The 53774-nt window shown below is 68.5% G+C and carries 56 protein-coding genes (2 of these 56 only partly in view); 38 read left to right on the top strand and 18 right to left on the bottom strand.

Annotation, left to right across the window (positions count from 1 at the left end):
- Window positions 1–466: the 5' portion of a TetR/AcrR family transcriptional regulator gene (locus tag ACMGEZ_RS15130; RefSeq protein ID WP_436823094.1), read on the bottom strand. 206 nt of this gene lie to the left of the window's left edge; 466 of the gene's 672 nt are visible here — the first part of the coding sequence; the start codon lies at window positions 464–466; the stop codon falls past the left edge of the window.
- An 83-nt stretch (window positions 467–549) separates the two neighbouring features.
- Between ACMGEZ_RS15130 and ACMGEZ_RS15125 the strand changes: the two genes are divergently transcribed.
- From ACMGEZ_RS15125 to ACMGEZ_RS15110, 4 genes are all read left to right on the top strand, one after another.
- The gene (locus tag ACMGEZ_RS15125; protein WP_436823281.1) at window positions 550–2163 is read left to right on the top strand and encodes an AMP-binding protein; all 1614 of its coding nucleotides are present in this window, start codon (window positions 550–552) and stop codon (window positions 2161–2163) included.
- 11 nt (window positions 2164–2174) lie between these two features.
- Complete coding sequence (locus tag ACMGEZ_RS15120) at window positions 2175–5474, top strand: carboxyl transferase domain-containing protein (protein WP_436823093.1); 3300 nt, start codon at window positions 2175–2177, stop codon at window positions 5472–5474.
- 73 nt (window positions 5475–5547) lie between these two features.
- Window positions 5548–6831, top strand: a complete 1284-nt coding sequence (locus tag ACMGEZ_RS15115; protein WP_436823092.1) for an SGNH/GDSL hydrolase family protein — start codon at window positions 5548–5550, stop codon at window positions 6829–6831.
- Between the two features lie 118 nt (window positions 6832–6949).
- Complete coding sequence (locus tag ACMGEZ_RS15110) at window positions 6950–7366, top strand: YXWGXW repeat-containing protein (RefSeq protein WP_436823091.1); 417 nt, start codon at window positions 6950–6952, stop codon at window positions 7364–7366.
- A gap of 78 nt (window positions 7367–7444) precedes the next feature.
- Here the strand turns inward: ACMGEZ_RS15110 and ACMGEZ_RS15105 are convergent, their stop codons facing one another.
- From ACMGEZ_RS15105 to purU, 4 genes are read right to left on the bottom strand one after another with little or no spacing between them, the layout of a single operon-like run.
- Window positions 7445–8173 (bottom strand): LrgB family protein, encoded by a 729-nt coding sequence (locus tag ACMGEZ_RS15105; protein ID WP_436823090.1) that lies wholly within the window; start codon window positions 8171–8173, stop codon window positions 7445–7447.
- 3 nt (window positions 8174–8176) lie between these two features.
- Entirely contained in the window at window positions 8177–8536 is a 360-nt protein-coding gene (locus ACMGEZ_RS15100) for a CidA/LrgA family protein (protein WP_436823089.1), read from the bottom strand.
- Window positions 8537–8538: 2 nt separating this feature from the next.
- Window positions 8539–10044 carry an FAD-linked oxidase C-terminal domain-containing protein gene (locus ACMGEZ_RS15095; protein WP_436823088.1) on the bottom strand — a complete coding sequence of 502 codons (1506 nt, stop codon included), beginning with the start codon at window positions 10042–10044 and terminating at the stop codon, window positions 8539–8541.
- A gap of 34 nt (window positions 10045–10078) precedes the next feature.
- Window positions 10079–10927: a formyltetrahydrofolate deformylase gene (purU, locus tag ACMGEZ_RS15090; protein WP_436823087.1), complete on the bottom strand. Its 849-nt coding sequence runs from the start codon at window positions 10925–10927 to the stop codon at window positions 10079–10081.
- An 89-nt stretch (window positions 10928–11016) separates the two neighbouring features.
- Here purU and aptA point away from each other — a divergent pair, with 89 nt between their 5' ends.
- Window positions 11017–12351, top strand: coding sequence for an omega-aminotransferase AptA (gene aptA / locus ACMGEZ_RS15085; protein WP_436823086.1), 1335 nt, complete (start codon window positions 11017–11019; stop codon window positions 12349–12351).
- A 19-nt stretch (window positions 12352–12370) separates the two neighbouring features.
- Here the strand turns inward: aptA and ACMGEZ_RS15080 are convergent, their stop codons facing one another.
- The gene (locus ACMGEZ_RS15080; protein ID WP_436823085.1) at window positions 12371–13207 is read right to left on the bottom strand and encodes a ChaN family lipoprotein; all 837 of its coding nucleotides are present in this window, start codon (window positions 13205–13207) and stop codon (window positions 12371–12373) included.
- Between the two features lie 62 nt (window positions 13208–13269).
- Here ACMGEZ_RS15080 and ACMGEZ_RS15075 point away from each other — a divergent pair, with 62 nt between their 5' ends.
- Window positions 13270–14349: an AbrB family transcriptional regulator gene (locus ACMGEZ_RS15075; RefSeq protein WP_436823084.1), complete on the top strand. Its 1080-nt coding sequence runs from the start codon at window positions 13270–13272 to the stop codon at window positions 14347–14349.
- Window positions 14350–14352: 3 nt separating this feature from the next.
- Here the strand turns inward: ACMGEZ_RS15075 and ACMGEZ_RS15070 are convergent, their stop codons facing one another.
- Together ACMGEZ_RS15070 and ACMGEZ_RS15065 are read right to left on the bottom strand one after the other, a co-directional pair.
- Window positions 14353–14631 carry a BTH_I0359 family protein gene (locus tag ACMGEZ_RS15070; protein ID WP_436823083.1) on the bottom strand — a complete coding sequence of 93 codons (279 nt, stop codon included), beginning with the start codon at window positions 14629–14631 and terminating at the stop codon, window positions 14353–14355.
- Between the two features lie 117 nt (window positions 14632–14748).
- Window positions 14749–15936, bottom strand: coding sequence for a DUF3108 domain-containing protein (locus ACMGEZ_RS15065; protein WP_436823082.1), 1188 nt, complete (start codon window positions 15934–15936; stop codon window positions 14749–14751).
- A gap of 81 nt (window positions 15937–16017) precedes the next feature.
- Here ACMGEZ_RS15065 and ACMGEZ_RS15060 point away from each other — a divergent pair, with 81 nt between their 5' ends.
- Entirely contained in the window at window positions 16018–17022 is a 1005-nt protein-coding gene (locus ACMGEZ_RS15060) for a fumarylacetoacetate hydrolase family protein (RefSeq protein WP_436823081.1), read from the top strand.
- Window positions 17023–17198: 176 nt separating this feature from the next.
- On the opposite strand, the gene ACMGEZ_RS15055 is transcribed toward ACMGEZ_RS15060, so the two are convergent.
- Window positions 17199–17978 (bottom strand): LuxR C-terminal-related transcriptional regulator, encoded by a 780-nt coding sequence (locus tag ACMGEZ_RS15055; protein WP_436823080.1) that lies wholly within the window; start codon window positions 17976–17978, stop codon window positions 17199–17201.
- A gap of 74 nt (window positions 17979–18052) precedes the next feature.
- Here ACMGEZ_RS15055 and ACMGEZ_RS15050 point away from each other — a divergent pair, with 74 nt between their 5' ends.
- From ACMGEZ_RS15050 to ACMGEZ_RS15040, 3 genes are read left to right on the top strand one after another with little or no spacing between them, the layout of a single operon-like run.
- Window positions 18053–19798, top strand: a complete 1746-nt coding sequence (locus ACMGEZ_RS15050) for an FAD-dependent monooxygenase (protein ID WP_436823079.1) — start codon at window positions 18053–18055, stop codon at window positions 19796–19798.
- On the top strand, window positions 19795–20022 hold the full coding sequence (locus ACMGEZ_RS15045; RefSeq protein ID WP_436823078.1) for a hypothetical protein: 228 nt from the start codon (window positions 19795–19797) through the stop codon (window positions 20020–20022). The genes ACMGEZ_RS15050 and ACMGEZ_RS15045 overlap by 4 nt, the downstream gene beginning before the upstream one ends.
- A 29-nt stretch (window positions 20023–20051) precedes the next feature.
- Window positions 20052–21026 carry a Bug family tripartite tricarboxylate transporter substrate binding protein gene (locus tag ACMGEZ_RS15040; protein ID WP_436823077.1) on the top strand — a complete coding sequence of 325 codons (975 nt, stop codon included), beginning with the start codon at window positions 20052–20054 and terminating at the stop codon, window positions 21024–21026.
- Window positions 21027–21029: 3 nt separating this feature from the next.
- Here ACMGEZ_RS15040 and ACMGEZ_RS15035 read toward each other — a convergent pair whose 3' ends face one another.
- Together ACMGEZ_RS15035 and ACMGEZ_RS15030 are read right to left on the bottom strand one after the other, a co-directional pair.
- Window positions 21030–22196, bottom strand: coding sequence for a toxin-antitoxin system YwqK family antitoxin (locus ACMGEZ_RS15035; RefSeq protein ID WP_436823076.1), 1167 nt, complete (start codon window positions 22194–22196; stop codon window positions 21030–21032).
- A 6-nt stretch (window positions 22197–22202) separates the two neighbouring features.
- Window positions 22203–22616: a VOC family protein gene (locus tag ACMGEZ_RS15030; protein ID WP_436823075.1), complete on the bottom strand. Its 414-nt coding sequence runs from the start codon at window positions 22614–22616 to the stop codon at window positions 22203–22205.
- A 108-nt stretch (window positions 22617–22724) separates the two neighbouring features.
- Between ACMGEZ_RS15030 and ACMGEZ_RS15025 the strand changes: the two genes are divergently transcribed.
- The 5 genes from ACMGEZ_RS15025 (at window position 22725) to ACMGEZ_RS15005 (ending at window position 28134) form a co-directional block, all read left to right on the top strand.
- The gene (locus tag ACMGEZ_RS15025) at window positions 22725–23078 is read left to right on the top strand and encodes a DUF2946 family protein (protein WP_436823074.1); all 354 of its coding nucleotides are present in this window, start codon (window positions 22725–22727) and stop codon (window positions 23076–23078) included.
- A gap of 101 nt (window positions 23079–23179) precedes the next feature.
- The gene (locus ACMGEZ_RS15020; protein WP_436823073.1) at window positions 23180–25507 is read left to right on the top strand and encodes a TonB-dependent receptor; all 2328 of its coding nucleotides are present in this window, start codon (window positions 23180–23182) and stop codon (window positions 25505–25507) included.
- 24 nt (window positions 25508–25531) lie between these two features.
- Window positions 25532–26023: a copper chaperone PCu(A)C gene (locus ACMGEZ_RS15015; protein ID WP_436823072.1), complete on the top strand. Its 492-nt coding sequence runs from the start codon at window positions 25532–25534 to the stop codon at window positions 26021–26023.
- Window positions 26024–26094: 71 nt separating this feature from the next.
- Window positions 26095–26835, top strand: coding sequence for a PhaM family polyhydroxyalkanoate granule multifunctional regulatory protein (locus tag ACMGEZ_RS15010; protein ID WP_436823071.1), 741 nt, complete (start codon window positions 26095–26097; stop codon window positions 26833–26835).
- A gap of 30 nt (window positions 26836–26865) precedes the next feature.
- Entirely contained in the window at window positions 26866–28134 is a 1269-nt protein-coding gene (locus ACMGEZ_RS15005) for an FIST signal transduction protein (RefSeq protein WP_436823070.1), read from the top strand.
- A 47-nt stretch (window positions 28135–28181) separates the two neighbouring features.
- Here ACMGEZ_RS15005 and ACMGEZ_RS15000 read toward each other — a convergent pair whose 3' ends face one another.
- Entirely contained in the window at window positions 28182–29354 is a 1173-nt protein-coding gene (locus tag ACMGEZ_RS15000; protein WP_436823069.1) for a M20 aminoacylase family protein, read from the bottom strand.
- Window positions 29355–29364: 10 nt separating this feature from the next.
- Window positions 29365–30348, bottom strand: coding sequence for a tripartite tricarboxylate transporter substrate binding protein (locus ACMGEZ_RS14995; RefSeq protein ID WP_436823068.1), 984 nt, complete (start codon window positions 30346–30348; stop codon window positions 29365–29367).
- 130 nt (window positions 30349–30478) lie between these two features.
- Here ACMGEZ_RS14995 and ACMGEZ_RS14990 point away from each other — a divergent pair, with 130 nt between their 5' ends.
- On the top strand, window positions 30479–31363 hold the full coding sequence (locus ACMGEZ_RS14990; RefSeq protein ID WP_436823067.1) for a LysR family transcriptional regulator: 885 nt from the start codon (window positions 30479–30481) through the stop codon (window positions 31361–31363).
- A gap of 68 nt (window positions 31364–31431) precedes the next feature.
- Here ACMGEZ_RS14990 and ACMGEZ_RS14985 read toward each other — a convergent pair whose 3' ends face one another.
- Window positions 31432–32166, bottom strand: a complete 735-nt coding sequence (locus ACMGEZ_RS14985) for a helix-turn-helix domain-containing protein (protein ID WP_436823066.1) — start codon at window positions 32164–32166, stop codon at window positions 31432–31434.
- Between the two features lie 124 nt (window positions 32167–32290).
- On the opposite strand from ACMGEZ_RS14985, the gene ACMGEZ_RS14980 reads away from it, so the two are divergent.
- From ACMGEZ_RS14980 to ACMGEZ_RS14945, 8 genes are all read left to right on the top strand, one after another.
- Window positions 32291–33133, top strand: a complete 843-nt coding sequence (locus ACMGEZ_RS14980) for a hypothetical protein (RefSeq protein ID WP_436823065.1) — start codon at window positions 32291–32293, stop codon at window positions 33131–33133.
- Between the two features lie 23 nt (window positions 33134–33156).
- Entirely contained in the window at window positions 33157–35121 is a 1965-nt protein-coding gene (locus ACMGEZ_RS14975; RefSeq protein WP_436823064.1) for an MFS transporter, read from the top strand.
- On the top strand, window positions 35121–35774 hold the full coding sequence (locus ACMGEZ_RS14970) for a phosphatase PAP2 family protein (RefSeq protein WP_436823063.1): 654 nt from the start codon (window positions 35121–35123) through the stop codon (window positions 35772–35774). The genes ACMGEZ_RS14975 and ACMGEZ_RS14970 overlap by 1 nt, the downstream gene beginning before the upstream one ends.
- Before the next feature lie 103 nt (window positions 35775–35877).
- Window positions 35878–36363 (top strand): YiaA/YiaB family inner membrane protein, encoded by a 486-nt coding sequence (locus ACMGEZ_RS14965; protein ID WP_436823062.1) that lies wholly within the window; start codon window positions 35878–35880, stop codon window positions 36361–36363.
- A 41-nt stretch (window positions 36364–36404) separates the two neighbouring features.
- The gene (locus ACMGEZ_RS14960; protein WP_436823061.1) at window positions 36405–36863 is read left to right on the top strand and encodes a hypothetical protein; all 459 of its coding nucleotides are present in this window, start codon (window positions 36405–36407) and stop codon (window positions 36861–36863) included.
- Window positions 36864–36946: 83 nt separating this feature from the next.
- Window positions 36947–37744, top strand: a complete 798-nt coding sequence (locus tag ACMGEZ_RS14955) for a DUF2145 domain-containing protein (RefSeq protein WP_436823280.1) — start codon at window positions 36947–36949, stop codon at window positions 37742–37744.
- Window positions 37745–37794: 50 nt separating this feature from the next.
- Entirely contained in the window at window positions 37795–39261 is a 1467-nt protein-coding gene (locus tag ACMGEZ_RS14950) for an FAD-binding oxidoreductase (RefSeq protein WP_436823060.1), read from the top strand.
- A 73-nt stretch (window positions 39262–39334) separates the two neighbouring features.
- On the top strand, window positions 39335–40426 hold the full coding sequence (locus ACMGEZ_RS14945) for a serine endopeptidase (RefSeq protein ID WP_436823059.1): 1092 nt from the start codon (window positions 39335–39337) through the stop codon (window positions 40424–40426).
- On the opposite strand, the gene ACMGEZ_RS14940 is transcribed toward ACMGEZ_RS14945, so the two are convergent.
- A complete protein-coding gene (locus ACMGEZ_RS14940; protein WP_436823058.1) occupies window positions 40399–41175 on the bottom strand; it encodes an SDR family NAD(P)-dependent oxidoreductase in 777 nt (258 codons plus the stop codon). The genes ACMGEZ_RS14945 and ACMGEZ_RS14940 overlap by 28 nt on opposite strands.
- 160 nt (window positions 41176–41335) lie before the next feature.
- On the opposite strand from ACMGEZ_RS14940, the gene ACMGEZ_RS14935 reads away from it, so the two are divergent.
- Window positions 41336–41755, top strand: a complete 420-nt coding sequence (locus ACMGEZ_RS14935) for a hypothetical protein (RefSeq protein ID WP_436823057.1) — start codon at window positions 41336–41338, stop codon at window positions 41753–41755.
- A gap of 11 nt (window positions 41756–41766) precedes the next feature.
- On the opposite strand, the gene tgt is transcribed toward ACMGEZ_RS14935, so the two are convergent.
- Both tgt and queA read right to left on the bottom strand, forming a co-directional pair.
- A complete protein-coding gene (gene tgt / locus ACMGEZ_RS14930) occupies window positions 41767–42939 on the bottom strand; it encodes a tRNA guanosine(34) transglycosylase Tgt (RefSeq protein WP_436823056.1) in 1173 nt (390 codons plus the stop codon).
- 14 nt (window positions 42940–42953) lie between these two features.
- Entirely contained in the window at window positions 42954–43994 is a 1041-nt protein-coding gene (gene queA / locus ACMGEZ_RS14925; RefSeq protein WP_436823055.1) for a tRNA preQ1(34) S-adenosylmethionine ribosyltransferase-isomerase QueA, read from the bottom strand.
- A gap of 77 nt (window positions 43995–44071) precedes the next feature.
- Here queA and recG point away from each other — a divergent pair, with 77 nt between their 5' ends.
- The 4 genes from recG (at window position 44072) to ubiA (ending at window position 48933) form a co-directional block, all read left to right on the top strand.
- The gene (gene recG / locus ACMGEZ_RS14920; RefSeq protein ID WP_436823054.1) at window positions 44072–46180 is read left to right on the top strand and encodes an ATP-dependent DNA helicase RecG; all 2109 of its coding nucleotides are present in this window, start codon (window positions 44072–44074) and stop codon (window positions 46178–46180) included.
- Between the two features lie 65 nt (window positions 46181–46245).
- Complete coding sequence (locus ACMGEZ_RS14915; RefSeq protein ID WP_436823053.1) at window positions 46246–47217, top strand: LysR substrate-binding domain-containing protein; 972 nt, start codon at window positions 46246–46248, stop codon at window positions 47215–47217.
- Between the two features lie 152 nt (window positions 47218–47369).
- On the top strand, window positions 47370–47963 hold the full coding sequence (locus tag ACMGEZ_RS14910; RefSeq protein ID WP_436823052.1) for a Dps family protein: 594 nt from the start codon (window positions 47370–47372) through the stop codon (window positions 47961–47963).
- Between the two features lie 88 nt (window positions 47964–48051).
- A complete protein-coding gene (gene ubiA / locus ACMGEZ_RS14905) occupies window positions 48052–48933 on the top strand; it encodes a 4-hydroxybenzoate octaprenyltransferase (protein WP_436823051.1) in 882 nt (293 codons plus the stop codon).
- Between the two features lie 18 nt (window positions 48934–48951).
- Here the strand turns inward: ubiA and proC are convergent, their stop codons facing one another.
- On the bottom strand, window positions 48952–49809 hold the full coding sequence (gene proC / locus ACMGEZ_RS14900) for a pyrroline-5-carboxylate reductase (protein WP_436823050.1): 858 nt from the start codon (window positions 49807–49809) through the stop codon (window positions 48952–48954).
- A gap of 449 nt (window positions 49810–50258) precedes the next feature.
- On the opposite strand from proC, the gene rplN reads away from it, so the two are divergent.
- The 9 genes in view from rplN to rpmD are tightly spaced (at most 25 nt apart) and all read left to right on the top strand, a layout consistent with a single transcriptional unit that may run on beyond the window.
- The gene (gene rplN / locus ACMGEZ_RS14895; RefSeq protein ID WP_068674584.1) at window positions 50259–50627 is read left to right on the top strand and encodes a 50S ribosomal protein L14; all 369 of its coding nucleotides are present in this window, start codon (window positions 50259–50261) and stop codon (window positions 50625–50627) included.
- 10 nt (window positions 50628–50637) lie between these two features.
- Window positions 50638–50955 carry a 50S ribosomal protein L24 gene (gene rplX, locus ACMGEZ_RS14890; protein WP_162578314.1) on the top strand — a complete coding sequence of 106 codons (318 nt, stop codon included), beginning with the start codon at window positions 50638–50640 and terminating at the stop codon, window positions 50953–50955.
- Between the two features lie 11 nt (window positions 50956–50966).
- Window positions 50967–51506, top strand: coding sequence for a 50S ribosomal protein L5 (gene rplE / locus ACMGEZ_RS14885; protein WP_436823049.1), 540 nt, complete (start codon window positions 50967–50969; stop codon window positions 51504–51506).
- A gap of 8 nt (window positions 51507–51514) precedes the next feature.
- Window positions 51515–51820, top strand: a complete 306-nt coding sequence (gene rpsN, locus ACMGEZ_RS14880) for a 30S ribosomal protein S14 (protein WP_162572710.1) — start codon at window positions 51515–51517, stop codon at window positions 51818–51820.
- A gap of 20 nt (window positions 51821–51840) precedes the next feature.
- A complete protein-coding gene (gene rpsH, locus ACMGEZ_RS14875; protein WP_162572711.1) occupies window positions 51841–52236 on the top strand; it encodes a 30S ribosomal protein S8 in 396 nt (131 codons plus the stop codon).
- A 25-nt stretch (window positions 52237–52261) separates the two neighbouring features.
- The gene (gene rplF, locus ACMGEZ_RS14870) at window positions 52262–52795 is read left to right on the top strand and encodes a 50S ribosomal protein L6 (protein ID WP_436823048.1); all 534 of its coding nucleotides are present in this window, start codon (window positions 52262–52264) and stop codon (window positions 52793–52795) included.
- A 14-nt stretch (window positions 52796–52809) separates the two neighbouring features.
- On the top strand, window positions 52810–53175 hold the full coding sequence (rplR, locus tag ACMGEZ_RS14865; protein WP_436823047.1) for a 50S ribosomal protein L18: 366 nt from the start codon (window positions 52810–52812) through the stop codon (window positions 53173–53175).
- An 18-nt stretch (window positions 53176–53193) separates the two neighbouring features.
- Window positions 53194–53712, top strand: a complete 519-nt coding sequence (rpsE, locus tag ACMGEZ_RS14860; RefSeq protein ID WP_068674573.1) for a 30S ribosomal protein S5 — start codon at window positions 53194–53196, stop codon at window positions 53710–53712.
- Window positions 53713–53726: 14 nt separating this feature from the next.
- On the top strand, window positions 53727–53774 hold the 5' end (the start) of the coding sequence (rpmD, locus tag ACMGEZ_RS14855; RefSeq protein ID WP_057593150.1) for a 50S ribosomal protein L30. It continues 138 nt past the right edge of the window; only the first 48 of its 186 coding nucleotides appear in the window; its start codon is at window positions 53727–53729; the stop codon falls past the right edge of the window.

Here is a 53774-nt window from a genome sequence, read left to right as displayed (position 1 = left end):
GGTCGTAGAAGTGATGCGCCAGCTTCTTCTGCGCCGCGATGTACTCGGGGCGGTAGACCTGGGGTTCGCGGTACGGAAAGAAGGCGCAGGGATGATGGGCCACCGTGGCGCGGATCAGGCGCTCGATGCCTTCCTTCACCTTCTCGACCGCAGGCCGCGGATCGCCCTCGGCGAAATCCAGCGCGGTGAAGCAGTCGACCGCCGGCTGCCACGAGAGCGTCTCGAAGATCTCCTGCTTGTCGCGGAAGTAGTAGTAGACGAAGGGCTTGGTGACGTCGAGCGCGCGCACGATCTGCGCCATGGTGGTGTTGGCATAGCCCTGCGCGGCGAAGAGCTGCGCGGCGGCCTGCAGGATGCGCTCGCGTTGGACGTCGGTGCCCGCGGTGGCCGCGCGCTGGCGGCCGGTGCCTTGCGGCAGGTCGGTGCGCCCAGAGGGTTTGTGCGGTGTCGCCGAAGTTATACCCATGGGTAGGATTGTTGGAGCACCATGGGGGCTTGGCAAGCGGCCAGTCCTATCGATAACCCTGTGAGAGTGACGCCATGGAGACAATGACCCAGCTCCCCGATCGCCCCGAGCAGCCCCTGCACGAGTACCTGCGCGCACATGCGCGCGAGCGCGGCAACCATCCTGCCTGCATCTGGTACGGCCATGCGATGAGCTATGCCGAGCTCGATGCCGCGAGCGATGCCTTCGCGGCGCGGCTGCAGGCGATCGGCGTGGAGAAGGGCGACCCGGTCGTGCTCTTCCTCAACAACTGCCCGCAGTACCTGGCGGCGCACTACGGCATTCAGAAGATCGGCGCGATCGTGTGCCCCAGCGGCCCGCTCAACAAGGAGCACGAGCTGGCCTACCAGGTCAACGACCTGAGCGCGCGGGTGATCGTCGCGGCCTCCTCGCTGCTGCCGGTGGTGGACAAGGTGCGTGCCCGGAGTGCGCTGGCGCACGTGTTCGTCGTGCACTACGCCGACCTGCTGCCGCAGGCGCCCACGCTCGACATCCCGGCCGACCTGGGCGCGGCACAGCGCGAGCCGCGTGTGGTGCCCGAGGGCTGCGAAGACTTCCTGGCCGTCATGAAGAGCGGCGCTTGCCCCGCGCCTGTCGCCTTGTCGATGGACGACGTGGCGCTGATGACCTACACCTCCGGCACCACCGGCCTGCCCAAGGGCGCGATGCTGAGCTACGGCAATGCGCTCTTCAAGACACGCGCCGCGGCCGACTGCAACGGCGTGGCTGCGAGCGACGTGCTGCTGTCCATCGCGCCGCTCTATCACATCGCGGGCATGCTGATGGGCGTCAACGTGCCGGTACTCACCGGCGCCACCTCGGTGCTGCTGCACCGCTTCGAGCCGCGCGCGGTGCTCCAGGCCATCGAGCGCTATCGCGTCAGCTGGTGGTACAGCATTGCGCCGATGAACGTGGCCTGCATGCAGGTGGAGGGCATCGGCGGCTTCGACCTGTCCAGCCTGCGAATGAACCCGGTCACCAGCTTCGGCATCACCTTCACCGAGCCCTTGGCCGCACAGTGGCGCGGCTTTGCGAAGAACTGCGTGTCCTTCGAGGCGGCCTATGGCTTGTCGGAGACCCACACCTGCGACACCTACACGCCGCACCATGCGCCGCGCTGGGGCACCCAGGGGATCGCGGTGCCGGGCGTCACCATCCGGATCATCGACCCCGACACCGGCGCGGACCGGCCCGTGGGCGAGATCGGCGAGATCGTGCTCACCAGCCCCGGCAGCTTCAAGGGCTACTGGAACAAGCCGGAAGCGACCGCCGCGACGCTGCGCAACGGCTGGGTGCACACCGGCGACATGGGCAAGCTCGACACCGACGGCTACCTGACCTTCATCGGCCGCTTCAAGGAAATGATCAAGGTCTCCGGCTACAGCGTCTTCCCCGAGGAGGTCGAGACCATCCTCATCAAGCACCCTGCCGTGGCGCAGGCGGCGGTGATCGCCGAGCCCGACGCGGAGAAGGGCGAGGTGGTCAAGGCCTTCATCGTGCGCAAGCCCGGCGCCGCGCTCGAGGCCGACGCGCTGGTGGCCTGGGCGCGCGAGAACATGGCGCCCTACAAGGCGCCGCGCACGGTGCGCTTCATCGATGCGCTGCCCACCACGGGCGCGGGCAAGGTGCTGCGCCGGTTGTTGAAAGACCACCCCTGAAAGGCCGCCCGTTGTTCAAGAAGATCCTTGTGGCCAACCGCGGCGAGATCGCGGTGCGGCTGGTGCGCGCGCTGCGCGATCTCGGCATCGCGAGCGTGGCGGTTCATGCGAAGGACGATGCCGCGGCCCTGCATGTGCAGCTTGCCGACACGGCGGTTCCGCTCGGCCTCACCGGGCCTGCCGCCTACCTCGACAGCGCCGCGCTGATCGAGATCGCGCGTGCCGAGGGCTGCGATGCGGTGCATCCGGGCTACGGCTTTCTCAGCGAACGCGCCGATTTCGCGCAGGCCTGTGCGGATGCCGGCTTGTGCTTCATCGGCCCCACGCCGGAGCAGCTCGCGCTCTTCGGCGACAAGGCGCGCGCCCGCGCGCTGGCGCAGCAATGCGACGTGCCCGTCATGCCGGGCAGCGCCGGGGCCGTGACGCTCGCCCAGGCGCAGGCGTTCTTCGCCACGCAGCAGGCGGACGCGGCAGGAATCATGGTCAAGGCCATCGGCGGCGGCGGAGGCCGCGGCATGCGCGCCGTGCTGAGTGCGTCCGATCTGCCGGAAGCGCATGCGCGCTGCATGTCCGAGGCCAAGGCGGCCTTCGGCGTCGACGGCGTGTACGTCGAGCGGCTGATGCGCCATGCGCGCCACATCGAGATCCAGGTGCTGGGCGATGGCCGCGCGGTCGCGAGCCTGGGCGAGCGCGAATGCACGCTGCAGCGGCGCTTCCAGAAGCTGGTCGAGATCGCGCCCAGCCCCTCGCTGCCGCCGGCCTTGCGCGAGCGCCTGACGCAGGCCGCGCTGCGGATGGCGAAGGCCGTGGGCTACCGCGGCCTGGGCACCTTCGAATTCCTGGTGGATGAAAAATCGACGAGCCTGCCCTTCGTCTTCATCGAGGCCAATGCGCGGCTGCAGGTCGAGCACACGGTGACGGAGGCGGTCACCGGGCTCGACCTGGTGCAGCTGCAGATCGGCGTCGCTGCGGGACGGCGGCTGGACGAACTGGGCATCGAAGCCGATCGCAGTGCGGTGCAACGCGGCTTTGCGGTGCAGTGGCGTCTCAACGCCGAGACGCTCGATACGCAGGGCCAGGCGCGCCCGGCCGGCGGCGCGCTGTCGCGCTTCGACCTGCCGGCCGGCCCCGGCGTGCGCGTCGACACCCACGGCTACACGGGCCTCGCGCCCTCGCCGCACTACGACACGCTGCTGGCCAAGCTGATCGTGCATGCCGCCTCGCCTCGCTTCGACGACGTGCTGCGACGTTCGTTGCGAGCGCTGGAGGAATGCCGCATCGAGGGCATCGCGACCAACCTTGCGCTGTTGCGCGCCATCGGCGAGCGGCCCGAGTTCGCGACGCAGAAGCTGCATACCCGCTTCGTCGAGGAGCATCTGTCGGACCTGCTGGCCGCGGCCTCGCGCATCGATGCCACCGCTGCCGACGCGGCCCATCCGCACGCGGTCGAGCCGAAGGCCATGCCGCCGGAGGAGGACGAGGGCGGCCTGGTGGTCAAGGCCCCGATGCCGGCGCGCCTGGTGCAGTTCGAAGTCGAGGTGGGCGACGTGCTGCCGGCCGGTGCACAGCTGGGCGTGCTCGAGGCGATGAAGATGGAGCATCTGCTGCATGCGCCCGCTGCCGGCCGCGTGGTCGCGCTGCTGGCCGCGCCCGGCGACTACCTGGTCGAAGGCCAATCGCTGCTGCGGCTCGAGCCGGTGGACGCGCAGGCCGCCGAGGCCGAGGCGCACGCCGAACAGGACCTCGATGCGATCCGGCCGGACCTGCAGAAGGTGATCGATCGCCATGCCTCCACGCTCGACGCCAACCGCGGCGCAGCGGTCGCAAAGCGCCAGGCCCAGGGCGGCCGCACAGCGCGCGCCAATATCGCCGACCTCTGCAATCTGGCCGAGGAGCCGGGCAACTTCAACGAGTACGGTGCGCTCGCGATCGCGGCGCAGACGCGGCGCCGCACGCTCGAGGACCTGATCGCCAACACGCCGGCCGACGGCATGGTGACCGGCATCGGCAGCATCAACGCGAAGCAGTTCGGCCCCGAGAAGTCGCGCTGCGTGGTCATGGCCTACGACTACACCGTGCTGGCCGGCACGCAGGGCCTGCGCAACCACCAGAAGACCGATCGCATGCTCGGCATCGCGCACCGGCTGAAGCTGCCCGTGGTGCTGTTCGCCGAAGGCGGGGGCGGGCGGCCGGGCGACACCGACATGCCGATCGTCGCGGGGCTCAACAACCACACCTTCACGCAGTTCGCGGCGCTTTCGGGCCATGTGCCGGTGGTCGGCATCGTGCATGGGCGCTGCTTTGCGGGCAACGCAGCGCTGCTGGGCTGCGCCGACGTGATCATCGCCACCGAGGCCAGCAACATCGGCATGAGCGGGCCGGCCATGATCGAGGGTGGCGGGCTCGGCACCTATTCGCCGGAGCAGATCGGACCCAGCGGCGTGCAGTCGCGCAATGGCGTGATCGACATCCTCGTGAAGGACGAGGCTGCGGCGGTGGCGGCGGCGAAGCAGTACCTCTCGTACTTCCAGGGCCCGACGCCCGGCTGGCAGTGCGCCGATCCGCGCGCACTGCGCCATGTGGTGCCCGAGAACCGGCTGCGCGTGTACGACGTGCGCGCTGCAATGCGCGGCGTGGCCGATAGCGGCTCGCTGCTGGAGCTGCGCGCCGGCTTCGGCGCCGGCATCGTCACCGCATTGGCGCGGATCGAAGGCAGGCCGGTCGGCCTGCTTGCGAACAACCCGCACCACCTCGGCGGCGCGATCGATGCCGAGGCCGCCGACAAGGCCGCGCGCTTCATGCAGCTGTGCAACGCGCACGGGCTGCCGCTGATCGCGCTGTGCGACACGCCGGGCTTCATGGTGGGCCCGGAGATCGAGGCGCAGGCTCAGGTGCGCCATGTGTGCCGCATGTTCATGGTGGCCTCGCACCTGCGCGTGCCCTACTTCGCAGTGGTGCTGCGCAAGGGCTACGGACTGGGCGCGCAGGCGATGACGGCCGGCGGCTTCGACGCGCCGGTCTTCACCGTGGCCTGGCCCACCGGCGAGTTCGGTGCGATGGGGCTGGAAGGCGCGGTGCGGCTGGGCTTTCGCAAGGAGCTCGAGGCCGCGGCCGAGGGACCCGAGCGCGATGCCTTGTTCAAGAAGCTGGTGGCGCAACAGTATGCGAACGGCGAGGCGATCCACATGGCGCAGACGCTCGAGATCGACGCGGTGATCGACCCGGCCGACACGCGCGCCTGGCTGGTGCGCGGGCTGGCCTCCGCGACGGTGACGCCGCGGCCGGCCGCGCCATTCGTCGATACCTGGTAGTCCTCACGGGTCTGCGTCCGACACGCCGGTGCGCGGGGGCGTGCGTAAACTGCCCCGCTTGCGCACGGACCTGTTGACACGACGACGATTCGCCCAGGCCGGGCTCGCGGGCTGCGCGGGCCTGGCGCTGCCGGGCATCCTTGCGCTACCCCTCCACGCGCAGCCGAAACCGGCGCAGGCACCGCGCTGGGCCGCGAGCTGGGCCGCTGCGCCGCTCGACTACGTGCCGGCGCCCCTGTTTCCCGGCTTGCCGGCACTGCCCTTCAGGCCGCAGCGCTTCGAGGGGCAGAGCCTGCGCCAGCTGATGGCATCGGCCCTGGCCGGCGACCGCGTGCGTGTGCGCTTCTCGAATCTGTTCGGACGCCAGCCGCTGCGCATCATGGAGGCCAGCGTGGGGCTGGCCGCCGGTGCCGACGCGGTGGCGCCGGCCACGCTGCAGCGGCTGCGGTTCGCCGGACGGCCCGGCATCACGATCGCGCCCGGCCGTGAGGTCTGGAGCGATGGTGCACCGCTTGCCATCCCTTCGGGCCAGACGGTGGCCGTCAGCTACCTGGTGGAGGCCGGCACCCCCTTCGGCACCGTGCATCCGCTGGGCGCGACGGTGATGACGCCAGGCGCTGCGGTCATGCGTGCGAACTGGCGCGGAGCCACCCCTTCGCCCGTCGCACACATCGTGACCGGTCTCGATGTCGCCGTGCAGGCCACGCCGCGCGTGGTGGTGGCCTTCGGCGATTCGATCACGCAGGGCACCGGCAACGGCGAGGTCTTGCCGGCGAGCTACCCGGACCGGCTGACCCAGCGCCTGCGCGAGCAGACGGGCCTGCAGGGCGGCTTCGCGGTGATCAATGCCGGCATCGGCGGCAACCGGCTGCTCGTGGACGGAACCGGCCCTCGCGGCGTCGATCGCTTCCGGCGCGATGCGCTGGGGCAGAGCGGCGTGACGCATGTGCTGATCCTGATCGGCATCAACGACCTCGGCGTCAGCCTGCCGGCCGCAATGCAGGGGCTGTCGCCGGCCTTCAGGCCGCCGAGTGCCGAGCAGCTGGCGGCCGGATTGCAGCAGCTGACAGGGCAGGCACGCGAGCGGCGTGTGAAGGTGCTGCTGGGCACGATCACGCCCTTCAAGGGCGCTGGCTATTGGAGCGAGGAGAAGGAACTTCGCCGGCAGGCCCTGAACCGCTGGATCCGCGGCCGCCAGGACGTCGATGCGGTGGTGGATTTCGACCAGGCGCTGCGCAATCCCGCCGATGCGGCCGCCATGAACCCGCTGTACGACAGCGGCGACCATCTGCATCCGGGTCCTGCGGGCTATGCAGCCATGGGCGATGCCATCGACCTGCGCGAGCTGACCGAATAGCGCTGTGGGGTTGCAACAAAAAGCGACAGGCGTTTACAAAAGTGTGCGGGCGGGGCTTACACGCGCTTCACCTTGCGCGGGGAGGATGAAGGCTCCAACAACTCATGAGGGCTTCCCCATGAAAAAACTCGCGATTTCTCTTGCCGTAGGCGCCGCCTCGATGCTTTCACTGGGCACTGCGGTGATGGTGCCCACGACCGCGCAGGCTCAGCCTGCGGTCATCATCCAGAGCCCACCGCCGCCGCCGCGCTCCGAGCGCATGCCGCCGCCCCGCCGGGGCTATGTGTGGGTGCCGGGCCACTACGAGTGGCAACGCGGGCGCCATGTCTGGGTGCGCGGCACCTGGGTCCGCGCCCGGCCGGGCTATGCCTACCGTGCGCCGGAATGGCGTGAGCGCGACGGGCGCTGGGAATACAACCGTGGTCGCTGGGACCGCGATCGCGACGGCGTGCCGAACCGCTACGACCGTGACCGCGACAACGACGGCGTGCCCAACCGCCGCGACGATCGGCCCAACAATCCGAACCGCAGCTGATGCAACTCACAAGGAAACGCCCGCGACGCGGGCGTTTTTTCTTCCGGCGAAGCATTCAGCGAAGCATCATCGAAGCATTCAGCGAAGGATGCTGAAGACCAGCGGCATCAGCAGCGCTGCCAGCACCACCTGCATCCCCAACGCGAGTCCCGCGTAGGCCCCCGCGTCCGCATCGACGTGCAGGGCGCGCGCGGCGCCGATGCCGTGGGCGGTGGTGCCGAGCGCGAAGCCGCGCGCCGCAAAGCCGGTGGGGCCGGTGCCGATGCGCAGGGCATCGAACAGGTACTTGCCCGAGAGCGCGCCGATCATGCCGGTCAGCACCGCGAACACCGCCGACAGCGCCGGGATGCCGCCGATCTTCTCGGAGATGCCCATCGCCACCGGGGCGGTGACCGACTTGGGCGCCAGCGAAAGCACCACGTCGTGCGGCAGCGCCACGGCCCAGGCCAGGACCACGGCCGATGCGCTCGCGGCAACGCCGCCCAGCAGCGCCGCCAGCAGCAGCCGGCCGAAGCGCGCCTTGAGCTCGGCGCGCCGCTGCCACAGCGGCCAGGCCAGCGCGACCACCGCGGGGCCGAGCAGGAAATGGATGAACTGGGCGCCTGCGAAATAGCTCGGGTAGTCCACGCCGGTCGCCAGCAGGCCGCCGGCCAGCGCGACCACCGACCACAGCACCGGATTGGCCCAGGGCGCGCTGCCCAGCCGCGCGTAGGCAGCGTTCGCGAGCAGGTAGGTCACCAGCGTGGCCGTCAGGCCGAAGAGCGGCGTGGCCGAGAGATAGATCCACAGTTCGACGAAGCGGGGCATGGGTCAGCGCTCCTTCTCGCGCCTGCGCTTGCGATCGGGCCAGTAGAGCACCGTGGCCGTCACGGCCAGTCCGATCCAGGTGGACAGCACGATCACGAGCAGCATGCGGCCGCCATATTGCGCGAGCAGCGCGAGGTGCGTCATCACGCCCACGCCGACGGGGATGAAGAGCAGCGACAGGTGCGAGAGCAAGAAGTTGGCGCATTCCGCCACCGGCTCGCGCACGGGCTCGAAACTGAGCGCGGCGAGCAGCAGCACCAGGCCCAGCACCGGCCCGGGCAGCGGAAGAGAAAGCCCTCGCGACAGCAGCTCGCCGATCGATTGCAGGACCAGAAGCCAGGCCAGGCCGCGCAGTCCCTTCATCGTCAGAAGCGGGGCAGTTCTGCGTGCGGCATCGGCTGTCCTGCGCGGAACACCTGCTTGCCGTACTCGGCGCAGCGCTGCAGCGTCGGGATGGTCTTGCCCGGATTGAGCAGGCCCGCGGGGTCGAAGGCGCGCTTGACGCCGAACATCTGCTCGTTCTCCTCGGCCGTGAACTGCACGCACATGCTGTTGAGCTTCTCCACGCCTACGCCGTGCTCGCCCGAGACGGTCCCGCCCATGGCGACGCTGGTCTCGAGGATGTCGGCGCCGAAGAGCTCGCAGCGGTGCAGCTCGTCGGGGTCGTTGGCGTCGAAGAGCACCAGCGGATGCAGGTTGCCGTCCCCCGCGTGGAACACGTTGCAGCAGCGCAGGCCGTACTTCTTCTCCATCTGCTGGATCGCCAGCAGGATGTCGGCCAGGCGCTTGCGCGGAATGGTCGAGTCGAGGCACATGTAGTCGGGGCTGATGCGGCCCGAGGCCGGGAAGGCGTTCTTGCGGCCGCTCCAGAATTTCAGGCGCTCCTCCTCGCTGGTGCTCACCGAGATTGCGGTCGCGCCCGCGGCCCGCAGCACCTCGCTCATGCGGCCGATCTCTTCCTCCACCTCTTCCGGCGTGCCGTCGGATTCGCACAGCAGGATGGCTGCGGCCTCCAGGTCGTAGCCGGCGCGCACGAAGTCCTCGACCGCGGCCGTCATGGGCTTGTCCATCATCTCGAGGCCGGCCGGGATGATGCCTGCCGCGATCACCGCGGCCACCGCGTCGCCGGCTTTGCGCACGTCGTCGAAGCTGGCCATGATGCAGCGCGCCAATTGCGGCTTGGGCACCAGCTTGACGGTCACTTCGGTGGTGACGGCCAGCATGCCTTCGCTGCCGACCACCAGGGCCAGCAGGTCGAGCCCGGCGCAGTCCAGCGCCTCGCTGCCGAACTCGACTGCCTCGCCCTCGGCAGTGAAGCCCCGCACGCGCAGCACGTTGTGCAGGGTCAGGCCGTACTTGAGGCAGTGCACGCCGCCCGAGTTCTCGGCCACGTTGCCGCCGATGGTGCAGGCGATCTGGCTCGAGGGGTCCGGGGCGTAATAGAGATTGAAAGGCGCGGCCGCTTCGCTGATCGCCAGGTTGCGCACGCCGCACTGGACCACCGCGGTGCGGCTGACCGGATCGACCTTCAGGATGTTGTTGAACTTGGCGAGCGACAGCGTGACGCCCATCGCATGCGGCATCGCGCCGCCCGAGAGCCCGGTGCCGGCGCCGCGCGCCACCACCGGCACGCCGAGCGCGTGGCAGGTCTGGAGCACCGCCTGCACCTGCGCCTCGGTCTCGGGCAGGGCCACCGCCAGTGGGCGCTGGCGATAGGCAGTGAGGCCGTCGCATTCGTAGGGCGTGGTGTCCTCGGGCTGCCAGATCAGCGCATGGGCGGGCAGGCGGGCCTGCAGCGCCCGGACCACCTCGGCCTGGCGTTCGGAAGCCTGCAGCAGCTCGCGCTGGGTCGTCGTCGTGGGCGCGTTCATGGACCCGACTCTACGGCAAGGGCCGCGCCGCGCGCTACCTGAAGACGACCGTGCGGTGCCCGTTGAGCAGCACCCGGTGTTCGCTGTGCCACTTCACGGCGCGGGCCAGCACCTGCGTCTCGGTGTCGCGGCCGCGGGCGGTGAGGTCCTCGACGGTGTCGGTGTGGTCGGAGCGCTCCACGTCCTGCTCGATGATCGGGCCCTCGTCGAGGTCGGCCGTCACGTAGTGGGCGGTGGCGCCGATCAGCTTCACGCCGCGGTCGTGCGCCTGGTAGTAGGGCTTGGCGCCCTTGAAGCTGGGCAGGAAGGAGTGGTGGATGTTGATCGCGCGGCCGGCGAGCTGCGTGCACAGCTCGTTGCTGAGGATCTGCATGTAGCGCGCCAGCACCACCAGCTCGGCGCCCTCGGCCTCGATGATCTCCAACTGCTTGGCCTCGGCCTGGGCCTTGGTGGCGGCCGTCACCGGGATGTGGTGGAAAGGCACGTTGTAGCTGGCGGCCAGCTGGTAGAAGTCGCGGTGGTTCGAGATGATGGCGCGCACGTCGATCGAGAGCAGGCCGCTCTTCCAGCGGAACAGCAGGTCGTTGAGGCAGTGGCCTTCCTTGCTGACGAGGATCACCGTCTTCATCGGCTCGGCCGCCACGTGCAGCTTCCAGCGCATGCCGAAGCTCGTAGCCAGGCCGCCGATCTGCTCGCGCAGCGCCGCTTCGCCATGGTCGGCGCAGGCGAAGCGCACGCGCATGAAGAACAGGCCCGTGCCGTGGTCGTTGTACTGCGCCGCTTCTTCGATGTTGCCGCCGCGCTCGAGCAGGAAGCCGGACACGGCGTGGACGATGCCGGTGCGGTCGGGGCAGGAAAGGGTGAGGATGTACGCGGGGGTCATAAGGGCCAGGATTGTCGCAGGGCTGCCGAAGATCGCCGCCGGTGCCAAAATGCCCTTCCCCCAGCGTCCACCCTGCAGGAGCGAACAAGATGGCCTACAACGACTTCAGCATGGACAACCAGTGGTTGCCCTTCACCCCCAACCGCCATTTCCGCAAGGATCCGCGCGTGTTCGTGGCCGCCGACGGCATGGAGTTCACCACGCACGACGGGCGCAAGGTGATCGACGGGATCTCCTCGCTCTGGTGCGTGGGCGCGGGCCACAACCGCAAGCCCATCAACGAGGCGATCAAGAAGCAACTGGACACGCTCGACTACGCAACGGCGTTCCAGGTCAGCAACGACAAGGCCTTCAAGGCGGCCGAGATGATCGCCGCGCTGGCGCCCGGCGACCTCAACAAGGTGCTGTTCTGCAACTCGGGCAGCGAGGCGGCGGACACCTCGCTGAAGGTGGCGCTGGCCTACCACCGCGCGCGCGGCGAAGGGCACCGCAACGTCTTCATCGGCCGCGAGAAGGGCTACCACGGCGTGGGCTTCGGCGGCATGTCGGTGGGCGGCATCCCGGGCAACCGCAAGGTGTTCGGCTCGGCCTTCCTGCCGCGGGTGGACCACATGCGCTTCATCCACGATCCGGTGAACCACGCCTACATCCACAACGAGGAGCCGGTCTGGGCCGACGATGCATTGGCCGACCTGGAACAGCGCATCCTGCCGCTGCACGACCCGAGCAACGTGGCCGCGATCATCGTGGAGCCGGTGGCGGGCTCGGCGGGCTGGTACGTGCCGCCGAAGGGCTATCTGCAGAAGCTGCGCGAGATCTGCGACAGGCACGGCATCCTGCTGATCTTCGACGAGGTCATCACCGGCTTCGGCCGCATGGGCACCAACTTCGCGTCGGACTTCTACGGCGTGGTGCCCGACATGCTGAACTTCGCCAAGTGCGTGACCAACGGGGTGATCCCGCTGGGCGGCGTGATCTGCCGCGACAAGCTTTACGACGCGATGATGAACACCTCGGCGCCCGAGCACGTGGTGGAGTTCTTCCACGGCTATACCTACTCGGGCCATCCGGTGGCCTGCGCCGCGGCAATCGCAACGCTCGAGCTGCTGCAGCAGGAAAAGCTCTTCGCGCGTGCCGGCGAGATGGGCAAGGTGCTCGGCGATGCCTTCCACGGCACCCTCAAGGGCCTGCCCAACGTGATCAGCATCCGCAGCCTCGGGCTGGCCGCTGCGGTGGAGTTCGCGCCGATCGCCGGCGCGCCGGGCAAGCGTGCCTACGACATCTTCCTGGACTGTTTCCACAAGGGCTCGCTGGTGCGCCCGGCCGGCGACGTGATCGTGATCGCGCCGCCTTTCGTGGTGGAGAAGTCGCACATCGACACGCTCGTCAACACGCTGGCGGATTCGATCCGGAAGAACGCCTGAACCTGAACCGGCGCGCCTTTCAGCTCCTGGGCCCCGCCTGCGCCCGGAGGGCTGCGCAATAGTCCTTCTCGGGCAAGGCGGGCGTCTGCCAAACGGCGTCGAAGGCGCCCGCCTCGCGCCGCGGGTCGGGCGTGCCGCCGGCCTGCAGCTGCACCGTCTTCACCGCGAGATCGCTGGGCAGGTGTTGCGGCACGCCGAGCGCCTTGGCCGCATGGCCGGCACCGCTCAGCAACAGCACCGTCTTGCCCGGCACACGTGCCTTGACGATGGTCTGCGCCATCGCGCGGTCGCGCGCGATCTGGACGCGCGTCATGGGTCCGATCTGCGACTCCGGCAGCAGGTTGCAGTGGCCGCTGCGCACGGCCTCCTGCTGGGCCTTGTGTGCCTCGGCCCCGAGCTGCGCGTCGAGCGACACGTCGGCCATGGCGTCCTTCATGCGCGAGCGCGGCAGGTTGGCGCCGAGCACCGGCACGCCGGCACGCACCGCGGCCATCACGGTGGGGCCATAGGCGCTCCAGGGCCAGGCCTTCTCGTTCCAGCCGAGAGCGGTCTGCACCTGGGCTTCGGTCGCGGTGCGATCGAGGTGGGCCGTGCTGCTGCCTTCCTCGGCCATCTCGATCGCCAGCGCGGCCAGGCGCCCGCGCGCCGCCAGCGCCTCCACCGTCTCGCGCTCGATCGCGTGGTGCTCGGGTGCGTCGTGCTGTTCGCCCAGCAGCAGCGCATCGGCCGGCAGCAGCGCCATGGCCCGGCGGGCGACGGGCGCATCGCCCGACCCCAGTGCAGAGCAGCCGGCGAGCAGCGCCGCGGCCAGCAGGGACGACAGCCAACCGGGCGTGAGCAGGGAGCGATGCGGCATCGGGCCATACTACGCGAGGGCGGCCGCGCCGCGTCGCCATCCATCGTCCCTTCCTCCTGTCCGTGCCTCCGCTTCGACTGACGCTGCGCATCCTCGCCACCCTGTTGCTCGCGCTCGCGGCCGCAGGCGCCTGCCTCGCACTGCACACCCCGCTGCCCTGGATGATCGGACCGCTGCTGGCGGTCTCGCTGGCCTCCATCGCCGGGGCGCCGACTGCCAGCTACACGCCGCTGCGCAATGCGGGGCAATGGGCGATCGGGCTGGCGCTGGGGCTCTACTTCACGCCGCAGATGGTGGGGCTGGTGGCCGGGCTCTGGTGGGCGATCGTGCTGGCGATCGCCTGGGCACTCGGCCTGGGCTGGCTGTTCGGCCGCTGGTTGCAGACCGTGCATGCCAAGCGCATGCCGCATGTGCCGGGGCGTTCCATGAGAGCCACGACTTACTTCTCAGGCGCGATCGGCGGCGCCTCCGAGATGACCCTGCTGGCCGAGCGGGCGGGTGCGCGCACCGACCTGGTGGCCGCGGCGCACAGCCTGCGGCTGGTGCTGGTCACGGTGGCGATTCCCTTTGCGATGCAATGGAGCGGGCTGCACGGGCTCGAGCTTCATGCGGCCGGGCCGCGCGAGGTGCGCTGGGGCGGGCTCGGCCTGCTGGTGATGGCGACCGGCGTGGGCGGGCTGGCGATGCGGCTCGCGGGGCGCACCAATCCGTGGTTCATCGGGCCGCTGCTGGTGTCCATGGGCTTCGCCGTGGCGGGGGAGTCGCTCTCGGCCGTGCCGGCCTGGCTGTCGAACGCGGCCCAACTGGTGATCGCGGTCAGCCTGGGCGTGCGCTTCAGCCGCGAGTTCCTGCACACGGCGCCGCACTGGCTGGCGACGGTGGCGCTGGGAACATTGGGGATGATCGTGCTGTGCGCCGGCTTCGCGTGGCTGCTGGCCTGGGGCACGGGGCTGCATCCGGCCACCTTGATTCTCGGGAGCTCGCCGGGCGGCATCGCCGAGATGGCGATCACCGCCAAGGTGCTTCAGTTGGGGGTCCCCGTCGTGACGGCGTTTCAGGTGTGCCGGCTGGTGGCCGTGCTGCTGATCGTCGGGCCGATGTACGGCCACTTGTACGGAGCGAAAAAAAGGCCCGGCGCGTAGCGCTCAATGGACCAGCACGGGCGTGTGGGCCAGCTCGGCGTAACCCTCGAGCGTGTCTTCGACCTCTTCCTGGGTCGGCGTGTTGAGCTGCCATGCGACGATTTGCTGCTGGAACAGCTCGGCCCACGAACCGTCGAGGTAGACCTCCTTGCCGGAGCGCTTGTCCACGATCTCGAAGCCGTGGCGTGCGAGTACGGGAACGTTCGGCGCCAACGGCGTGTCGCCTTCGGTCGGCTGCACGTGCACGACGACGAAGGACTCGGAGTCGTAAAGCATTTGCATGGCGGGTCCAGTCAGGATGTCTATAGCCTTCATGGTGGTTAGATAGCAATCAACGCGCCAGTTTCAATAAGCGCTGTTGTTTTGTAGGCACCAGCCGTTATTTTTTGTGCTCCCGCTTCAGGGCCGCGCGCCTTGGGCATCGCGCAACTGGAAATCCGCGAAATCTCCGTTGTCCTGGGTCTGCCGGATCCGCACCGGCAGATAGCCGAGCTCGGGCGCGAGCCAGAGCTCCACCTTGTCGTCGTACGGCTTGCGCGGGTTGCGCGTGAGCTTGCGGGCGTTGTATTGCCCGGCGGGGAGCGTCAGGTGCTCGTCGTCCTCGACCTTGAAGATCCAGAGGTCGGCATCGCGCGGGCCGACGGTCTGGATCGCGAAAGCCGCGCCGGGCGAATAGCGCGCCGGGTCGCCAGCCATGAGGGCACCGAGCTGCAGCATGACGCTGAGCCGGTCCTGCGCGCCGGGCAGGAGCGGCACGCTGGGCGCGTTGTTGCTGAACACCACCTGGCCCTGCTCGCGCATGAAATGCGCGGCCACCTCGCTGCGGCGCTTGTCGGAGAAGCGCGCGGGTTCTATGCCGCCGGCACCGATCACGCCGCTGCTGTGCTGGCTGCGGATGGTCTTGAAGAGAAAGCGAAGCGACAGCTGGGCATCGTAGTGTTGGCCGTCCTGCTGCCAGACCAGCGTGCCGAACACCCCTTGCATCGGCGCGCTGCCCATCTGGCCCGTGACCGCAAAGGCGAGTTGGACCGAGCCCGGCACATTCGTCGGGGGCGGGGCCTCGGCCTGGCCTTGGGCAGCGCCAGCGCCGGCACCGGCACCGTTGGATGCCGCGCCGGCAGGAGCGCCCGCAGCCGCGTCGCGCGCCGCCTCTGCGCCGGCCGGCTCCGACGGCACCGTGGCCTCGGCGGGGGCCGCCGGTTCGGGCGCCGGGCTGTCGGAAGACGGCGGACTTGGCGCCGCTGGCGCTACCGGCTGGGGCGCTGGCCGCGGCCGCGCGGGCTTGGGCGCGGGTGGCTTGGAGGCGGCCGGTGGCGCTGGCGCCGACGCCGCTGCCGGCTCCGGCTTCGGGTTCGGCTCCGGCTCCGGCGGCGGGGGGATCACGATGGTTCGTGCGACGAACTTGCCCGCCAGCGGAGAGGGATGCGGCCCTCCCGCCAGCGGCGCCAGGCCGAGCAGGCCCAGGTGCGCGAGCAGCACGGCGGCGGCCAGCAGCGCCAGCGCGCGCCAGGGCGGGCGCGGGACGCCGGGGAGGTCAGGAGCGGCGGGGCGCAGGTGCATCGAGAGTGGATCGGAGGCTGCTGCCAAGGTTCAGCTCGGTACACTGCCGCCCGTCCAATCAGTTTAGTAGCAGCGATGCCGCGCCGGCATCCGCACCCCGCCTCATCCATGAAACTCGCCACTCTCAAAGACGGCTCGCGCGACGGCCAGCTCGTCGTCGTTTCGCGCGACCTGGCCAGCGCCCACTACGCCACCGGCATCGCCAACCGGCTGCAGCAGGCGCTCGACGATTGGGGCTTCATCAGCCCGCAGCTGCAGGACCTGTCGGATGCCCTCAACGGCGGCCGGGCCCGCCACGCCTTCCCCTTCGATCCTGCGCAATGCATGGCGCCGCTGCCGCGTGCCTACCAGTGGGCCGACGGCTCGGCCTATCTCAACCACGTGGAGCTGGTGCGCAAGGCGCGCAACGCCGAAGTGCCGGAGAGCTTCTACACCGATCCGCTGATGTACCAGGGCGGCAGCGACGACTTCATCGGTCCGTGCGACCGGATCGTGGTCCCCAACGAGGCCTTCGGCATCGACTTCGAGGCCGAGGTGGCCGTCGTCACCGGCGACGTGAAGATGGGTGCCACCCCCGAACAGGCGCTCGACGGCATCCGCCTGCTGATGCTGGCCAACGACGTGAGCCTGCGCAACCTGATCCCGGCCGAGCTGGCCAAGGGCTTCGGCTTCTTCCAGAGCAAGCCCGCCACCGCTTTCAGCCCGGTGGCCGTGACGCCTGACGAGCTGGGCGAGGCCTGGCAGGGCGGCCGCGTGCACCTCACGCTGCAGAGCAGCTGGAACGGCCGCAAGGTCGGCATGTGCGACGCCGGCGAGGAGATGACCTTCCACTTCGGCCAGCTGATCGCGCACATCGCCAAGACGCGCAACGTGCGCGCCGGCAGCATCGTGGGCAGCGGCACCGTCAGCAACAAGGGCGTCGAGAAGAACGGACGGATGGAATGGCCCAAGGGCTACAGCTGCATTGCAGAGAAGCGCTGCATCGAGACCATCCAGGACGGGCAGCCCTCCACCGATTTCATGAAGTGCGGAGACACGATCCGCATCGAGATGAAGGGGCGGGACGGGCAGTCGGTGTTCGGGGCGATCGATCAGGAAGTGGCGGCGCCCTGATCGGGCGGCGTCGCTCGGGCACAGGGCGCGACATGAGGTCGGCACACGCCGATGGCGGCGCCACGTCCGCGCTTGCGTGTCGTTGTTTCTCGGTTTTGGCGACATGACCGCCGGCTCATGTCGTTTGCAGCGACATGAAGTTCCGATATGTCGCGCATTTTGGTTGCGAAGACACATCAAGCCGAAGCACCGCGCAGCAGGTCCTTCAAGCCCCGAATCCCCAACCTCCGAAACGCTCGGTACTGGTGGGTCCGTACCGTGCTCAGCTCCACGCCGATTTCACGCGCCGTCTCCTTGGCTGTCCTGCCGGCCAGCAAGTGGCCGACGACCTCGCGTTCGCGCAGGCTGAGCGCGAGCAGCCGGGTGCTCAGCGTGGGTTCGGCCGCCTCGCGAGCCGCCATCGCGCTGCGGCCGTGCGCGAGGGTGGCATCGGCCAGCAGCGTGGCGTGAAGCTCCAGCAGCGCGAAGTCCGCGTCGCCGAACTCGGGCTGCGCCAGGCTGCGATAGAAGCTCACCGCCGTGCGTTGCCCCGTCGGCAGCAGCAACAGCACCGACACGCGCTCCCGGATGCCCACGTCGCCATAGCAGGCTGCGCGGTAGGCAGGGTCCGCCACCTCCTCGGCGACCTGGTGCCCCATCCAGAGCTGCGGCCGCTTGGGAAGCTTGCGGCCCGCGAGCCACACCATGTTCGGATCGAGCCGGTCGAAGCGCTGGGCCACGTAGCGCTCGGCCGTGCGTTCGGCGGTGCTGCCGTAGCTGCTCGCGGCCGACACGGTCTCGATGCGGCCGGCGGCGCTCACGGCGAAGACGGTGCAGAAGGTCACCGGCAGCACCCGGTGCATGGCGCCCAGGTAGCTGGCCGCCAGGTGCGGCGTGCCGACGCCGGCGAGCACGCCACTGACCACGGGGGCCGCCAGCAGGCGTTCTTCCGCGCTGTCCAGAGGCCAGCGCCTCATTGAAGTCTCAGGGTTAACACTTCGTACGAAGTTAGGACATCGACGGGCGGAAGGCATCGGGACAATCCCTTCGCATGAACACCGCAGTCCTGTCCTCGCCGGCCGCGCGGCCCGGCGATGCCGCCACCGGCCCGCTGCCGCCCGCGGCCGGCGGCTTGCCGCCACCGGTCGGCGACTTCCGATACACCCGCTTCGCGCCGGTGCTGCCCCCGCTCCAGGACGGCATCGAGGCCGGTCGCCATCCGGTGGTGATCGCGGGCGGCGGCCCGGTCGGCATGGCACTCGCCCTGGGCCTGGCCAACCACGGCGTGCGCAGCGTGATCCTGGAGGCCGACGACACCGTCTGCGTCGGCAGCCGCGCCGCCTGCATCTCGCGCCGCAGCCTGGAGATCGTCGAGCGCCTGGGCGCTGCCCGGTCCTTCCTGGCCAAGGGCCTGCCCTGGAGCGGCGGGCGAAGCTTCTACAAGACCGAAGAGGTGTTCCGCTTCGAAATGCCGCACGACGAGCGGCAGAAGCTCCCGCCGATGATCAACCTCGAGCAGTACTACATCGAGCAGTACCTGCTGGACGAGATCGTGCGCCGCAACGCGGCCGAGCCGGGGCTGATCGACATCCGCTGGGGCACCGAGCTCACCGGCCTGGTGCAGGAGGCCGATGGCGTCTCGCTCCAGGCGCGCAATGCCCTGGGCAGCTATGCACTGAACGCCGCGTGGCTGGTCGGTTGCGACGGCGGCCAGAGCTTCGTGCGCAAGTCGCTGGGGCTCAACCTCGAGGGCACGGCCTATGAAGGCCGCTACGTGATCATCGACATCGAGCTGCACAGCACGCACCCGACCGAGCGCCGCGCCTGGTTCGACCCGCCGTGGAACCCCGGCTCGACGGTGCTGATGCACCGCCAGCCCGACGACATCTGGCGCATCGACTACCAGCTGCGCGCCGGCCAGAGCACGGAGGAGGCGTTGAGGCCTCATGCGGTGGCCGAGTTCGTGCAGCGCCACCTCGACGCCATCGGCGAAGGCCACCTGCCCTGGAAGACGGTCTGGACCTCGGTCTACCGGGCCGGCGCGATGACGCTGCGGAGCTATCGTCACGGCCGCGTGCTCTTCGCCGGCAACGCCGCGCATGCGATGCCCATCTTCGGCGTGCGCGGCCTCAACTCGGGCTTCGACGACGCCGACAACCTAGCCTGGAAGCTGGCGCTGGTGGCGCGCGGCGTGTCCGACGATGCACTGCTCGACAGCTATTCGCAGGAGCGCATCGCCGCCTTCCACATCAATGCCGAGAACGCGATGCGCAGCACCGAGTTCATGTCGCCGCCCTCGCGCGGCTTCGACCTGCTGCGCGAGGCGGCGCTGTCGCTCGCGGGCGCGCACCGCGGGATCGCCAACCTGATCAACCCGCGGCAGACGCAGGCGGTGCCTTACGAGAACTCCGCGCTGTCCAGCGAGAGCGAGGCGCTGCCGGCGGGGCCCCGGCCCGGCGAGACCATGCCCGAGCAGCCACTGGGGCCGGGGTTGCATCTCACCGATTGGCTGGGCCCGCGGTTTACCGTTCTCGTGCTCAACATCGAGCGCCTGGATCCGGCCTTCGAGGCCGAGCTCGCCGCCGCGCAGGCTGGTCCGTTGAAGGCCGTGCTGCGCACGCTGCCGCCTTCCGCGGCGCATGCGCCTGTGTTCGAAGCGCTGGGTGCGAAAGAGGGCGCGGTCTACCTGCTGCGCCCCGACGGCCACGTGGCCGCGCGCTGGCGCCGCGTGCCGCCGGGCGCGCTTGCGCAGGCGCTGGCTCGTGCCTCGGCGCTGGCCACGAAGGAGGCCGCATGACTGCCCTGAGCCTCGAAGCACGCGACCGGCTCTACGCCGAATGCGCCCGCGCCATCAGCGAAGCCGGTGCCGAGCGAGAATCACTTTTCCTTGCGCGACTCGTCCTGCTGCTGTTCGAGCAGCTCGGCGACGAGGCACGTTGCCGGGCCGCATTGGCGGAGGCGCTGCGCGACTTGCCGACACCCTCGCTGTCCGCTGCGCCGGACGATGCCGATACGGCTTGATTCATTCGAAAACCCAGGAGACTTCATCGATGGACCGCAGAACCCTGCTCACCACGCTCGCCGCCACCGCGGCCGCCAGCGCCGCACCCTGGGCGCGCGCGCAGAACTACCCCGAGCAGATCATCAAGTGGGTGGTGCCCTATCCGGCCGGCGGCGGCACCGACGTCATCGCGCGCACCCTGGCCGAGGCCATGCGCCAGACCCTGGGCCAGCAGATCGTGGTCGACAACCGGCCCGGTGCCTCGACCAACATCGGCGCCGACCTGGTCGCCAAGTCCAAGCCCGACGGCTACACCATCATGTCGGCCGACAACGCGGTGCTGGCCTTCAACGAGCACCTGTTCGGCAAGCTGCCCTTCAACCCCGAGAAGGACTTCAGCTACATCGGCGCCATCGGCAAGTTCCCGCTGGCGCTGGTGGTGCATCCGGATTTCCCGGCCAAGGACTTCAAGGCCTTCCTCACCTACGTCAAGGCCAATCCAGGCAAGGTCAACTACGCCTCGCCCGGCAACGGCTCGCCGCACCATCTGGCGATGGAGATGTTCAAGAACCGCACCGGCACCTTCATCACGCATATTCCCTACCGCGGCGCCGCGCCGGCGATGGCGGATGTGATGGGCGGCCAGGTGCCTTGCATGTTTCTCGACCTCGCCTCGGGCCTGCCGATCATGCAGGGCCAGAAGGTGCGGGTGCTGGCGATCGGCTCCGGCGCGCGCTCCAAGCTGCTGCCCGATGTGCCGACGCTGGCCGAGGTGGGCGTGCCCAACACCGAGGTGTTCGCCTTCCAGGGCATCCTGGGCCCGGCCGGCATGCCCGCGCCGGTGGTGAGCAGGCTCAACGCCGAACTCAACCGCGCCTTCAGCGTGCCGGCCGTGCAGAAGCGCTTCAACGACTTCGGCATGGAGGCCATGCCCGGCACGCCGCAGCAGTTCGCGGCGCTCTCGCGCGCCGAGTCGAAGCGCTGGGGGCCGATCATCAAGTCGGCCGGCATCAAGCTGGATTGAGGCCTACCTGGCGTAAGCCTTCCGGGAGCCGTCCTCGAAGACTTCGTCGTCCCGCTCCAGCTTGCCGTCGGCGTCCCAGCTGCGCTCGCGCGTGACGCGGCCCTTGTCGTCGTAGCTCGATTCGGCGCGCAGCGTTCCGTTGTCGCCGAAGCGCTGGTGCAGGCCGATGGGGATCTGGCGGAAGCGGCTCACGACGGCGAAGCGCCCCTGCGCGGCACGCTGGCCGTTGTCGTGGAACTCGGTGATCTCGACCGTGCGCGCCTCGTTGCCCTCGCCGTAGACCGCCTTGCTGCGCGGCTGGCCGTTGAGGTAATAGCTCTCGTCGGACAGCGGCTCGCCGGCCGCGCTCCAACGCTGGTCGCGCACCAGCATTCCCTTCTCGGAGAACTCCTGCTCGCGCCGTTTGATCGCGCCGCGTTCCAGCAGCAGGTAGACGATCTCCCGGCGCTTGATGCCCTCGGAGGACCAGCGCCGCTCGGTGCGCTGGTTGCCGCTGATCTCGTCCTGCATCGCCGGCTTGCCGTTGTCGTAGAGCTCCTCGCTGCGCAACCGCTTGCCGGCCAGGTAGGCGAGCCGCGTGCGCAGGATGCCCTTGGCGTCGAAAAGCTCGACCTGCGAGGGGGTGCTGCCCACGAAGCCGCACAGCCGCGCATCGTCGACCACCGGGGCGAGCAGCGGCTTGTCGCCGCAGCGCAGGGCCGACAGCTGGCCGCGTTCGGTGAACTCCGCATACGCGCGCTCGCCCGGCTCGGCGTAGAAGGTGGCGCGGCGCAGCTGGCCGCCGGGGTGGAAGCTGCGCGACAGGCCGGTCTCGTGGCCGTCGTCGTACACGGCCTCGCGCAGCACCCGGCCCGTGGCCGGCGAGAACTCGCGCGCGGGGCCTTCCAGGTTGCCGCGCGCGTTCAGGCTGTGTTCCTTCACCAGCTTGCCGCCCTCGTAGTAGCGCACCAGGCCCATGAAGACGCCGTTCTGGAGCTGCTGCTCGCGCATCAGCTCGCCGCTATCGCGGTCCTTGCAGCGCATCAGGCCGGTCTTGCCGGCGGTGGTGTGGCCGTTGGCGGGGTTCACGTGCTGGCCGTTGAGCTCGCAGTCCTGCACCGCCTGGGCCGCGAGGGGCGACAGGGCGAGCAGCGCGGCTGCAAGTCCGGCCGGGCGCGGGAACTGGGGCATGGTGGATCAGGTGGCGTAGACGGCATCCAGCGAGCGGAAGCCCTTGACCTCGATCGGGTTGCCGAAGGGGTCGCAGAAGAACATGGTCCGCTGCTCGCCGGGCTGGCCCTCGAAGCGCACCTGCGGCTTCAGCACGAACTCGGTGCCGGCAGCTTCCAGACGCTCGGCGAGCGCCTGCCAATCGGGCAGCTCCAGGATCAGGCCCAGGTGCGGCATCGGCACCATGACATCTCCGACATGGCCGGTGCGCGCCGTCGCGAAGGGCTCGCCCAGATGCAGCGATATCTGGTGACCGAAGAAGTCGAAATCGACCCAGGTGTCGGTGCTGCGGCCTTCGGTGCAGCCGAGGCGGCCGCCGTAGAAGCGACGGGCCTCGTCGAGATCCCGGACGTTGAAGGCAAGGTGAAATAGGCTGCGCATCCGAAGAGCATAGCGGCGCCGCGCCGTCTTGACACCCCTGGATACATTCCCGCTCGTGCTGCGGCCTGCGCGATCCGGTCGGCTGGCCTCGTCGATAATCGCCACCCCATGTCCTGCCTGCGTCACGCCCACCGCCTCGGCCGCCTCGTGCTGCTGTGGTTTGCGCTGTCGCTGGGCGCGGCGATCGCCTCGCCGATCGTGCACCCGCAGGCGATGGAACTGGTGTGTTCCAGCGTCGGCACCGTCAAGTTGATGGTCCAGGGCGAGGACGGCGCGCAGGAGCTGGGTGCCAGCCACCTGGATTGCCCGCTTTGCCTGCTGACCGGCGCACCGCCGCCGGCGCCGGTGGCGGCGCTGCCGCACCCACTCCCGCTGGCCCATGCGGTCCAGCCGATCCCGGCCGCGCGCATCGCCGCGGCCACTGCGGCCCCGCTGCCCGCGCGCGGGCCGCCCGCGCTCTGAGCTTGCTGTCGATCTCGTAGCGCGCAGCGCGTCGATCCGGCGCGTGCGCGCTGATCTCCTTGCAATGCACCGGCGCTCCACGGCGCCGAGGAGCGCTTTCCATGAACAAGAAAACCGTGCTGTCCCTCGCCCTGGGCGCAGCTTTCCCTTGGCTGGCGGGGCCGGGCTTCGCCCAGAGCCCCGCCAGGACTGCCGACGACCAGGCGCCCGAGCGCACCAGGTCGCTCGGCGTGGTGACCGTCACCGGCGGCCAGCCGACCTCGCTGCCCACGCAGATTCCCACCACCATCGAAGGCGTGACGCGCGAGGAGATCGAGACGCGCATCAACGCCACCGACAGCGAAGACGCGCTCAAGTACCTGCCCAGCCTGCTGGTGCGCAAGCGCTACATCGGCGACTACAACCACGCCATCCTGTCGACCCGGGCCTCCGGCACCGGCAACAGCGCGCGTTCGGCGGTCTATGCAGACGGCATCCTGCTGTCCAACTACCTGGGCAACGGCATCGCCAACGGCACCAACTACGCCCCGCGCTGGGGCCTGGTCACACCCGAGGAGATCGAGCGCGTCGACGTGATGTACGGGCCGTTCTCCGCCGCCTACCCCGGCAACTCGGCCGGGGCCGTGGTCGACTACGTGACGCGCATGCCGACCCGGCTCGAGGCGCATGTGAAGGCCGGCTACTTCTCGCAGCCCTTCGACTTCTACAACACGCACCAGACCTTCGACGGCTGGCAGACCAGCGCCTCGCTCGGCAGCAGGAGCGGCGACTGGTCCTGGTGGATCGATGTCAATCGCACCGACAGCCGCGGCCAGCCGCTGACCTTCACCACCGCAACGGTGGCCTCGGGCGTGCCGGGCCGCGCCGGCACGCCGGTGGCGGGCGCCGTGCCGGGGCTGAACACCACCAACACGCCCTGGTACATCCTGGGCACCGGCACGGCCTATCGCACGGTGCAGGACCACGCGAAGCTGAAGCTGGCCTACGACTTCTCGCCCACCCTTCGCGCCACCTACACGCTGGGCTGGTGGCAGAACAGCGCGGAAGGCCGGCCCGACAGCTACCTGGTCAATGCGGCCGGCCAGCCGGTCTTCAGCGGGCCGATCCGTATCGGCGGGCGAGGCTATGCGCTGGCGCCCACCGCTTTCCCCTTGACGAACGACGTCCAGACGCACTACATGCACGGGCTTTCGGTCAAGAGCAACACCCGCGGCGAATGGGACTGGGAAGTGGCGGCCAGCCTGTACGACTACGCAAAGGACCGACAGCGCGCGCCCACGGTCGCGCTGCCGCTGGCGGCCGTCGGCGGCGCCGGCACGCTGCAGGACCAGGACGGCACCGGCTGGAACACGCTGGCGGCCAAGGGTACCTGGCGGCCCCGGGGCGTGGGCGGCGCGCACATCGTCGACTTCGGCATCGGCCGCGACGCGTACAAGTTGGCCATCGCGAAGAACAACGTACTGGGCAGTTGGCTGGACGGGCCCGCCGTGCCCGGGTCCGTCGTCAGCAACGTCGGCGGCCGCACCCGGACGCAGAGCGCCTGGGTGCAGGACAGCTGGGGCTTCGCGCCACGATGGAAGGCCGTGCTCGGCCTGCGCTACGAGCATTGGCAGGCGAAGGACGGCTTCACCGCCTCGGGCGCCGGTTCGCAGGCCTATGCCGCGCGCAGCGAATCGGACCTGTCGCCGAAGGCCGCGCTCGCCTGGCAGCTGGCGAAGGACACGGTGCTGAAGGCCTCGCTCGGTCGCGCGGTGCGCTACCCGACCGTGGGCGAGCTCTACGGCGCGACCTCGGGCGGGGCGCTGTCCTTCATCAACGACCCGAACCTGAAGCCCGAGAAATCGTGGACCGGCGAGCTGTCCGCCGAGAAGGACCTGGGCAGCGGACTGGCGCGCGCCACGCTCTTCCACGAGACTACGAAGGACGCGCTCTACAGCCAGTTGATCCCGAACTCCACCGTCTCGCGCGTGCAGAACGTCGACAAGGTGCGCACCATCGGGCTGGAGATGGCCTACACCGGGCAGGACGTGTGGGTCCGGGGCCTGGACCTGGGCGCCAGCCTGACCTATGCCGATTCCACGATCGTCGCCAATGCCGCCTTCCCGGCCAGCGTCGGCAAGTGGCAGCCGCGCGTGCCGCGCTGGCGCTCCACGGTCTACGCCACCTACAAGCCCGACGCGCGCTGGGCCTTTACCGTGGCGGCGCGCTACAGCGGGCGCCAATACTCGAACCTGGACAACAGCGACGTGAACGCCAATGCCTACTTCGGCGCCAGCCGCTACTTCGTCGTCGACCTCCGCGTGCGCTACCAGATCGACAAGCGCTGGTCGGCGGCCTTCGGCATCGACAACGCCAACAACGAGCAGTACTGGAACTTTCATCCCTACCCGCAGCGCACCTACACCGCTGAGCTCCGCTTCGACCTTTGATTCACACTTCGCCAAGGACCCACCATGAACACTCGCTTTCTTCCCCTGCTTCCCCGCATCGCCGCCTCCGTTCTCGTGCTGGCAGTGGCCGGCAACGCCCTGGCCCAGGCGCCGGCGGTCGATGTGCGCGACGCCTGGATCCGCGCCTCGGTGCCCGGCCAGAGCGGTACCGGTGCCTTCATGAAACTCAACGCGCCCGCGGGCGCGCGCCTGGTCGGCGCTTCCACCCCCGTGGCGGGCGTGGCCGAGGTTCACGAGATGAAGATGGACGGCGACACCATGCGCATGCGCGCGCTGGCGCGCGGTCTCGAGTTGCCGGCGCGGCAGACGGTCGAGCTCAAGCCCGGCGGCTACCACCTGATGCTGATGGACCTGAAGCAGCCGCTGGCCAAGGACAGCACCGTGCCGCTGACACTGCGCTTCGAGGATGCGAAGGGGCAGAAGAGCACGCTGGAGCTCAAGGTCCCGGTGCTCTCCGGACCTGCCGCGCCGGCGGGCGGCGGCCACAAGCATTGAGCGCTTCCAAGTCCATGCGCATGGAGTAAGCTGGCCGGGCACAAGAAACCCCCTCCCAGGAGATCCTCCCCATGAGCGACGCCAAGCCCTTCGCCTTCAGTCAGTTCGTTCCGGGTTTCGACTTCCTTCAGAGCCTTGCCAAGGGTGCTTCGGGCGGTGCCAGCGCCGTGCCGGGGATGCCCAGCCTGTCGAGCTGGGTCGCGCCGACGCTGAGCGTGGAGGAGGTCGACAAGCGCATCCAGGAACTCAAGACGGTGCAGTACTGGCTCGAGCAGAACGGCCACGCGCTCAAGGCGACCATCCAGGCGCTCGAAGTGCAGAAGATGACGCTGTCGACCCTGCGCGGCATGAACCTGCGCATGGAGGACCTGGCCAATGCCTTCACCCGGTCGGCCGCACCGCCGCCGAGCCCGGAGGCGCCCGCACCCCAGGCGCACGCGCCCGAGCCGGAACCCGAGGCCGACGAGCCGGAGGAGCCCGAGGAACCGGCCGAAGCGCCGTCGCCCAGGCGCGGCGCCAAGGCAAAGGCCTCGAACGGACCCGCTGCGCCGGATGCTGCCGGCGGCGTGGTCGACCCGCTTCAGTGGTGGGGCGCGCTCACGCAGCAGTTCCAGCAGATCGCGAGCTCCGCCCTGCAGGATGCCTCGCAGCTGAAGATGCCCGCCGTGGCCCAGCCGATCGCCGATGCGGTGGGCGAGGCAATGAGCGGTACGGCCGCGCGCCCCGCAGCGCGCAAGACAGGCGCCTCCGCGAAGAAGGCACCGGTCGCGGCCAAGAAGACGACGGCGCGCAAGCGAACGCGCGCGCGCTGATTTGCAACCCTTGCCTGGAAGTCCGAGGCCATGAAGCTGTTCCCCACGGGCCACGCCACCCATCCCCAATGGCGCATGGCAGCCGGGCTCGTGCTCGCGCAACTACGGGCCCAGATGGCGCTGCCGGACTATGCGCGCGCGCCCACGCTGGGCCTGCTCTACATCACGGACCACTACGCCGCCGAGGCGCAGGAGATCCTCGACCACCTGGGCGCCGAGCTGCCTGAGATCACGGACTGGTCCGGCACGGTCGGCGTCGGCGTGTCGGCCAACAACGCCGAGTACTTCGACGAGCCGGCGCTGTCCGTCATGCTGTGCATGCTTCCGAGCGACCAGTACCGCGTGTTCTCGGGCGTGGCGCCGCTGGCCGGCTCGGAGATGAGCGGCTTCGCGGCCCACACGGCCCTGGTGCATGCCGATCCCGGCACGCCGGACCTGCCGGAGCTGGTGGCCGAAATGGCGGGGCGCACCGACACCGGCTACCTCTTCGGCGGCCTGTCCTCGGGCCGCAGCGGCGCGCTCCAGTTCGCGATCGGGGGCAACGGCAACATCCGCGGCCACGGGGCCGCGAGCGGCGTGTTCTCGGGCGGCCTGTCGGGCGTGGCCTTCGGCGAGGGGGTGCGCCTGGTGTCGCGCGTCACCCAGGGCTGCCAGCCGGTCTCGCGCGAACGGGAGATCACCGCAGCCGAAGGCAACCTGCTGCTCAGGCTCGACGGCCAGCCGGCGCTCGACCTGCTGCTGGCTGAACTCGGCGTGTCGCTGGATGCGCCACAGGAAGCGATCGAGGCGGTGCGGGCCACGCTGGTAGGACTGGTCGACGCCGGCAGCGACGGTATGCGGCGCACCGGCGACCTCGGCGCCGACGTGCTGGTGCGCCACATCATCGGCCTCGATCCCACGCGCCGCGGAATCGCAATCGCCGACGTGGCCGAGGCGGGCATGCGCATGAGCTTCGTGCGCCGCAATGCGCAGGCCGCGCGCGCCGACCTCATGCGCATCTGCGCCGAGGTCCGAGAGGAACTCGAGCCTCAGGAGCAGACGCTCGCCACCGCGCGTGCGGTGGCGGCCGGCGAGGCCGAGGCCGCGCCGCATCCGGCGCGCCGTATCGCGGGCGCCGTGTACGTGAGCTGCTCGGGGCGGGGCGGCCCGCATTTCGGCGCGCCCGGCGCCGAGCTGCAGATCGTGCGCCATGCGCTGGGTGACGTGCCGCTGGTCGGCTTCTTCGCCGCGGGCGAGATCGCGCGGCACCATCTGTATGGCTATACGGGTGTGCTGACGGTGTTTGCCGGGAACGATTAGCGCCGCGTGAAGCTCGCTCCATCGACTTACCGGATCAGGTCCAGGAGCTACCGCAGAAAGCGCTCGGCCAAGAGCACCCAGTAGGCCGCGCCGATCGCGACGTTGCCGTCGTTGAAGTCGTAGCCGGGGTTGTGCACCATGCAGGCGCCGTGGCTGTCGCCCTCGCCGTTGCCGATCAAGAGGTAGCTGCCGGGTACGTGCTCCAGCATGAAGGCGAAGTCCTCGCTGCCCGGCAGTGCCGGAGCCTGCAGCGTGACGCGTTCGGGGCCCAGCAGTTCCAGCGCGACCTCGCGAGCGAAGGCAGTCTCCTGCGGCGTGTTGACCAGCACGGCGTAGCCTGGGCGCCAGTCGATCCGCGCCTGGACGCCGAAGCTTTCGGCCTGCGCCGTGACCAGTGCCTTGATGCGTTCCTCCAACCGGCTTCGCACGTCGCGGTCGAGCGCGCGCACGCTGAGCTCCAGCGTGGCGCTCTGGGGGATCACGTTGTTGGCCTTGCCGGCATGAACGGCGCCCACCGTCACCACGGCCATCTGCAGCGGGTCGATGTTGCGTGAGACCACCGTCTGAAGTGCCATCACGATGCTGGCCGCCGCGACGATTGGATCTGCCGTGCGATGCGGCATTGCGCCGTGGCCACCGATGCCGGCGAGCGTGACCGTGGCGTAGTCGGAAGAGGCCATGGCCGGCCCTTCGCGCAGCGCCAGCCGGCCCTGCTCCAGGCCGGGCATGTTGTGCATCGCGAAGATGGCGTCGCAGGGGTACTTGTCGAACAGGCCTTGCTCCATCATCCGCAGCGCCCCGCCGCCGCCTTCTTCGGCCGGCTGGAAGATCAGGTTCAGCGTGCCGGAAAAGCGCCCGCGTTCGGCCAGGTGGTGCGCGGCGGCCAGCAGCATCGCGGTGTGGCCGTCGTGGCCGCAGGCGTGCATCACCCCCGCGTGGCTGCTGGCGTAGGCCAGGCCGGTGGCTTCGTCGATGGGCAGGGCGTCCATGTCGGCGCGCAGGCCCAGGCGGCGTTCGCCGTCGCCGCGCACCAGCCGGCCTACCACGCCGGTACCGCCGAGACCGCGCTCGACCTCGTACCCCCAGGCCTCGAGCCGCTCGGCGACCAGGGCCGAGGTGCGGTGCTCGTCGAAGCCGAGCTCGGGATGGCGGTGGATGTCGCGGCGGATGTCGATGAAGGCATCGGCCTGCGCGTGCAGGTCTTCGAGGAGCGTGCTCATGGCGTTCAGCTTACTGCGGCTGCAGGTGGATGGACTTGGCGATGTCCCGGTAGCGCGCGGTCTCTGCCTCGAAGAATTTAGCCGACTCGGCCAGCGACATCGGCGGCGCGGCGACCTGCGTCTGGGCCGCGAGCTGCGTGCGAACGCCCGGCTCCCTCAGGGTCGCGCCAATCGCCCTGTGCAGCTTTTGCACCACCTCCTCCGGCGTGTTCTTCGGCACCATGAAGCCGCTCCAGGTCTTGTAGGCGACGTTCTTCAGCTCCTTGCCTTCGCTTGCGGTGGGCACGTTCTGCAGCAGCTCGGAGCGTTGCGCGCCGAGCTGGCCGATCACCTTGAGGCGGCCCTGCTCCGCCAGCGCTCCCATTGCGGCGCTGTACACCAGCACGGCGAAGTCCACCTGCCCGCCGCCGAGGTCCTGCAGCAGCGGCGCGTTGCCCTTGTAGGGCGCGTGCATCAGCTTGATGCCCGTGTCCTGTTGCACCTTCTCCAGGATCAGGTGGTAGAGCGAGCCGACGCCGACGCTTCCGTACGAGAGCGGCTTGTCGGCCGACTTGCGAGCCAGCGCGATCAGCTCATCCACGCTGTTGGCCGGCAGATCCTTGCGGGCAACGAAGACCATCACGGCCTCGGCCACGGGATGCACCAGGCGGAAGTCCTCGGCCTTGAGCTTGACCGCCGCGTTGGCCAGCGGCGAGAGGATCACCTCGTTGGGGGAGCCCTGGAAGATGTAGTAGCCATCGGGCGGCGCCGCCAGCACCTTCTGTGCTGCCATCGCGCCGCTGACGCCGCCCAGATTCTCGACCAGCACCTGCTGGCCCAGCTCCTTGGCCAGAGGGATCGTGAAGATGCGTGCCATGGCGTCCGAAGGTCCGCCGGCCGGGTAGGGAACCATCAGGTTGACGGGCTTGGCAGGGTAGCTCTGGGCCAGGGCCGTCCCGGCGGCCAGCAGCAAGCCACAGGCGAGGAGGTGCGAACGCTGAAAGAACGATGTCATCGGAACTCCGTTTGGGCACCGGCGCGATTGCCGGAGGCGAACGAATCCTAGGAGCGGGGATTGATAACGTCCAATGCATTGTTGGCTACATTAGCATGAGTTCAATGCAGCCATTCCGCGGGCCTTCTTCATGACGCTGGTTCAACTCAGGCACCTCATTTCGCTGGCCCACACAGGCTCGTTCAGCAAGTCCGCGCAGGCCCTGCACCTGACGCAGCCGGCCCTGAGCCGCAGCATCCGGGCGTTGGAGGAGGAGCTGGGCATGCCGCTGTTCGACCGCGTGGGGCGCCGCAACGAGCTCACCGCCTTCGGCCGCGAGGTCCTGGAGCGCTCGCGCCATCTGGTCTTCGAGGCCGACGAGCTGCGCGACAGCGGCCGCCGGTTGCGCGAGGGGGAGGGCGGCACCGTGCGCATCGGCATGGGCTCGGGCCCGGGCGCGATGCTGATGACGCCCTACCTGATGCACATGGCCGAGCACCACCCGAGGATGCGCGTGGCGGTGGCGCGCGGCGGCACCGATCTGCTCGTGCAGTCGCTGCGTACGCGCAGCCTCGATGCGCTGGTGGTCGATGCGTTCTCGCTGAAGCCCGCGCCGGACCTGGAGCTCGGGCTGGTGCGCAAGATGCGCGGCACTTTCATGTGCCGTCGCGGCCATCCGCTCACGCGGCTGCGCACCGGCGTGTCCTTCGAGGCGGTGCAGCGCTATCCGATCGCCTCCACGCCGCTGAGCGACGAGGTGGCACGCACGCTGGTCGAAGCCTACGGCCCGGAAGCGCACCCCGCGCATTGCGTGACGCTGCAATGCGAAGAGGTGCCCAGCCTCGTGGAGGTGGTTCGCCGCAGCGATGCCGTCCTGCTGGCCATCCGCGCGGCCGCGCCCGATCTGGTCGAGCTGAAGATGATCCCGCCGCTCGATGGCGTGGCTCGCTTCGGCCTCGTGACCTTGCGCCGGCGCACCGAGGCTCCGGCGCTGGCCGTCCTGCGGACGCTCATGCAGGCGCTGATGCGGGACTGAAGCTCAGGTGCTGGTGAAGGCGAAGTCGTCGTTGCGAGTCGACCTGAGGGTTGATGGTGCAAGCGGGGTCATGAACGGCGCAGGCGAGTAAACAGCTCGAATTCCCAGTTGCGCATGCCCAGCAGCAGCGTGTAGCCCTCGCGTTCCTTGGGGGAGAGCTTCTGGTCGGTCTGGTGCTGCTGCGCAAAGTCCTGCGCAACGCGCTGCAGCCGATCGAGGAAGGCTGGTGCCAGCGACTTGCTGATCGATCCGTGCACCAGCAGCAGGCCCTCGGCGGGCCCGTCGAAACCGCCGCGGTAGTAGTCCAGCACCACGTTCTCGCGAAAGAAGTCCATCACCGGCCCGTGCGGGCGCCAACGGAAGGTCTTGGCCAGCTTGAGCCGGTAGCGGTTGAGCGGCCTGAGCTCGATGATGCCGATGCGGTCGAGCTGCGCCAGGTAGCCGATGCATTCGGCATCGGTGAGGCGGTAGGCGGCCACGATCTGCTCCAGCGTCCACTGGCTCAACACGCAGATGGCCATGAGCAGCAGCTTCTTGTCCCTGACGACGGCCTTCTCCTGCTCCAGCGTCAGCTCCTTGAGCAGCGGCTGCGCGTCGGCGACGCGACGCGCCAGCTCCGCGAAGTCGATCTTCAGCGCGCGGCAGATCGCGTCGACGCGGGTCAATGGCATGTCGCCCTTCGCCAGCATGCGCTTGACGCTCGATTCCGCCATGTCCAGCGACTTGGCGAGATCCGCATAGGTCATGCGGGCGGTCTTGAGCTCGTTCTTGAGAGCCTGGATGAGGTCGACGGTGGTGCTCATGGATCCGGGTATATCGATTCGATACCGAAGGGCGTGAAAAAGTACTCCGTATCAATTCTCGATGCTGCCGGAGGAGCTGGCAACCTACATTCCGCCGCACCGACATCCCACCCCCGGAGCCGCAATGTCCCAGTTGTCTCTTCTCTCCCATCGCGAACGTGCTCTCCTGCTCTTTTTCACCTTGCTCCTGCTGACCGGCCTGTTCGGTCCCGCGCTCGTCGCGCCAGGGATCGGCGGCGGGCCCTTTGCCGACGACCGCGGCTGGGCCGGACTGCCGCACGCTGTGGACGTGCTGAGCAATCTGCCGTTCGCGGCGCTCGGCGTCTGGGGCCTGCGCTGGCTGCACTGGCACGACAGGACGCACGAGCACGTGCAGGACGCGGCGCCGCACCATGCCGTGATCCAGCCCCCGGTGAACCTGCTCGACTGCGCCTGGATGTTCTTCGCCGGCCTGGTCATCACCGCCGCCGGCTCGGCCTTCTACCATCTGCAACCCGACGCGCTGCGCCTGGCGGCCGACCGTGCCGGGATGACGGTGGCCTTCGCCGGGTTGATCGGTTGCGCCGTCTGCGAGCGGGTCAGCGCGCGCGCCGGCTGGCCCGCCGCCTGGTTCGTGCTTGCCGCCGGACTGCTGGCGGTCGCGGTCTGCCAGGCCACGGACAACGTGCTTCCCTGGGCTCTGGTCCAGTTCGGCGGCATGTTGCTGGTGCTCGCGCTGGCGCTGGTCAGGCCCGCGAAGGGCGCCATCGGCCTGCGGCTGGGGTGGGTGATCTTCTTCTATGCGCTGGCCAAGCTGTTCGAGCTTGCGGACCATGCCATCTACGAGGCGACGCACCATCTGCTGGCCGGCCACAGCCTCAAGCACGTGACGGCGGCACTGGCCGCGCTGCCGGTGCTGCACGCGCTGCAGGCCATGGGCCGCGAGACGCTGCGGCACAATCCGGGCGCGGCCGCAGTGACGGCCTGAGGAGCCCGCCAGGGAGATTTCGAATGACGACATCCACCGATACCTCCCCGCTCGTCGGCGCGCCCGCGCCGAACCCCCACGCCAACCAGTTCTCCCTGCTTGGCCAGCGGCGCTTCGCGCCTTTCTTCTGGACCCAGTTCGCGGGGGCAGCGAACGACAACCTGTTCAAGTTCGCCTTCACCGTCATGGTGACCTACCAGCTGCAGCTCGGCTGGATGCCGCCGGCCATGGCGGGCTTGGTCATCGGCGCGCTGTTCATCCTGCCCTTCCTGCTGTTCTCGGCCACGGCCGGGCAGCTCACCGACAAGTACGACAAGACGAAGATGATCCGCTTCGTCAAGAACCTCGAGATCGCGATCATGGTGCTGGCCGCATGGGGCTTCATGCGTGCCGATGCGGTGCTGCTGCTGGGTTGCGTATTCCTGATGGGGCTCCACTCGACGCTCTTCGGCCCGGTCAAGTTCGCCTACCTGCCGCAGGTGCTCGATGCGCGCGAGCTCACCGGCGGCAACGGCATGGTCGAGATGGGCACCTTCGTCGCCATCCTGCTTGGGCAGGTCGCCGGCGGCCTGCTGGTCGCGCTGCCAGGCATCGGGCATACCACGGTGGCAGTGGCCTGCCTGCTGCTGGCGGTGGTCGGGCGGGCAACGGCTCAGGCCATTCCACCTGCGCCCGCGACCGACCCCGGCCTGGCAATCAATTGGAATCCGGTGAGCGAGACGTGGCGCAATCTGCGGCTCGCGCACGGCAACGTGGTGGTGTTCCGTTCGCTGCTGGGCATCTCGTGGATGTGGTTCTTCGGCGCTGTCTTCCTGAGCCAGTTCCCGAGCTTCGCCAAGGAGGTGCTGCATGGCAACGAGCAGGTTGCCTCGCTGCTGCTGGTGGTGTTCTCGGTCGGCATCGGCATCGGCTCGCTGCTGTGCGAGACGCTGAGCCGCCGTCAGGTGGAAATCGGCCTGGTGCCGCTGGGCGCCATCGGCATGAGCGTGTTCGCCGTCGACCTCTACTTCGCCGCGCGCAACCTGCCGCCCGCTGCCGGGATGGGCTTGCAGGGCTTCGTGGCCCAGGCGCCGCACTGGCGCGTGATGGCCGACCTGGGCCTGCTATCGCTCTTCGCCGGCCTGTACAGTGTGCCGATGTACGCGCTGATCCAGCTGCGCAGCCAGCCTACGCACCGGGCACGCATCATTGCGGCCAACAACATCCTCAATGCGCTCTTCATGATCGCCAGCGCCGTGATCGCGGGGGCGCTGCTCAAGGCCGGCTTCACCATCCCGCAGATCTTCCTGTTGACGGGCATCGCCAATGCGGTGGTGGCCTTCTACATCTTCATGCTGGTGCCGGAATACCTGCTGCGCTTCGTCGCCTGGGTGCTGACGCGCCTGGTCTATCGCTTCGAGGTGAAGGGCGAGGAGCACATCCCGGCCGAGGGCCCCGCCGTGCTGGTCTGCAACCATGTGAGCTTCATCGACGCGGTGCTGCTCATGGCTGCCAGCCCGCGGCCGATCCGCTTCATCATGGACCACCGCATCTTTCGCGTGCCGGTGCTCGGCTGGCTGTTCCGTTTGGTCAAGGCCATTCCGATTGCGCCGCAGAAGGAAAATCCGGCCGCCTACGAGGGGGCCTTCGCCAGCGCGGTGCAGGTGCTGCGCGAGGGCGACCTGCTCGCCATCTTCCCCGAAGGCGCAATCACGCGCGACGGCACGCTGCAGCCTTTCAAGGGCGGCGTGATGAAGATCCTGGAAGATGCCCGCGCCCAGGGCGTCGACGCGCCGGTAGTCCCGATGGCGCTGACCAATCTCTGGGGCTCCTACTTCAGCCGCATCGAGGTTCGCGACGGCGAGCGCGTGGCGATGGTGCGTCCCTTCCGGCGCGGCTTCTTCAGCCGGGTCGGGCTCCATGTCGGCAGCGCGATGGCGCGCGCCGAGGTGCAGCCCGAATCCCTGCAGCGGCGCGTGAGCGGCCTGCTGGGGAGCCAGCCGGCCTGATGCTGTCCCTTCCCGACGACTTCTGGTATTGGATTACCTGGTTCGGTGACAGCGGCTTCCTGCTGCCGGTCGCGGCCTGGATTGCCGTGTGGCTGGGCGTGCGCACCGTCACGCGGCCGATCGCCTGGCGCTGGCTCGCGCTCTTCGGCTCGGCCGGCGTCCTCGTGGCAGCCTCGAAGATCGCCTTCATGGGCTGGGGCATCGGCAACGCCATGCTCAACTTCACCGGCATCAGCGGGCACACCATGCTCTCGGCCAGCATCTGGCCAGTCGCGTTCTGGCTGGTCGCCGCGCACTGGCAGCCGCGCGTGCGCGCCGCCGCCGCTGCGCTCGGCTGGGTCTTTGCCGCGCTCATCGGTCTGTCGAGGCTGGCGATCTATGCCCACTCCAAATCGGAAGTGGCGGCCGGCTTCCTGCTTGGTGCCGCCGTCAGCGCATTCTTCCTCTGGGGCCAGCATCACCGGCCGCTGCGGCTGCACTGGGTCTTGCTGCTGATCAGCATCGCGTCGCCGCTGCTGTTTCTTCGCCCCGGCACCCCGGCACCCACGCACGACGCATTGGGAATGATCGCCGTGCGGCTGGCGGGCACCGAGCGGCCCTACACGCGCGACGACCTGCTGCGGCGCCGCCAGCAGCGCATCGGTACCGATTGACGATACCGGTGGCGGCCAGATCCGCCACTGGTGCAGGAATTTGCGCCCCGCGGTGAACGCGCGAACCATCATTCGCGCACCTTCACTACGCCGCGAGGCATTCATGCAACCCTCTACCTCCATCGTCTCCATCCAGCGCGACACCCGCGCCTGGCAAGTCCAGGTCTGGATCTCCTTCGGGCTGGCCGTGTTCCTCTGCGCGACCGGCCTCGGCTGGCTGCCGGGACAGGCGCTGGACCGGGCGTTCATGGTGATGGGCTACGTGTTCTGCCTGTCGGCCGCCTTCGTGCTCGCCAAGTTCGTGCGCGACAACCAGCGCGGCGCGACGCCCGGCGCCGGCGACACGCCGATGTGGAAGCTCGTGGTCTGGGGCGGCTTCTTCACCGCCATGGGCCTGACCGGCTGGGGCCTGCTGCGCATGGAGATCGGCGAGACCTACAAGGCCTTCCTCGGCGTGAGCTGGCTGTTCCTGATCAGCAGTGCCTTCACCCTGGCCAAGACCCTGCGCGACCGCCACGAAGCCGACATCGCCGAAGCGCGCCTGCAGGGCCGCCGCGAAGCCCGCGCCGAAGCGGATCGAGGCGAATGAGCGCGCCGCCCCTTTCATTCCACGTTTCCGGAGAACACATCATGAAGAAGTCCCTCATTGCGGCGTTGATCGCGGCGTGTGCCGCGCTGGCGGGCGCCGCCGCCCCCCTGCAGGCTCATGCGCAGAGCGAAGCCTCGGCCGCGCTGTCGATGCTGCCGGTGGCCTCGGTGGTCGGGACCGCCTCGCTGGCGGGCAGCGCTGCGAGCGCGGCGGTGGCCGTGCCGGCGGCGCTGTCGGTGGCCGGGGCGGCGCTCACGGTGGTGGCGGTCGAGGCGTCGGTGGACGGCACCGTCTATCTGCTGGAGCGCGCATCCGACGGCGCCCGCGCCAGCGTCAAGGTGCTGGGTCGCACCGTGCATGGCAGCGCGGTCGTGGTCGGCACCGTGGTCACGGTCAGCGTGATCGGCACGGGCGTCGTGCTGTCGGCGGCCGGCGAGGTGCTGGCCTTCGTGCCCAACGCCATCGGCCGCGCGCTGCTCTACAACGAGAGGCTGTCGTGAAACGCATCCCCACCAACTTCGGCAGCTACGAGGCCGAATACCGTGGCAGCGTGTCGTCCACGCGGCGTGGGCTGCGGGCGGTGATGCACCTGCTGGCGGCCGCGGTGGCGGTGGTGCTGGCGGGTCTCTTCCTGTTCCCGCTCAACGCGCACGCCGGCCGGTCCTGCGAGGACCACAGGTTGAGCGCGGCTTCGATCATCAAGGGCATGGAGCTCGCGCAGCGCACCGCGCAGCAACTCGATGCCAGCGGCGCGCAAGTGGTGCTGCTGGCGCGAGCGGGGCAGGACCTTGGCAAGTACGGGCTGCGCTACTCCCACATGGGCCTGGCCTACAGGACCGAGGCAGGGGCCTGGCGCGTGGTGCACAAGCTCAACCAGTGCAACACCGCGACCGCGGCGATCTACCGCCAGGGGCTGGGCGAGTTCTTCCTCGACGACCTCTGGCGCCACGAAGCCGCCTGGGTGGTGCCGACGCCCGCCGTGCAGGCGCAACTGCGGGCGGCGCTCGAGGAACCGCCCTCGCGCGTCACACGGCTGCACACGGTGCCCTACAGCATCGTGAGCTATGCCTGGGGCGACAGGTACCAGCAATCGAACCAGTGGGCCATCGAGACGCTCGCCGCGGCGATGGAGCCGGCGACGATCCGTACGCGCGGGCAGGCCCAGGCATGGCTGAAGTTCAAGGGCTACGAGCCCACCACGCTCAAGCTCGGGCCGTTGACGCGTCTTGGGGGCCGCGCCAGCGCGGCCAACGTGGCCTTCGACGACCATCCCAACGAGAAGCGATTTTCCGACCGCATCGAGACCGTGACGGTCGACTCGGTCTTCGCCTGGCTGCCCCGGGCTGGCCTCGGCACGGCGCCGGTGATGCTGCGCCTATGAGACGCACGGCCCCTCCGAAGGCGAATGGCACCGGAGCCGAAGGTCTTCGAGTGAGTCCACTGCTGGGCATGCATGCCGGAGGCAGCGTGCAGGCCGCCGAGGTCTTGGTGTCGCGCCGGACCGTGCTCGCGACGGCGCTGGCCGGTGCCGGCCTGCTGCTGGTCCCGGCCCGCGACATCCATGCCGCAGCGCGGTGCCTGGTCGAGAACGTCACGGGACTCTACGCGGTGGAGGTCGGGCGTGTGGTGCGGCCGCGCTCGCGCGAAGCGGTTCGCGAGGCGATCCTCCAATGGCCCGGACGGATTGCGGTCGGCGGCGGCCGCTATTCGATGGGCGGACAGGTGGCGATCGCCGGCGGCCTGCATCTCGACATGCGCGAGATGAACGGGCTGGTGTGGCTGCGTCCCGACGCGAAGGCGGTGCGCGTGCAGGCTGGCATGCGCTGGCGCGAGTTGCAGGATCACATCGATGCGCATCAGCTGTCGGTGCGGACCATGCAGAGCTACGCCAACTTCACCATCGGCGGCTCCGTGTCGGTGAACGCGCATGGCCGCTATGTCGGCCATGGGCCGCTTGGACATTCCGTGCGGGCGCTCCAGCTGGTGCTGGCCGACGGCGAGATCGTCGAGGCCGATCGCCGGACGCGGCCCGAGCTCTTTCGCGCTGCGATCGGCGGCTACGGCGCTGTCGGCGTGATCACGGAGGTGGAGCTCGCGCTGGACGACAACGTGAGAATCGAGCGCTCCGTCACGACCCTGCCTTTGGCGGACTATCCGGCCTGGTTCGAGCGCGAAGTGAAATCCGCCGATGGCTGCTTGCTGCACAACGCAGATCTGATGCCGCCCGATTTCGACAAGCCCGTGGCTGTGAGCTGGCTTCGCTCCAGCAAGCCGTTGACCGTGTCGGCGCGGCTGGTGCCGCGTGACCGGCGCTATGTGTTCGAGCAAGGCCTCATCTGGGCCATGACCGAGCTTCCGAACGGCGACGCGCTGCAGCGCAGATACGTCCGGCCCCTGATCTTCGAAGGGCCGGAGGTGGTCTGGCGCAACCACGAGGCGAGCCTGGACCTTCGTTCGCTGGAGCCGGCGAGCCGGCGGACGTCCACCTATGCACTCCAGGAGTATTTCGTTCCGACGCGGCACTTCCTTGTCTTTGCGACCGAGATGGCCAGGATCATCCGGGAGCATCGGGCCAAGGTGCTCAACGTGTCGATCCGGCATTCGCCGCCGGACGAGGTGTCGCTCCTCCCGTGGGCGCGCGAGGAAGTGTTTTCATTCGTCGTTTACTACAAGCAGCGCGCCCACCCCCAGGCGCTGGAGGACGCCGCTCGCTGGACCCGGGCGATGATCGATGCTGCCTTGAAATGCGATGGAACCTACTACCTGCCCTACCAGTTGCATGCGACCCGGGCGCAATTTGCCGTCGCCTATCCGCAGGCGGACGCGTTCCGCGCCGTGAAGCGAGACGTCGATCCCACGGGGCGCCTGAGCAACACGCTGTGGCAGCGATACCTTTGACTACGCGCGCCGCGCCTTGCAGGCGCGATGCACCATGGCAGCGATCTTTTGACGAAAAACCGGAGATGTCGAGATGAGCAGTAAATCCCTGCGCCTGTCGGAGAAGTGGTTCCGCCGCGGCCTGTGGGTGGTAGCGCTGGTGTTCGCAAGCTTCCTGATCGGGTTGGGCAGCACCATCGTGGGCGACTTGCCGCGGGTCGAACGCACGCTGACGCTCGACGACTTTATCGACCGCCCGGCGGCCGAGCCGCTGCGCCAGACCATCCGGGCCAGCCAGCGTACGGAGCAGGAGTCCACGCGCGAACGCGAGCAGGCCGAGCTCGCGCTGCTCGCCGCACAGCAAGCCAGCCGCGCGGCGCGCGAGACCTTCGGCAACTGGCTGGCCACGTGGCGCGTGACCGCGCAGCCCGACCAGGACAGCGAGCTGATCGCACGCACCAAGGCCCTCGACGCGCTGAAGGCCAAGGAAGACGAGGCGCAGCGCGCCGTCGGGACACAGCGGCAGATTGCGCTCGACGCCCGCCAGGCGCGCCAGGCCGCGCAGGAGAAGCTCGCGGCCCTGGAGGAGACGGCGCGCAAGGCGCTCGAGGCGGAGAACCGACGCGTCGAGCTGCGCGTGTTCGCCTACCGTCTGGCGCTCACCCTGCCGCTGCTGGTGGTCGCAGGCTGGCTGTTCGCGAAGAAGCGCAAGAGCACCTGGTGGCCCTTCGTCTGGGGCTTCATCTTTTTCGCGCTGTTCGCCTTCTTCGTCGAGCTCGTGCCCTATCTGCCGAGCTACGGCGGCTATGTGCGCTACGCGGTGGGCATCGTGCTCACCGTGCTGGTGGGGCGCTACGCGATCATCGCGCTCAACCGCTACCTCGCACGCCAGAAGCTGGCCGAGGCGCAGCCCGACACGGTGCGGCGCAACGAGCTGAGCTACGACACCGCGCTGGCACGGCTTGCCAAGAGCGTCTGTCCGGGTTGCGAACGGCCTGTGGATCTCAAGAACACCGAGATCGACTTTTGCCCGCACTGCGGCATCGGCCTGTTCGACCACTGCCGTGCGTGCAAGGCGCGCAAGAGCGCCTTCTCGCGCTTTTGTCATGCCTGCGGGACCGTCGCAGGATTGCCGCCGAGCGACGGTCTGCCGCCGCTTCAGGTCCAGCCGGCGTCCACCACGTAGTCCTGCGCGCTGCACATCCTCGAATCGTCGGCCGCGAGGAAGAGCGCCATGCTGGCGATGTCCCGGGCCATCACGCGGCCGGGCAGGCACTGCGCGGCGTCGATCTGGGCTTCGGACTCCGGCTTGACCCACAGCTTGAGCTGGCGCTCGGTCATCACCCAGCCCGGCACGATGGAGTTGACGCGGATGTTGGCCTTGCCGAGGTCGCGTGCCAGCGAGCGGGTGAGGCCGCGCGCGGCGGCCTTGCAGGCCTGGTAGACCGGATAGCCGGCGCCCTTGATCATCCAGCTGATCGAGCCGAAGTTGATGATCGAGCCGCCGCCTGCCGCGCGCATGTCTTCCGCCACGGCCTGCGCAGCGAAGAACTGGTGCTTGAAGTTGACCGCCACCAGCGCATCGAAATCCTCGCTCGTGACGTCGGCCATGTCGTGGCGCCGGTCGTTGGCGGCATTGTTGAGCAGCACGCGGATCGGCCCGAAGCGCGCGCGCGTCGCGGCAATGGCCGCCTGCAGTGCGGCGACATCGGTGACGTCGCACTCCTGGAACAGCACCCTGTTGTCGCCCTGCAGCGTGGCCGCCAGTGCGTTGCCCGCAGTTGCATCGATGTCGCAGAAGCCGACGTGAGCGCCTTGCGCATGGAAGGCGCGTACCAGAGCTTCGCCGATACCGGTGGCGCCGCCTGAAATGAAGACGCTGCGCCCGGCGAGCGACGGATAGCGCGCCGAATAGAAGGAATCCGTTGCCGTCATGATCAAGATCTCCGTGCGGTGGAAGGTCTGCCGCGGCGTGCGCGGCACGGTGATTCTCTATGCCGACGCCGGTGCGCGCCAGCCGTCGACGCACAAGACTCGCTCGTGCGGCGTATGGCTTATGTCGTGTTCCCGCGCGTGGGGCTTGTGGCTACGCTCGATGCCTCCGATCCAACGCACCGCAGCCATGTTCAGCCAGTTCTTTCGCCGCCACGCCGCCGCCGGCTTGTATCTTGCCTCCTTCGTCGCCGCCCTGCTGTCGGCGGCAAGCCTGGTCGCCAACGCGCAAGAGCCCGGCGGCATGCGTCTCTTCAAGGTGGTCTCGCCACGCGACGACATCGTTGTCGGCATCGAGGCAGTGCAGCTGGGCTCGGGCAGCACGCCCGAGGTGCAGCGCTTCGCAGCCCTGCTGCAGGACAAGAGCCCTCTGACGGTTTGGCAGTACGCCTCCCGGAAAGACGAGACCGGCGCATTGGTGCAAGCGCCTCTGCGGCAGCTGGCCCTGTTCAAGAACGAGCTGCTGCGGGTCGAGCCCTACAGCACGCCGCTGGCCATCAAGACGCCGGGCGCCGCGAAGTAGTACGCCTTGTTTCAGATCCCGCGCGCGCGGTCGGCCTTGAACTGCGCACGGAACTCCGAATAGCGGCCCCCGTCGAGCGCCATCCGGATCTCGCGCATCAGGTTGAGGTAGTAATGCAGGTTGTGGATGGTCGTGAGCATCGGCCCGAGCATCTCGCCGCAGCGGTCCAGGTGATGCAGGTAGGCGCGGCTGAAGCCCTCGCGCCCGCCCTCGTTCCACGACACGCCCGAGGCGCCCGCGCAGGCATGGCAGTTGCAACTCGGATCGATGGGCTGGGGGTCGTTCTTGTGGCGCGCGTTGCGCATCTTCAGATCGCCGAATCGAGTGAAGAGGGTGCCGTTGCGCGCATTGCGCGTGGGCATCACGCAGTCGAACATGTCGACGCCGTGGGCCACGCCTTCCACCAGGTCTTCGGGCGTGCCGACGCCCATCAGGTAGCGCGGCTTGTGGGAGGGCAGCCGGTGCGGCGTGTGCGCCATGATGCGCAGCATCTCCTCCTTGGGCTCGCCCACGCTGACGCCGCCGATGGCATAACCGGGGAAGTCGAACTCCACCAGCTGCGCCAGCGACTCTTCGCGCAGGTTCTCGTACATGCCGCCCTGCACGATGCCGAAGAGCGCGTTGGGGTTCTCCAGCCGCGCGAATTCGGCCTGGCAGCGCCGCGCCCAGCGCAGGCTCAGCTCCATGGATGAGCGCGCCTCGGCCTCGGTCGTGATGTGGCCGTTGGTGTCGTAGGGCGTGCACTCGTCGAACTGCATGACGATGTCGCTGTTGAGGATGGTCTGGATCTGCATCGAGACTTCGGGCGTGAGGAAGAGCTTGTCGCCGTTGACCGGCGAGGCGAACTTCACGCCTTCCTCGCTGATCTTGCGCATTGCGCCCAGCGACCAGACCTGGAAGCCGCCCGAGTCGGTGAGGATGGGCTTGTGCCATTTCTCGAACTGATGCAGGCCGCCGAAGCTGGCCATCACGTCCAGGCCCGGGCGCATCCAGAGGTGGAAGGTGTTGCCCAGGATGATCTGCGCGCCCATCTCCTCGAGGCTGCGCGGCATCACGCCCTTGACGGTGCCGTAGGTGCCCACGGGCATGAAGATCGGCGTCTGCACCACGCCGTGATTGAGGGTGAGCGTGCCGCGGCGTGCGTGGCTGTCGGGGTCGGTGGCGAGGAGTTCGAAATTCAGCATGCGTCGTCTCTTGATCAGGTCGCCCGGGCCAGCAGCATCGCGTCGCCGTAGCTGAAGAAGCGGTAGCGCGCGCGGATCGCGTGGGCATAGAGCGCCATCACGCGCTCGTGGCCGGCGAAGGCGCTCACCAGCATCATGAGCGTGCTCTTGGGCAGGTGGAAGTTGGTGACGAGCAGGTCCACGTGGGCGAAGACGAAGCCCGGCGTGATGAAGATGCGGGTGTCGCCGCTGGCTTCGCCGCTCGTGGCCCACGACTCGAGGGTGCGCACGGTGGTCGTGCCGACCGCGACGATGCGGCTGCCGCGCGCCTTGGTGTCGGCGATCGCGTGCTGGGTCGCCTCGGGCACCTCGTAGCGCTCGGCATGCATCTGGTGCTCGGCGATGTTCTCGGTCTTGACGGGCTGAAAGGTGCCGGCGCCCACGTGCAACGTGACGCTGGCGCGTTGGACACCGCGCGCCTCCAACTCGCCGAGCAGGGCCTCGTCGAAGTGCAGGGCCGCCGTTGGCGCCGCCACCGCGCCGGGGACGCGGGCGAACACGGTCTGGTAGCGGCGCTCGTCCTCCTGCGAATCGGCGTGCTCGATGTAGGGAGGCAAGGGCACGTGGCCGCAGCGCGCCATCAGCGCATAAGGGTCCTCGCCCGTAGGGCTGTCGAAGCGCAAGCGGAACAGCGGGCCGTGCTCGTCGGGCCAGCGGCCCAGCAGCATTGCCTGGAAGCCGCCCGCCATGGCCAGCACGGTGCCGATCGGTGGCTTCTTGCTGACCTTCATGTGGGCCACGACCTCGTGGTCCTGCAGCACGCGCTCCACCAGCAGCTCGAGCTTGCCGCCGGTCGGCTTCTCGCCGAACAGGCGCGCCTTGACGACGCGGGTGTCGTTGAAGACCAGGAGGTCGCCCGCGCGCAGCAGCGAGGGCAGGTCCTTGAAGATGCGATCGGCGGGTGCGCTCGCCGTGCCGTCGAGCAGGCGCGAGGCGCTGCGTTCGGCTGCGGGATGCTGGGCCACCAGTTCGGGCGGCAGATCGAAATCGAAATCGGAAAGCGTGAAGGCGCGCATGAGTCTTGAGGGCCGGACGGGCCCGTGCCAAGGAGGCGAAGGGGGAGGGGAGCCGGAGAGGCGGGCAGAATTGTCCCATGCCCGCCGCCGCCAAGTCCCTGCCACCGGAAAAGCCCGCACAGCCGGCGGCGCCCGGCACCGGCCCGAGTGCGGTGCAGCGCGCGCTGCGCAAGCTGGGGCTGGTGCGCGACATCGACTTCGCGCTCTACCTGCCGATGCGCTACGAGGACGAGACCCGCATCGTTCGCCTGGCCGATACGCGCGATGGCGACATGGCGCAGATCGAGGCGGTGGTGACCGATAGCGAGGTGGTCTTTCGCCCGCGCCGCCAGCTGATCGTGTCCGTGGACGACGGCAGCGACACCTGCCAATTGCGCTTCTTCAATTTCTATCCCTCTCAGCAGAAGCAGCTGGCGGTGGGCGCACGGGTGCGCGTGCGCGGCGAAGTGCGGGGTGGCTTCGTCGGGCGGCAGATGATGCATCCGAACGTCAAGGCGGCGGGCACGGAGTTGCCTCAGGCGCTCACGCCGGTGTATTCGACGATCGCGGGTCTGCCCCAGCCCGTGCTGCGGCGCGAGGTGCGCTCCGGCCTGGCGCGCGCGATGCTCGACGAGACCGTTCCGGCAGCCCACGCGCCGGATGGAGCCTGGGAGCTGCGGCGCGCGCTCCATTTCCTGCACTACCCGGCGCCCGACGTCGCAATGGCCACGCTGGAGGATCACAGCCACCCGGCATGGCAGCGGCTGAAGGCCGACGAGTTGCTGGCGCAGCAGCTGTCGCAGCTGCAGGCGCGGCGTGCCCGCGCCGTGCAGCGGGCGCCGGCGCTGGTGGCGGTGGCGGCCAAAGATTCGCTGGTCGACGCGCTGCGGGCCGCCTTGCCCTTCGCCCTGACCGGAGCCCAGCGGCGCGTGGTGGAAGAGATCGCCCGCGACCTGGCGCGCGAGGTGCCGATGCACCGGCTGCTGCAGGGTGACGTGGGCTCCGGCAAGACCGTCGTCGCGGCGCTTGCCGCCGCGCGCTGCATCGACGCCGGCCACCAGTGCGCGCTCATGGCGCCCACCGAGATCCTGGCTGCCCAGCATTTCGGCAAGCTGGTCGGGTGGCTCGATCCGCTGCTGGCCGAACGAGGCCTGCGGGTGGCCTGGCTCACCGGCAGCCAGAAGAAGAAGGAACGGGACGCGATGTCGGCCGCCGCCGAGAACGGCGAGGCCGCGCTGGTGATCGGCACGCATGCGGTGATCTCGGAGAAGGTGCGCTTTCGCCGGCTGGCGCTGGCGATCATCGACGAGCAGCACCGCTTCGGCGTGGCGCAGCGGCTGGCCCTGCGAGGCAAGGCCGGCGGGCACCTGGAACCTCATCTGCTGATGATGAGCGCTACCCCGATCCCGCGCACCCTGGCGATGAGCTACTACGCCGACCTCGACGTCTCCACCCTCGATGAGCTGCCGCCGGGCCGCACGCCCATCGTCACCAAGCTGGTGGCCGAGCACCGGCGCGACGAGGTCGTCGACCGCATCCGCGTCCAACTCGAGCAGGGCCGGCAGGTCTACTGGGTTTGTCCCCTGATCGAGGAAAGCGAGGCCGTCGACCTGCGCAACGCGACCGAGACGCGCGACGAGCTCGCAGCGGCGCTGGGGGACCAGGTCGGCGTCGGCCTCCTGCATTCGCGCATGCCGACGGCCGAGAAACAGGCGGTGATGGACAGCTTCACCGCCAACCGGCTGCAGGTGCTGGTCAGCACCACCGTGATCGAGGTCGGCGTCGACGTTCCCAATGCCTCGCTGATGGTGATCGAGCATGCCGAGCGTTTCGGGCTCTCGCAGCTGCACCAGCTGCGTGGCCGGGTGGGCCGCGGCGCGGCGGCTTCGGCCTGCGTGCTGCTCTACGCGCCGAACGAGGGCGGCCGGGTCGGGGAGGCGGCCCGGGCGCGGCTCAAGGCCATGGCCGAGACCAGCGACGGCTTCGAGATCGCGCGGCGCGACCTCGACATCCGCGGCCCCGGGGAATTCCTGGGCGCGCGCCAATCGGGGGCGCCGCTGCTGCGCTTCGCGGACCTCAGCACCGACGTCCTGCTCCTCGACTGGGCCCGCGCGCTGGCCCCGCGCATGCTGGACGAGTATCCCGAGCTGGCCGACAAGCATGTCGACCGCTGGCTGGGCAGCAAGGCCGAATACCTCAAAGCTTGAATGCGGGTCAATGCGCGATGCCCCCGGGACGCTTCGGGAGCTCTTGCGCATAATTGACGAAAGCTATGACCCTCACGGAACTCAAATACATCGTTGCGGTGGCGCGCGAGCGGCATTTCGGCAAGGCGGCCGAAGCCTGCTACGTCTCGCAGCCCACCCTCTCGGTCGCGATCAAGAAGCTGGAGGACGAGCTCGAGGTCAAGCTCTTCGAGCGCAGCGCCGGCGAGGTCACGGTCACGCCGTTGGGCGAGCAGATCGTGCAGCAGGCGCAGAGCGTGCTCGACCAGGCCGCCAGCATCAAGGAGATCGCCAAGCGGGGGAAAGACCCGCTGTCGGGGCCGCTCAACCTGGGTGTCATCTACACCATCGGCCCCTACCTGCTGCCCGACCTGGTGCGCCAGAACATCGCACGCACGCCGCAGATGCCGCTGGTGCTGCAGGAGAACTTCACCGTCAAGCTGCTGGAGATGCTGCGCGCCGGCGAGATCGACTGCGCGATCATGGCCGAGCCCTTCCCGGATACCGGGCTCGCTGTGGCGCAGCTCTACGATGAGCCCTTCATGGCGGCCGTTCCCGTCCACCATCCGCTGGCCGAACGCGACTCCGTGAGCTCCGACGAGCTCAAAAAAGAGACCATGCTGCTGCTCGGCACGGGCCACTGCTTTCGCGACCATGTGCTCGAGGTCTGCCCGGAGTTCGCGCGTTTCTCGAGCGATGCCGAGGGCATCCGCAAGAGCTTCGAAGGCTCCTCGCTGGAGACCATCAAGCACATGGTGGCGGCGGGCATGGGCGTGACGCTGGTGCCGCGCCTGTCGGTGCCGGCCGATGCGCTCAAGCCGCGCGCCGCGAAGGGGCGCGGCAGGGAGCCCGAGCAGATCGTGCGCTACCTGCCGGTGCGCGACATCCAGGGCGGCGAGCCGCCAACGCGCCGCGTGGTGCTGGCCTGGCGCCGCAGCTTCACGCGCTACGAGGCCATCGCGGCGCTGCGAAACGCGATCTACGCCTGCGAGCTGCCGGGCGTCAAGCGGCTCTCGTAGCTGCCGCTATGGCCCGAAAGTCGGGTCATCGGCCTACGCTTTTCGCACAGACGCCGACGCAATCGCTGCGATAGAGTGCGGCTGTTGCGAAGCCGGCCCTCGGCTTCTAAAGTTTCCTCCAGTTCAACCATCTCGAAGAAAGAACTTTCGCCATGGCCAAAGTCGACAAGAAAGCCAAATTCGCCGTCGCCGACACACCTGTCGCTTCCGTCGGCAAGGTTCCCAAGAAGGGCGGAACGCTGGTGGCGCAGGAATCTGGCGGCCGCAATGCGCCGATCATCAATATCGGCATCGAGCGTGAGGACCGTGCCGCCATTGCCGAAGGCCTGAGCCGCGTGCTGGCGGACACCTACACGCTCTATCTCACGACGCACAATTTCCACTGGAACGTGACGGGCCCGCACTTCAACTCGCTGCATGCGATGTTCATGGAACAGTACACGGAGCTGTGGGGCGCCACCGACGTCATCGCGGAGCGCATCCGCGCGCTGGGCCACTATGCGCCGGGTTCGTATGCCGAGTTCAGCAAGATCGCGACCGTGCCCGACGTTCCCAGGGATCCGCCCAAGGCGATGGAGATGGTGCGCATTCTGGTCAAGGGCCACGAGACGGTCTCGCGCATCGCGCGCGAGTTCATCCCCGTGGCCGAGGAGGCGGGCGACGACCCGACTGCCGACATGCTGACCGCCCGCTGCACCGTGCACGACCAGACGGCCTGGATGCTGCGTTCGCTGCTCGAAGACTGAGCTGAAGTCAGGCCTGGCCGAGTCGCTCCGGGCACGGGAAGGTCCGTTCGTGCCGCCTTCTTCCGTCGCGGTGGCGCAAAATCGCGGGATGTCCGCATCCACCGCCATTGCTCCCCGCGGTCGCCTCTCGCTCTACCTGGACCTGATCCGCTGGAACCGACCAGCCGGCTGGCTGCTGCTGCTGTGGCCTTCGCTCGCGGCGCTCTGGTTTGCGGCCGATGGCTTTCCCGGCTGGCACCTGCTCACTGTCTTCGTGCTCGGCACCATCCTCATGCGCAGCGCCGGCTGCTGCGTCAACGATGTTGCCGACCGCGATTTCGACCGGCACGTCAAGCGCACCGCGCAGCGGCCGGTCACCAGCGGCGCGCTGTCCGTCGCCGAGGCGCTGGCCGTGGGGGCCGTGCTCGCACTGGCCGCTTTCGCGTTGGTGCTCACGACCAACCGTGCGACGGTGCTGTGGTCCTTCGCGGCGCTGGCTGTCACGCTGGTCTATCCCTTTGCCAAACGCTTCATGTCCATCCCGCAGGCGGTCCTGGGCATCGCGTTCAGTTTCGGCATTCCTATGGCCTTTGCGGCGGTGCAGTCCTCGGTACCGGCCTTCGCCTGGTGGCTGTTGGCGGGAAACCTGTTCTGGGTGCTGGCCTACGACACCGAGTACGCGATGGTCGACCGCGACGACGATCTCAAGATCGGGATGAAGACCTCGGCCATCACGTTCGGGCGCTTCGATGTGATCGCGGTCATGGCGAGCTATGCAATCTATCTCGGCATCTGGGCCGCCGCCGGTACGAGCCGCCAGCTCGCTCCGGTCTTTTACGCCGGCATTGCCTTGGCGGCGGCGCAGGCGCTGTGGCACTGGCGGCTGATACGGGAGCGCAGCCGGGACGGTTGCTTCAAGGCTTTCCGGCTCAACCATTGGCTGGGCTTCACCGTGTTCGCAGGCGTCGTGGCCGGCTATCTGCTGCGCTGAAGCGGGAGGGCCGCGGTCTCAGCCGCGGCCGAACTCCTCGGCCAGTTCTGCCGCACGCTGGTGGGCGGCGCGGATCGCAGTCTTGAATTTCGCCTTGACTTCGGATTTCTCGAGCGAGGTGATTGCGGCGTAGGTGGTCCCGCCCTTGGAGGTCACGCGCTCGCGGAGCACGGCGGGCGGCTCGCTCGAATCGTTCGCCAGGGCCGAGGCGCCGGTGAAGGTGCCGACGGCCAACCGGTAGGCCTGCTCGGGCGTGAGACCCAGCTCGGCGCCGGCCTCGGTCATGGCTTCGATGAAGTAGAACACGTAGGCGGGTCCCGAGCCGGACACCGCGGTGACCGCATCGAGCGCGCTCTCGGCGCCCACCCAGAGCAGCTCGCCGGTGGCTTCCAGCACTTGCTCGACCTGCTTGCGCCCAGCCTGCTCGACGGCCGGCCGCGCGAACAGGCCGGTCATGCCCTTTCCGACCAGCGCCGGCGTATTTGGCATGGCGCGCACGACCTGCTCGGTGCCGAGCCAGCGCGCGATGCTGTCGGAGGGGATGCCGGCGGCGACGCTGAGATGCAGCGCGTCCTTGGCCAGTCCCCGGACGGCCTGCGCGGCCTCCGCAAAACTCTGCGGCTTGACGGCCCAGACCAGCACCCCGCAGCGCTCGAGCGCCGCGCCCGCCTCGGCCTGGGCCGTGATGCCGAACTCGTTCCGCAGCCGCTCGCGCGCCTCGGCCGCGGGCTCCACGACCTCGAAGGTTGCCAGCGGTACCTGTCGCTTGACGAGCCCGCCGATGATGGCGCTGGCCATGTTTCCGCCGCCGATGAAGCCGATCGGGGGAAGGGGTGCCCGCTCCTGGCGGGGCAGGAAGGTGACGGCGATGTTCATGATCTGTCCATGGAATTCGAAGCCGGCGAACCGGGAGTCTGCAGCGGATTGAAATTGTCGCCGCTCGCCGTCATCGAGAAAAATAGCTGACCGGCTCGTGGGCTCCGAGCTCAGACCGGGAAGTGGACATCGTGCCCAGATCTAGATCTGGTCGACTATTGCGCGAATGCGGCCACTCACATCAACCGCTCGCGCTTGGTCCCGCGAGGCGCGGTCTCCCCAGGGCTGGGGCGGCGGAATCTGCCGCGCGCAGAGGCGATTGACAGCCAAGCACCTGCGTGCCACAATCGCGGGCTTCGCTTTTCAAAAGGCGAAAAACAGCGATAGAGCTTCTGCCCAACGGAGATGCACCGAAGTGGTTTCGATGCATGGACGACGGGCCCAAGACTGACTGCTAGCTGCTTCCGGTGTTCGGGGGTGGCGATCGGTACAAGTTGGGAATACACGAAATGATCCAAACTGAATCCCGGCTCGATGTGGCCGACAACACGGGCGCGAAATCCGTCCTGTGTATCAAGGTGCTCGGTGGCTCCAAGCGGCGTTATGCCAGCGTGGGCGACGTCATCAAGGTCAGCATCAAGGAAGCCGCTCCGCGTGGTCGCGTCAAGAAGGGCGAGATCTACAGCGCTGTGGTGGTCCGTACCGCCAAGGGCATCCGTCGCGCCGACGGCTCGCTCGTGAAGTTCGACGGCAACGCCGCCGTTCTGCTCAACGCCAAGCTGGAGCCCATCGGCACCCGCATCTTCGGACCGGTCACGCGCGAGCTGCGTACCGAGAAGTTCATGAAGATCGTGTCGCTGGCTCCCGAAGTTCTGTAAGGACAACGCCATGAACAAGATTCGCAAGGGCGACCAGGTCATCGTGCTGGCCGGGCGCGACAAGGGCAAGCGCGGCACGGTGTCGCTGCGCAAGGACGACTCGCACCTGATCGTCGACGGTATCAACCTGGTCAAGAAGCACACCAAGCCGAACCCGCTCAAGGGCACGACCGGTGGCATCGTCGAGAAGGCCATGCCGATTCACCAATCCAACGTGGCGATCTTCAATGCCGCGACCGGCAAGGCCGATCGCGTGGGCATCAAGGTCACGGACGGCAAGCGCGTGCGCGTCTTCAAGTCCAGCGGCGAAGAAATCAAGGCCGCCTAAGGGGTACTCACATGGCACGTCTCCAACAACACTACCGCGAAAAGATCGCGAAGGACTTGACCGAAAAGTTCGGCTACAAGTCGCCGATGCAGGTCCCGCGCCTGAGCAAGATCACGCTCAACATGGGCGTGGGCGAAGCAGTCGCAGACAAGAAGGTGCTCGACAACGCAGTCGCCGACCTGACCAAGATTGCCGGCCAGAAGCCCGTGGTTACCAAGTCGAAGAAGGCTATCGCCGGCTTCAAGATCCGCGAGAACCAGCCGATCGGCTGCATGGTCACGCTGCGCGGCGTCCAGATGTATGAGTTCCTGGATCGGTTCGTGACCGTTGCGTTGCCGCGAGTGCGCGACTTCCGCGGCATTTCCGGCCGTGCTTTCGACGGTCGCGGAAACTACAACATCGGCGTGAAAGAGCAGATCATCTTTCCTGAGATCGAGTACGACAAGGTGGACGCCTTGCGTGGTCTCAATATCAGCATCACGACCACGGCCAAGACCGACGAGGAAGCCAAGGCGCTGCTCGCAGGCTTCCGTTTCCCGTTCAAGAACTGAGGTGACTTGTGGCTAAAGTAGCTTTGATCGAGCGCGAGCTCAAGCGAGAAAAACTGGTCGCAAAGTACGCCGCCAAGCACGCGGAACTGAAGGCGATCGCCAACGACGCGAAGAAGAGCGACGAAGAGCGCGCAGCTGCCCGTCTGGGCCTGCAGAAGCTCCCGCGCAACGCTAACCCGACGCGCCAGCGCAACCGCTGCGAAATTACCGGCCGTCCGCGCGGCACCTTCCGTCAGTTCGGTCTGGCTCGCGCCAAGATTCGCGAGCTGGCCTTCAGCGGTGACATTCCCGGTGTCACCAAGGCCAGCTGGTAAGCCAGGCAGGAGCAAACAACATGAGCATGAGTGATCCCATTGCCGACCTGCTGACGCGTATCCGCAACGCGCAGATGGTGGCGAAGCCCACGGTGTCGGTCCCGTCTTCGAAAGTGAAGATCGCGATCGCACAGGTGCTGAAGGACGAGGGCTACATCGACGGCTTCCAGGTCAAGACCGAAGCCGGCAAGAGCGAACTCGAAATCGCGCTGAAGTACTACGCCGGCCGTCCGGTCATCGAGCGTATCGAGCGCGTGAGCCGTCCCGGCCTGCGCGTCTACAAGGCCAGCGCCGCGATCCCGCAGGTGCAGAACGGCCTGGGCGTCGCCATCGTCACCACCCCCAAGGGCGTGATGACCGACCGCAAGGCTCGCGCCAGCGGCGTCGGCGGCGAAGTGCTGTGCTACGTCGCCTGACCGAGACATCGAGGAGAACACTGAAATGTCCCGAGTAGGAAAAATGCCGGTTGCCATCCCCCAAGACGTGGATGTGGCGATCAAGGAAGACCAGATCAGCGTCAAAGGCAAGGGCGGTACGCTCAGCCTGCCGCTGAATGCGCTGGTCAACATCGTCAACAAGGACGGTAAGCTGAGCTTCGAGCCCGCCAACGAATCGCGTGACGCCAATGCGATGAGCGGTACGGTGCGCCAGCTGGTGAACAACATGGTGGTCGGTGTGACCAAGGGCTTCGAGAAGAAGCTGAACCTGGTCGGAGTGGGTTACAAAGCCCAGGCGCAAGGCGCCAAGCTCAATCTGCAGGTCGGCTATTCGCACCCGGTCGACAAGCTGATGCCCGAAGGCATCACTGTGGCAACTCCCACCCCGACCGAAGTCGTCATCAAGGGAGCCGACCGCCAGCGCGTCGGCCAGGTGGCCGCTGAGATCCGAGCTGTTCGTCCGCCCGAGCCCTACAAGGGCAAGGGCATCCGTTATGCGGACGAGAAGATCGTGATCAAAGAGACCAAGAAGAAATAAGGGGCAGCAAAATGATGTTGACCAAGAAAGCACAGCGTCTTCGCCGCTCGCGCCAGACCCGCATCCGCATTGCGACGCAAGGTGTGGCACGCCTGACGGTGAACCGCACCAACCTGCACATCTATGCCACCGTCATCTCCGACGATGGCACCAAGGTGATCGCCTCCGCCTCGACGGCGGAAGCCGAAGTGCGCAGCTCGCTGGGTGGTTCCGGCAAGGGCGGCAACACCGCTGCAGCCACGATCATCGGCAAGCGCATCGCCGAAAAGGCAAAGGCCGCCGGTGTCGAGAAGGTCGCCTTCGACCGCGCCGGTTTCGCCTATCACGGCCGCGTCAAGGCGCTGGCCGATGCGGCCCGCGAAGCCGGCCTGCAGTTCTAACCGGACACGAGATTCAACATGGCAAAGATTCAGGCAAGAACGCAAAGCGAAGGGCCCGAAGACGGTCTGCGCGAGAAGATGATCGCGATCAACCGCGTCACCAAGGTGGTGAAGGGTGGTCGTATCCTCGGTTTCGCAGCACTCACCGTTGTCGGTGACGGCGACGGCCGCGTCGGCATGGGCAAGGGCAAGTCGAAGGAAGTGCCGGCCGCAGTGCAGAAGGCGATGGAAGAAGCGCGTCGCAATCTCGCGAAGATCTCGATCAAGAACGGCACGCTGCACCATCGTGTGACCGGCCATTGGGGCGCCGCCTCGGTGGTCATGATCCCTGCGCCGAAGGGTACCGGCATCATCGCCGGCGGCCCTATGCGCGCAGTGTTCGAAGTGATGGGCATCACCGACATCGTGGCCAAGAGCCACGGTTCATCGAACCCATACAACATGGTCCGTGCCACGCTGGACGGTCTGCGCAATTCGACGACTGCTTCGGAAGTCGCAGCCAAGCGCGGCCTGACCGTCGAGCAACTCTTCGCCTGAACGGGAGCATCGACATGACGACGCAACAACAAACGCTCAAGGTGCAACTGGTCAAGAGCCCG

Source organism: Variovorax stachyos, from assembly GCF_051400855.1.
GTDB lineage: Bacteria > Pseudomonadota > Gammaproteobacteria > Burkholderiales > Burkholderiaceae_C > Variovorax.
The sequence above is the reverse complement of the archived record's forward strand: the minus strand, read 5'-3'. Positions and strand labels throughout refer to the sequence as shown.

Excerpts from the sequence above, each read along its gene's own strand:
- ACMGEZ_RS15125 (WP_436823281.1), top strand. The coding sequence starts at position 550 with ATGACCCAGCTCCCCGATCGCCCCGAGCAGCCCCTGCACGAGTACCTG.
- ACMGEZ_RS15110 (WP_436823091.1), top strand. The coding sequence starts at position 6,950 with ATGAAAAAACTCGCGATTTCTCTTGCCGTAGGCGCCGCCTCGATGCTT.
- ACMGEZ_RS15105 (WP_436823090.1), bottom strand. The coding sequence starts at position 8,173 with ATGCCCCGCTTCGTCGAACTGTGGATCTATCTCTCGGCCACGCCGCTC.
- ACMGEZ_RS15100 (WP_436823089.1), bottom strand. The coding sequence starts at position 8,536 with ATGAAGGGACTGCGCGGCCTGGCCTGGCTTCTGGTCCTGCAATCGATC.
- ACMGEZ_RS15095 (WP_436823088.1), bottom strand. The coding sequence starts at position 10,044 with ATGAACGCGCCCACGACGACGACCCAGCGCGAGCTGCTGCAGGCTTCC.
- purU (WP_436823087.1), bottom strand. The coding sequence starts at position 10,927 with ATGACCCCCGCGTACATCCTCACCCTTTCCTGCCCCGACCGCACCGGC.
- aptA (WP_436823086.1), top strand. The coding sequence starts at position 11,017 with ATGGCCTACAACGACTTCAGCATGGACAACCAGTGGTTGCCCTTCACC.
- ACMGEZ_RS15080 (WP_436823085.1), bottom strand. The coding sequence starts at position 13,207 with ATGCCGCATCGCTCCCTGCTCACGCCCGGTTGGCTGTCGTCCCTGCTG.
- ACMGEZ_RS15070 (WP_436823083.1), bottom strand. The coding sequence starts at position 14,631 with ATGCAAATGCTTTACGACTCCGAGTCCTTCGTCGTCGTGCACGTGCAG.
- ACMGEZ_RS15060 (WP_436823081.1), top strand. The coding sequence starts at position 16,018 with ATGAAACTCGCCACTCTCAAAGACGGCTCGCGCGACGGCCAGCTCGTC.
- ACMGEZ_RS15055 (WP_436823080.1), bottom strand. The coding sequence starts at position 17,978 with ATGAGGCGCTGGCCTCTGGACAGCGCGGAAGAACGCCTGCTGGCGGCC.
- ACMGEZ_RS15050 (WP_436823079.1), top strand. The coding sequence starts at position 18,053 with ATGAACACCGCAGTCCTGTCCTCGCCGGCCGCGCGGCCCGGCGATGCC.
- ACMGEZ_RS15045 (WP_436823078.1), top strand. The coding sequence starts at position 19,795 with ATGACTGCCCTGAGCCTCGAAGCACGCGACCGGCTCTACGCCGAATGC.
- ACMGEZ_RS15040 (WP_436823077.1), top strand. The coding sequence starts at position 20,052 with ATGGACCGCAGAACCCTGCTCACCACGCTCGCCGCCACCGCGGCCGCC.
- ACMGEZ_RS15035 (WP_436823076.1), bottom strand. The coding sequence starts at position 22,196 with ATGCCCCAGTTCCCGCGCCCGGCCGGACTTGCAGCCGCGCTGCTCGCC.
- ACMGEZ_RS15030 (WP_436823075.1), bottom strand. The coding sequence starts at position 22,616 with ATGCGCAGCCTATTTCACCTTGCCTTCAACGTCCGGGATCTCGACGAG.
- ACMGEZ_RS15025 (WP_436823074.1), top strand. The coding sequence starts at position 22,725 with ATGTCCTGCCTGCGTCACGCCCACCGCCTCGGCCGCCTCGTGCTGCTG.
- ACMGEZ_RS15020 (WP_436823073.1), top strand. The coding sequence starts at position 23,180 with ATGAACAAGAAAACCGTGCTGTCCCTCGCCCTGGGCGCAGCTTTCCCT.
- ACMGEZ_RS15015 (WP_436823072.1), top strand. The coding sequence starts at position 25,532 with ATGAACACTCGCTTTCTTCCCCTGCTTCCCCGCATCGCCGCCTCCGTT.
- ACMGEZ_RS15010 (WP_436823071.1), top strand. The coding sequence starts at position 26,095 with ATGAGCGACGCCAAGCCCTTCGCCTTCAGTCAGTTCGTTCCGGGTTTC.
- ACMGEZ_RS15005 (WP_436823070.1), top strand. The coding sequence starts at position 26,866 with ATGAAGCTGTTCCCCACGGGCCACGCCACCCATCCCCAATGGCGCATG.
- ACMGEZ_RS15000 (WP_436823069.1), bottom strand. The coding sequence starts at position 29,354 with ATGAGCACGCTCCTCGAAGACCTGCACGCGCAGGCCGATGCCTTCATC.
- ACMGEZ_RS14995 (WP_436823068.1), bottom strand. The coding sequence starts at position 30,348 with ATGACATCGTTCTTTCAGCGTTCGCACCTCCTCGCCTGTGGCTTGCTG.
- ACMGEZ_RS14990 (WP_436823067.1), top strand. The coding sequence starts at position 30,479 with ATGACGCTGGTTCAACTCAGGCACCTCATTTCGCTGGCCCACACAGGC.
- ACMGEZ_RS14985 (WP_436823066.1), bottom strand. The coding sequence starts at position 32,166 with ATGAGCACCACCGTCGACCTCATCCAGGCTCTCAAGAACGAGCTCAAG.
- ACMGEZ_RS14980 (WP_436823065.1), top strand. The coding sequence starts at position 32,291 with ATGTCCCAGTTGTCTCTTCTCTCCCATCGCGAACGTGCTCTCCTGCTC.
- ACMGEZ_RS14975 (WP_436823064.1), top strand. The coding sequence starts at position 33,157 with ATGACGACATCCACCGATACCTCCCCGCTCGTCGGCGCGCCCGCGCCG.
- ACMGEZ_RS14970 (WP_436823063.1), top strand. The coding sequence starts at position 35,121 with ATGCTGTCCCTTCCCGACGACTTCTGGTATTGGATTACCTGGTTCGGT.
- ACMGEZ_RS14965 (WP_436823062.1), top strand. The coding sequence starts at position 35,878 with ATGCAACCCTCTACCTCCATCGTCTCCATCCAGCGCGACACCCGCGCC.
- ACMGEZ_RS14960 (WP_436823061.1), top strand. The coding sequence starts at position 36,405 with ATGAAGAAGTCCCTCATTGCGGCGTTGATCGCGGCGTGTGCCGCGCTG.
- ACMGEZ_RS14955 (WP_436823280.1), top strand. The coding sequence starts at position 36,947 with ATGCACCTGCTGGCGGCCGCGGTGGCGGTGGTGCTGGCGGGTCTCTTC.
- ACMGEZ_RS14945 (WP_436823059.1), top strand. The coding sequence starts at position 39,335 with ATGAGCAGTAAATCCCTGCGCCTGTCGGAGAAGTGGTTCCGCCGCGGC.
- ACMGEZ_RS14940 (WP_436823058.1), bottom strand. The coding sequence starts at position 41,175 with ATGACGGCAACGGATTCCTTCTATTCGGCGCGCTATCCGTCGCTCGCC.
- ACMGEZ_RS14935 (WP_436823057.1), top strand. The coding sequence starts at position 41,336 with ATGCCTCCGATCCAACGCACCGCAGCCATGTTCAGCCAGTTCTTTCGC.
- tgt (WP_436823056.1), bottom strand. The coding sequence starts at position 42,939 with ATGCTGAATTTCGAACTCCTCGCCACCGACCCCGACAGCCACGCACGC.
- queA (WP_436823055.1), bottom strand. The coding sequence starts at position 43,994 with ATGCGCGCCTTCACGCTTTCCGATTTCGATTTCGATCTGCCGCCCGAA.
- recG (WP_436823054.1), top strand. The coding sequence starts at position 44,072 with ATGCCCGCCGCCGCCAAGTCCCTGCCACCGGAAAAGCCCGCACAGCCG.
- ACMGEZ_RS14915 (WP_436823053.1), top strand. The coding sequence starts at position 46,246 with ATGACCCTCACGGAACTCAAATACATCGTTGCGGTGGCGCGCGAGCGG.
- ACMGEZ_RS14910 (WP_436823052.1), top strand. The coding sequence starts at position 47,370 with ATGGCCAAAGTCGACAAGAAAGCCAAATTCGCCGTCGCCGACACACCT.
- ubiA (WP_436823051.1), top strand. The coding sequence starts at position 48,052 with ATGTCCGCATCCACCGCCATTGCTCCCCGCGGTCGCCTCTCGCTCTAC.
- proC (WP_436823050.1), bottom strand. The coding sequence starts at position 49,809 with ATGAACATCGCCGTCACCTTCCTGCCCCGCCAGGAGCGGGCACCCCTT.
- rplN (WP_068674584.1), top strand. The coding sequence starts at position 50,259 with ATGATCCAAACTGAATCCCGGCTCGATGTGGCCGACAACACGGGCGCG.
- rplX (WP_162578314.1), top strand. The coding sequence starts at position 50,638 with ATGAACAAGATTCGCAAGGGCGACCAGGTCATCGTGCTGGCCGGGCGC.
- rplE (WP_436823049.1), top strand. The coding sequence starts at position 50,967 with ATGGCACGTCTCCAACAACACTACCGCGAAAAGATCGCGAAGGACTTG.
- rpsH (WP_162572711.1), top strand. The coding sequence starts at position 51,841 with ATGAGCATGAGTGATCCCATTGCCGACCTGCTGACGCGTATCCGCAAC.
- rplF (WP_436823048.1), top strand. The coding sequence starts at position 52,262 with ATGTCCCGAGTAGGAAAAATGCCGGTTGCCATCCCCCAAGACGTGGAT.
- rplR (WP_436823047.1), top strand. The coding sequence starts at position 52,810 with ATGTTGACCAAGAAAGCACAGCGTCTTCGCCGCTCGCGCCAGACCCGC.
- rpsE (WP_068674573.1), top strand. The coding sequence starts at position 53,194 with ATGGCAAAGATTCAGGCAAGAACGCAAAGCGAAGGGCCCGAAGACGGT.